Annotated in this window: 50 protein-coding genes and 1 riboswitch (1 of these 51 running past the window's edge); of the genes, 43 read left to right on the top strand and 7 right to left on the bottom strand. The window is 29.7% G+C overall.

Annotation, left to right across the window (positions count from 1 at the left end):
• Positions 1 to 1,211: the 3' portion of a transketolase gene (tkt, locus tag H9661_RS10265; protein WP_143317952.1), read on the top strand. The gene continues 778 nt to the left of window position 1, outside the view; 1,211 of the gene's 1,989 nt are visible here — the last part of the coding sequence; its start codon lies off the left edge, out of view; it ends in the stop codon at positions 1,209 to 1,211.
• Positions 1,212 to 1,310: 99 nt separating this feature from the next.
• Here tkt and H9661_RS10260 read toward each other — a convergent pair whose 3' ends face one another.
• Positions 1,311 to 1,937, bottom strand: a complete 627-nt coding sequence (locus tag H9661_RS10260) for a flavodoxin family protein (protein WP_143317954.1) — start codon at positions 1,935 to 1,937, stop codon at positions 1,311 to 1,313.
• A gap of 116 nt (positions 1,938 to 2,053) precedes the next feature.
• Here H9661_RS10260 and H9661_RS10255 point away from each other — a divergent pair, with 116 nt between their 5' ends.
• From H9661_RS10255 to H9661_RS10170, 18 genes are all read left to right on the top strand, one after another.
• A complete protein-coding gene (locus H9661_RS10255; protein WP_185966868.1) occupies positions 2,054 to 2,197 on the top strand; it encodes a hypothetical protein in 144 nt (47 codons plus the stop codon).
• A 195-nt stretch (positions 2,198 to 2,392) separates the two neighbouring features.
• Positions 2,393 to 3,160 carry a DeoR/GlpR family DNA-binding transcription regulator gene (locus tag H9661_RS10250; RefSeq protein ID WP_143317955.1) on the top strand — a complete coding sequence of 256 codons (768 nt, stop codon included), beginning with the start codon at positions 2,393 to 2,395 and terminating at the stop codon, positions 3,158 to 3,160.
• Between the two features lie 2 nt (positions 3,161 to 3,162).
• Complete coding sequence (gene lacA, locus H9661_RS10245) at positions 3,163 to 3,588, top strand: galactose-6-phosphate isomerase subunit LacA (RefSeq protein ID WP_143317957.1); 426 nt, start codon at positions 3,163 to 3,165, stop codon at positions 3,586 to 3,588.
• 15 nt (positions 3,589 to 3,603) lie between these two features.
• Positions 3,604 to 4,122, top strand: coding sequence for a galactose-6-phosphate isomerase subunit LacB (gene lacB, locus H9661_RS10240; RefSeq protein WP_191768626.1), 519 nt, complete (start codon positions 3,604 to 3,606; stop codon positions 4,120 to 4,122).
• A 36-nt stretch (positions 4,123 to 4,158) separates the two neighbouring features.
• Positions 4,159 to 4,473 carry a PTS sugar transporter subunit IIA gene (locus H9661_RS10235; protein ID WP_191768624.1) on the top strand — a complete coding sequence of 105 codons (315 nt, stop codon included), beginning with the start codon at positions 4,159 to 4,161 and terminating at the stop codon, positions 4,471 to 4,473.
• A 77-nt stretch (positions 4,474 to 4,550) separates the two neighbouring features.
• Positions 4,551 to 6,227 (top strand): PTS lactose transporter subunit IIBC, encoded by a 1,677-nt coding sequence (locus tag H9661_RS10230; protein ID WP_191768622.1) that lies wholly within the window; start codon positions 4,551 to 4,553, stop codon positions 6,225 to 6,227.
• A 44-nt stretch (positions 6,228 to 6,271) separates the two neighbouring features.
• Positions 6,272 to 7,699: a 6-phospho-beta-galactosidase gene (gene lacG / locus H9661_RS10225; RefSeq protein ID WP_191768620.1), complete on the top strand. Its 1,428-nt coding sequence runs from the start codon at positions 6,272 to 6,274 to the stop codon at positions 7,697 to 7,699.
• A 13-nt stretch (positions 7,700 to 7,712) separates the two neighbouring features.
• Positions 7,713 to 8,567 (top strand): tagatose bisphosphate family class II aldolase, encoded by an 855-nt coding sequence (locus H9661_RS10220; RefSeq protein ID WP_143317964.1) that lies wholly within the window; start codon positions 7,713 to 7,715, stop codon positions 8,565 to 8,567.
• Positions 8,568 to 8,834: 267 nt separating this feature from the next.
• Entirely contained in the window at positions 8,835 to 9,761 is a 927-nt protein-coding gene (locus H9661_RS10215; RefSeq protein WP_143317965.1) for a 1-phosphofructokinase family hexose kinase, read from the top strand.
• 52 nt (positions 9,762 to 9,813) lie between these two features.
• Positions 9,814 to 10,911: a glycoside hydrolase family 53 protein gene (locus tag H9661_RS10210; protein ID WP_143317967.1), complete on the top strand. Its 1,098-nt coding sequence runs from the start codon at positions 9,814 to 9,816 to the stop codon at positions 10,909 to 10,911.
• Positions 10,912 to 11,108: 197 nt separating this feature from the next.
• A complete protein-coding gene (locus H9661_RS10205; RefSeq protein ID WP_143317968.1) occupies positions 11,109 to 11,288 on the top strand; it encodes a hypothetical protein in 180 nt (59 codons plus the stop codon).
• A gap of 211 nt (positions 11,289 to 11,499) precedes the next feature.
• Complete coding sequence (gene cooS / locus H9661_RS10200; protein ID WP_143317970.1) at positions 11,500 to 13,413, top strand: anaerobic carbon-monoxide dehydrogenase catalytic subunit; 1,914 nt, start codon at positions 11,500 to 11,502, stop codon at positions 13,411 to 13,413.
• A 184-nt stretch (positions 13,414 to 13,597) separates the two neighbouring features.
• Entirely contained in the window at positions 13,598 to 14,692 is a 1,095-nt protein-coding gene (locus H9661_RS10195; protein ID WP_191768618.1) for a radical SAM/SPASM domain-containing protein, read from the top strand.
• Between the two features lie 22 nt (positions 14,693 to 14,714).
• On the top strand, positions 14,715 to 15,410 hold the full coding sequence (locus H9661_RS10190) for a hypothetical protein (RefSeq protein WP_191768615.1): 696 nt from the start codon (positions 14,715 to 14,717) through the stop codon (positions 15,408 to 15,410).
• 365 nt (positions 15,411 to 15,775) lie between these two features.
• On the top strand, positions 15,776 to 16,267 hold the full coding sequence (locus tag H9661_RS10185) for a sigma-70 family RNA polymerase sigma factor (RefSeq protein WP_143317975.1): 492 nt from the start codon (positions 15,776 to 15,778) through the stop codon (positions 16,265 to 16,267).
• A complete protein-coding gene (locus H9661_RS10180) occupies positions 16,254 to 17,201 on the top strand; it encodes a hypothetical protein (RefSeq protein WP_143317977.1) in 948 nt (315 codons plus the stop codon). The genes H9661_RS10185 and H9661_RS10180 overlap by 14 nt, the downstream gene beginning before the upstream one ends.
• A 131-nt stretch (positions 17,202 to 17,332) precedes the next feature.
• Positions 17,333 to 24,823, top strand: a complete 7,491-nt coding sequence (locus tag H9661_RS10175) for a non-ribosomal peptide synthetase (protein ID WP_191768613.1) — start codon at positions 17,333 to 17,335, stop codon at positions 24,821 to 24,823.
• Between the two features lie 145 nt (positions 24,824 to 24,968).
• Complete coding sequence (locus H9661_RS10170; protein ID WP_191768611.1) at positions 24,969 to 26,711, top strand: methyl-accepting chemotaxis protein; 1,743 nt, start codon at positions 24,969 to 24,971, stop codon at positions 26,709 to 26,711.
• Positions 26,712 to 26,813: 102 nt separating this feature from the next.
• Here H9661_RS10170 and H9661_RS10165 read toward each other — a convergent pair whose 3' ends face one another.
• Positions 26,814 to 27,200, bottom strand: coding sequence for a peptidoglycan-binding domain-containing protein (locus H9661_RS10165; RefSeq protein WP_191768609.1), 387 nt, complete (start codon positions 27,198 to 27,200; stop codon positions 26,814 to 26,816).
• Positions 27,201 to 27,526: 326 nt separating this feature from the next.
• Here H9661_RS10165 and H9661_RS10160 point away from each other — a divergent pair, with 326 nt between their 5' ends.
• Positions 27,527 to 28,102 carry a putative ABC transporter permease gene (locus H9661_RS10160; RefSeq protein WP_143317982.1) on the top strand — a complete coding sequence of 192 codons (576 nt, stop codon included), beginning with the start codon at positions 27,527 to 27,529 and terminating at the stop codon, positions 28,100 to 28,102.
• A gap of 147 nt (positions 28,103 to 28,249) precedes the next feature.
• The gene (locus H9661_RS10155; RefSeq protein ID WP_143317983.1) at positions 28,250 to 28,405 is read left to right on the top strand and encodes a zinc-ribbon domain-containing protein; all 156 of its coding nucleotides are present in this window, start codon (positions 28,250 to 28,252) and stop codon (positions 28,403 to 28,405) included.
• A gap of 51 nt (positions 28,406 to 28,456) precedes the next feature.
• Here H9661_RS10155 and H9661_RS10150 read toward each other — a convergent pair whose 3' ends face one another.
• Positions 28,457 to 30,226 carry a glycosyl hydrolase family 28 protein gene (locus H9661_RS10150; protein ID WP_191768607.1) on the bottom strand — a complete coding sequence of 590 codons (1,770 nt, stop codon included), beginning with the start codon at positions 30,224 to 30,226 and terminating at the stop codon, positions 28,457 to 28,459.
• A 175-nt stretch (positions 30,227 to 30,401) separates the two neighbouring features.
• Between H9661_RS10150 and H9661_RS10145 the strand changes: the two genes are divergently transcribed.
• The 6 genes from H9661_RS10145 (at position 30,402) to H9661_RS10120 (ending at position 35,593) form a co-directional block, all read left to right on the top strand.
• Complete coding sequence (locus H9661_RS10145; RefSeq protein WP_243129645.1) at positions 30,402 to 30,608, top strand: YjfB family protein; 207 nt, start codon at positions 30,402 to 30,404, stop codon at positions 30,606 to 30,608.
• Between the two features lie 152 nt (positions 30,609 to 30,760).
• A complete protein-coding gene (locus H9661_RS10140; RefSeq protein ID WP_341480420.1) occupies positions 30,761 to 32,401 on the top strand; it encodes a thiol-activated cytolysin family protein in 1,641 nt (546 codons plus the stop codon).
• A 285-nt stretch (positions 32,402 to 32,686) separates the two neighbouring features.
• Positions 32,687 to 32,788, top strand: a riboswitch (purine riboswitch).
• A gap of 168 nt (positions 32,789 to 32,956) precedes the next feature.
• Complete coding sequence (locus H9661_RS10135; protein WP_191768605.1) at positions 32,957 to 34,291, top strand: solute carrier family 23 protein; 1,335 nt, start codon at positions 32,957 to 32,959, stop codon at positions 34,289 to 34,291.
• Between the two features lie 180 nt (positions 34,292 to 34,471).
• Complete coding sequence (sigY, locus tag H9661_RS10130) at positions 34,472 to 35,008, top strand: RNA polymerase sigma factor SigY (protein ID WP_143317988.1); 537 nt, start codon at positions 34,472 to 34,474, stop codon at positions 35,006 to 35,008.
• Between the two features lies 1 nt (position 35,009).
• The gene (locus H9661_RS10125) at positions 35,010 to 35,390 is read left to right on the top strand and encodes a hypothetical protein (protein WP_143317990.1); all 381 of its coding nucleotides are present in this window, start codon (positions 35,010 to 35,012) and stop codon (positions 35,388 to 35,390) included.
• The gene (locus H9661_RS10120; protein ID WP_143317991.1) at positions 35,387 to 35,593 is read left to right on the top strand and encodes a sigma-Y antisigma factor component; all 207 of its coding nucleotides are present in this window, start codon (positions 35,387 to 35,389) and stop codon (positions 35,591 to 35,593) included. Before H9661_RS10125 ends, H9661_RS10120 begins: the two co-directional genes overlap by 4 nt.
• An 88-nt stretch (positions 35,594 to 35,681) precedes the next feature.
• On the opposite strand, the gene H9661_RS10115 is transcribed toward H9661_RS10120, so the two are convergent.
• Positions 35,682 to 37,688: a methyl-accepting chemotaxis protein gene (locus H9661_RS10115; RefSeq protein ID WP_243240385.1), complete on the bottom strand. Its 2,007-nt coding sequence runs from the start codon at positions 37,686 to 37,688 to the stop codon at positions 35,682 to 35,684.
• Positions 37,689 to 38,028: 340 nt separating this feature from the next.
• Here H9661_RS10115 and H9661_RS10110 point away from each other — a divergent pair, with 340 nt between their 5' ends.
• From H9661_RS10110 to H9661_RS10065, 10 genes are all read left to right on the top strand, one after another.
• Positions 38,029 to 38,865, top strand: coding sequence for an alpha/beta fold hydrolase (locus H9661_RS10110; protein WP_191768603.1), 837 nt, complete (start codon positions 38,029 to 38,031; stop codon positions 38,863 to 38,865).
• A 101-nt stretch (positions 38,866 to 38,966) separates the two neighbouring features.
• Positions 38,967 to 39,935 (top strand): aromatic acid exporter family protein, encoded by a 969-nt coding sequence (locus tag H9661_RS10105; protein ID WP_143316929.1) that lies wholly within the window; start codon positions 38,967 to 38,969, stop codon positions 39,933 to 39,935.
• A 189-nt stretch (positions 39,936 to 40,124) separates the two neighbouring features.
• Complete coding sequence (locus tag H9661_RS10100; RefSeq protein WP_191768601.1) at positions 40,125 to 40,457, top strand: PadR family transcriptional regulator; 333 nt, start codon at positions 40,125 to 40,127, stop codon at positions 40,455 to 40,457.
• Between the two features lie 2 nt (positions 40,458 to 40,459).
• Positions 40,460 to 41,116 carry a permease prefix domain 1-containing protein gene (locus H9661_RS10095; protein WP_191768599.1) on the top strand — a complete coding sequence of 219 codons (657 nt, stop codon included), beginning with the start codon at positions 40,460 to 40,462 and terminating at the stop codon, positions 41,114 to 41,116.
• 4 nt (positions 41,117 to 41,120) lie between these two features.
• Entirely contained in the window at positions 41,121 to 42,056 is a 936-nt protein-coding gene (locus H9661_RS10090) for a DUF4097 family beta strand repeat-containing protein (RefSeq protein WP_191768596.1), read from the top strand.
• A 184-nt stretch (positions 42,057 to 42,240) separates the two neighbouring features.
• On the top strand, positions 42,241 to 42,927 hold the full coding sequence (locus H9661_RS10085; protein ID WP_191768594.1) for a hypothetical protein: 687 nt from the start codon (positions 42,241 to 42,243) through the stop codon (positions 42,925 to 42,927).
• A gap of 226 nt (positions 42,928 to 43,153) precedes the next feature.
• Positions 43,154 to 45,184 carry a chemotaxis protein CheA gene (locus H9661_RS10080; protein WP_191768592.1) on the top strand — a complete coding sequence of 677 codons (2,031 nt, stop codon included), beginning with the start codon at positions 43,154 to 43,156 and terminating at the stop codon, positions 45,182 to 45,184.
• Positions 45,185 to 45,211: 27 nt separating this feature from the next.
• Positions 45,212 to 46,903, top strand: a complete 1,692-nt coding sequence (locus H9661_RS10075) for a methyl-accepting chemotaxis protein (protein WP_185966819.1) — start codon at positions 45,212 to 45,214, stop codon at positions 46,901 to 46,903.
• A gap of 14 nt (positions 46,904 to 46,917) precedes the next feature.
• Positions 46,918 to 47,733: a CheR family methyltransferase gene (locus H9661_RS10070; RefSeq protein ID WP_191768590.1), complete on the top strand. Its 816-nt coding sequence runs from the start codon at positions 46,918 to 46,920 to the stop codon at positions 47,731 to 47,733.
• Between the two features lie 4 nt (positions 47,734 to 47,737).
• Entirely contained in the window at positions 47,738 to 48,760 is a 1,023-nt protein-coding gene (locus tag H9661_RS10065; RefSeq protein WP_143316921.1) for a protein-glutamate methylesterase/protein-glutamine glutaminase, read from the top strand.
• 27 nt (positions 48,761 to 48,787) lie between these two features.
• On the opposite strand, the gene H9661_RS10060 is transcribed toward H9661_RS10065, so the two are convergent.
• Complete coding sequence (locus tag H9661_RS10060) at positions 48,788 to 49,444, bottom strand: response regulator transcription factor (protein ID WP_143316920.1); 657 nt, start codon at positions 49,442 to 49,444, stop codon at positions 48,788 to 48,790.
• A 268-nt stretch (positions 49,445 to 49,712) separates the two neighbouring features.
• On the opposite strand from H9661_RS10060, the gene H9661_RS10055 reads away from it, so the two are divergent.
• The 3 genes from H9661_RS10055 to H9661_RS10045 all read left to right on the top strand — a co-directional run bounded on the left by H9661_RS10055 (position 49,713) and on the right by H9661_RS10045 (position 52,247).
• A complete protein-coding gene (locus H9661_RS10055; protein ID WP_143316919.1) occupies positions 49,713 to 50,084 on the top strand; it encodes a response regulator in 372 nt (123 codons plus the stop codon).
• An 81-nt stretch (positions 50,085 to 50,165) separates the two neighbouring features.
• Positions 50,166 to 50,657: a chemotaxis protein CheW gene (locus H9661_RS10050; protein WP_191768588.1), complete on the top strand. Its 492-nt coding sequence runs from the start codon at positions 50,166 to 50,168 to the stop codon at positions 50,655 to 50,657.
• A 21-nt stretch (positions 50,658 to 50,678) separates the two neighbouring features.
• Positions 50,679 to 52,247, top strand: a complete 1,569-nt coding sequence (locus H9661_RS10045) for a methyl-accepting chemotaxis protein (RefSeq protein WP_191768586.1) — start codon at positions 50,679 to 50,681, stop codon at positions 52,245 to 52,247.
• A 115-nt stretch (positions 52,248 to 52,362) separates the two neighbouring features.
• On the opposite strand, the gene H9661_RS10040 is transcribed toward H9661_RS10045, so the two are convergent.
• Positions 52,363 to 53,274, bottom strand: coding sequence for an AraC family transcriptional regulator (locus H9661_RS10040; RefSeq protein ID WP_191768584.1), 912 nt, complete (start codon positions 53,272 to 53,274; stop codon positions 52,363 to 52,365).
• 196 nt (positions 53,275 to 53,470) lie between these two features.
• Here H9661_RS10040 and H9661_RS10035 point away from each other — a divergent pair, with 196 nt between their 5' ends.
• Positions 53,471 to 54,364 carry a DMT family transporter gene (locus tag H9661_RS10035; RefSeq protein WP_143316915.1) on the top strand — a complete coding sequence of 298 codons (894 nt, stop codon included), beginning with the start codon at positions 53,471 to 53,473 and terminating at the stop codon, positions 54,362 to 54,364.
• A gap of 131 nt (positions 54,365 to 54,495) precedes the next feature.
• On the opposite strand, the gene H9661_RS10030 is transcribed toward H9661_RS10035, so the two are convergent.
• A complete protein-coding gene (locus H9661_RS10030) occupies positions 54,496 to 56,256 on the bottom strand; it encodes a 1-deoxy-D-xylulose-5-phosphate synthase (protein ID WP_191768582.1) in 1,761 nt (586 codons plus the stop codon).
• 262 nt (positions 56,257 to 56,518) lie between these two features.
• On the opposite strand from H9661_RS10030, the gene H9661_RS10025 reads away from it, so the two are divergent.
• The gene (locus H9661_RS10025) at positions 56,519 to 56,971 is read left to right on the top strand and encodes a MerR family transcriptional regulator (RefSeq protein WP_143316913.1); all 453 of its coding nucleotides are present in this window, start codon (positions 56,519 to 56,521) and stop codon (positions 56,969 to 56,971) included.
• Between the two features lie 161 nt (positions 56,972 to 57,132).
• The gene (locus tag H9661_RS10020) at positions 57,133 to 57,399 is read left to right on the top strand and encodes a sugar phosphate nucleotidyltransferase (protein WP_143316912.1); all 267 of its coding nucleotides are present in this window, start codon (positions 57,133 to 57,135) and stop codon (positions 57,397 to 57,399) included.
• Positions 57,400 to 57,671: the final 272 nt, after the last annotated feature.

Genomic DNA, 57,671 nt, shown 5'->3' with positions numbered 1-57,671 from the left:
CAGCTCATGGAGAACCTTTGGGAGCCGAAAATATAAAAGAATTAAAAGCTAACTTGGGATGGGAAGAAAAAGATTTTTATGTACCTGATGAAGTATATACTTATATGAATAAGTACATTAATGATGGAATTGAAAAAGAAGAAAAGTGGAATAATTTATTTGAAGATTATAAGAGAACTTATCCTGAACTTGCTAAAGAATATAGCAGATGGAATAATGAACAAATAAGTGAGGAGGAACTATTAGAAAATGAAGAGTTTTGGAGCTTTGATAAGGAAATGGCAACAAGAGAATCTTCAGGAGTGATTATAAATAGATTATCTAAATTAATCCCTAATTTAGTTGGGGGATCAGCTGATTTAGCTCCTTCAAATAAGACATACATGAAGGAAATGGGAGATTTTTCTGCAGAAGATAGGAGTGGTAGAAACTTTCATTTTGGTGTTAGAGAGCATGCTATGGCAGCTATAACTAATGGAATATATGCCCATGGAGGGTTAAAAGCATTTTGCTCTACTTTCTTTGTATTTAGTGACTATATGAAGGGAGCTATGAGGCTATCAGCTTTAATGAAACTTCCAGTAGTTTATGTTTTGACTCATGATAGCATAGGAGTAGGCGAAGATGGTCCAACTCATCAACCTATTGAACAATTAGCAGCACTAAGAAGTATGCCTAATATGACTGTTTTCAGGCCTGCTGATTCAAAGGAAGTTGCGGCTGCTTGGTATTATGCTATAACAAATAAGGAAACGCCAACATCACTAGTATTATCAAGGCAAAAGTTGCCTTTGTATGATGGTTCAGCAAAAAGAGCATTAAGAGGAGGATATATTCTTAAAAATTCCAAGAATGAAGTTCCGGATGTGATTTTAATGGCATCAGGTTCAGAAGTTGGATTGATATATAAGGCGTGGGATAGACTTGCAGAGTTAGGAATAGATGCAAGAATTATAAGCATTCCATCCTTCGAGGTTTTTGATGCTCAAGAGGAAGAATATAAAGAAAGCGTTATGCCGAAGAATGTAAGAAAACGAATAGCTGTTGAAGCATTAACTTCTTTTGGGTGGCATAAATATGTAGGGCTTGACGGAGAAGTTATTTCTTTAGATGAATTTGGAGCATCTGGTAAAGCGGATAAGTTGTTTGAGAAGTATGGTTTCACAGTTGATAATATTGTGAATAAGGCTGTAAAACTTGTTAAAAAATAAAGAGCGGAATTCATGAAATCTAGAAAAATTTTAAAGTATGAGCAAATAGAAGAAAATTGCTATCGAAGATAAAAAAAAGTGGCTTTGCCACTTTTTTTATTATCTTATAAAGTTGGTTGCTATTTTTTGTTCTTTTTTAGGAAGTGAAAGACCAGCATCCTTACCAGCTTGTATGGATTTTAAAAGCCAAGCCATATTTCTTCCTAAAGTTCTCATTGTTTGCATTCCTTCTAAATCTTGTTTTACTTCTTCGGGAGTGTTTCCGTGAACCATATTCCAGTATTGAGAAGATACAATAGGCATATTAGAAATAGAAAAATATTTATTTAACTGATCAAAAGTTGATGCAGCACCACCACGACGGCAACTTACAACTGCAGCACCAGGTTTGTATTGGAAACAGTTTCCCGCATAAAAAAATCTATCTAAAAAAGATGTAATTGAGCCAGATGGAGCTGCATAGTGAACAGGAGATCCAAAGATAAAAGCATCAGCTTCTTTGGCTTTTTCAAGTGCAATATTTACAGTATCATTGTTAAACACACATTTACCAGAATTAGTTTTAGAACATCCACCACACCCCATACATCCTCGAATAGGATCATTTCCTACATGAAATATTTCTGCTTCGATATTTTCTTTTTTTAATTCTTTAGCTACTTCGCTTAAAGCAGTGTAAGTACAACCCTGAGCTTTAGGGCTTCCATTAATGAGTAAAACCTTCATAATTAAACCACCTCATTTTATTTATATATAACTTAATAACTTTAATATATAGTATACAGCAAAAATGTAAAAAATACACAATATAGCCTTATATTATGAGGTATAGAAGAGAAGAAATGTTTAAAAAGAACATTAAAGAACAATTAATTATTAAGCAAAGTCGTGGAATAATAAGAATCGCTCATATTAACGTTTACAAGGAGGTGGTCAATATAGGAAAGAGAAGAAAAAATGAGAAAGTACTAGTTAACTTTAAATAAATTGAAATAATTCAATGTAAAAGCGGAAAATAATAAGTTGCAACTTTCTGAAAACGATATATAATAAAGATATAAACAAAAGAGAACAAAATAGAAAAAAATCAAACATATATACAAACAATAAATGTGTGGGAGGAGATAAACTTACTTTTGCATAATATATAGATGAAATTAAGTAAAGTAAGGTGAGGTAGAATGTTAAAGGAAGAAAGACAACAACTAATTTTAGAAACTGTAAATAGGCTTGGAATAATAAGAATTTCAGAACTAACAGAAAAGCTAGAAGCTACTGAAATGACACTAAGAAGAGACCTTAAGTATTTAGAAGAACAAGGTTTACTTGTAAGGATTCATGGTGGAGCAAGAAGTAAAGAAAATGTTAAATTTGAAGAATTGTCTCCTAATGAAAAAAGAACATTAAATATAGATAAGAAAATTGAAGTTGCAAAGATTGCAGCAAGTTTAATTAAGGAAAACGATATTGTTTATATTGGACCAGGAACAACAAGTGAACATATTTATGATTATATTAATGTTTCTTCTGCAAAAATTATAACAAATTGTCTTAATGTATTTGATAAGTTTAAGGATGATAAGAGATTTGAATTAATACTTATTGGAGGAAGGTTAAGGGAGAAAACAAGCACTTTTATTGGGAGTTTCGCAAATGAAGCTTTAGGAAAAATAAGAGTTAAGACAGCCTTTATAGGGGCAAATGGAATTTCTGATAATAATATTATGACTTCTAATGAAGAAGAAGGCGTTGGACAGAAGATTATTATGAACAATGCCATAAGTAGATATGTTATTTGTGATTCTACAAAAATAGAAAAAGAAGACTTTTTTACATTATATCAATTAGAAGATGTTACGGCTTTAGTAACAGATTCAGGAATTGATCCTGGTATGAAGAAGAAGTATTCAAGATATTGTAAAGTAATAGATAAGATAGAGGAGGAATAAAAGTGAAAGTTTTAATTGGTTCAGATAAAGCAGGAATAAAGTTAAAAGAATATTTAAAGGATTATTTATTAAAAAAGGGCCATGATGTATTGGATAAAACAGAAGATGAAGTGGATTTTGTAGATTCGGCAGATAGAGTTTGCAAAGGAATTTTATCTAATGAAGGGGATAGAGGAATATTAATAGATGAATATGGTGCTGGATCTTTTATGGCAGCTAACAAGCATAAAGGGATTATATGTGCAGAAGTTTCAGATGAACATTCAGCTTATATGACAAGAAGCCATAATAATACATCGATTATAGCAATTGGTTCAGGAATAGTAGGAGAAAAATTAGCAGAAGCATTAGTAGATGCATATTTAGAATCTGAATATGCTGGTGGAAGACATCAAATAAGAGTAGATATGTTGAATAAAATGTTATAAGAGGAGGAATAGAAGATGAGAATTGCAGTTGCATGTGACCATATTGTTACAGATAGAAAAATACATATAGTAGAGTACTTAACAGAGAAAGGACATGAGGTAATAGATTGTGGAACTTATGATCATGTAAGAACACATTACGCTATATTTGGAAAGAAAGCAGCTGAAAAAGTTGTATCTAAGGAAGCTGATTTAGGAGTAGTTCTTTGTGGGACAGGCGTTGGAATAAGTGCTTCTACAGCTAAGGTTGTAGGGACAAGAGCAGCTTTAGTAAGAGATGTATCGACAGCTGTGTATGCTAAGAAGCATTTAAATGCAAATATAATTGCATTTGGTGGAAGAATAACAGGAGTTGGGTTAATGGAAAATATAATAGATGCTTTCTTAGAAACAAAATTTGAACCAACTGAAGAAGATAAAAAGATTATAGCTAAAATAGATGCTATAGCAACTCAAAAGGATGATCAGTTTGGAAATGAACATTTCTTTGATGAATTTTTAGAAAAGTGGGACAGAGGAGAATATCACGATTAATAATAATAAATAGCCTGATTGGGAGGATGATTTTAAATGACTAGAGAAGAATTAGAATTAACAACAATTGAAATAGTAGCTTTTGCAGGAGATGCGAGAACTAAATATATAGAAGCTATGAATGCAGCTACAGATGGAGAATTTGATAAGGCAGAAAAATTAATAGAAGAGGGAAATGATTGTATCCAAGAAGCTCATAAAGTTCAAACAAATATGATCCAAATGGAAGCAAGAGGAGAAAAGGTAGATGTTAGTTTCTTGATGGTTCATGCACAAGATCACTTAATGACAGTGATGCTTTTAAGGGATATTGTAAAGGGTTTCTTAAAGTTAAGTAAGAAATGTAATTAGCCTAAAAAATAATAAACGTCAGATAAAGTAGTTTATAGGGCGATTTATAGTAATCTAATCTGAGGAGGAATTATATAATGGGAAAGTTAATTAAACTAATTGAAAAGATGAAACCAGCCTTTGAAAAAATATCAAATAATCCGTATTTGAGAGCAATTAGAGATGGATTTATCGGTTGTATACCTGTTGTTTTATTTTCAAGTATATTCATATTAATTGCTTGTGTGCCTAATATATTTGATTTTTATTGGTCTGATGATGTAAGTAATATGCTTTGGAAAGCATATAACTATTCAATGGGAATATTAGCGGTTCTAATGGTAGCAACAATTGCTAAAAGTCTAGCAGATAATTTTAACAATAAATTACCCAAGCTTAGACAAATTAATCCAGTATCGGTAATGATTGTATCTATAAGTTGTTTCTTATTACTAAGTGTAGATTCTATTGAAGGTGGATTTTCAAGTACTTATATGGGAACAAAGGGATTATTATCAGCCTTTGTAGTAGCATTTATAGTTCCTAATATCTATAAAGTATGTGTTAAGAATAATGTTACCATAAAAATGCCAGATGAAGTTCCACATAATATATCACAAACTTTTGCAGATTTAATTCCATTAGCTCTATCAGTTTTATTCTTTTGGTTAGTAGATATAGGATTCAGAGATGTAGCTGGAATGAGTTTCAGTGCATGGATTTTAGAAGTGTTTAAGCCTTTATTTACAGCAGCAGATGGATATGCAGGATTAGCTGTAATATTTGGAGCTATGGCAATGTTCTGGTTTGTTGGTATTCATGGGCCATCTATAGTAGAGCCAGCAGTAACAGCAATATATATAGCAAATGTTGATGCTAATCTAAAATTATTCCAATCTGGTGAACATGCAGTTAATGCATTGACTCATGGAACTTCATATTTCGTAGCAACTCTTGGAGGAACTGGTGCTACTTTAATGTTTACAGCTATGTGTGCCTTTATAGCTAAATCAAAACAATTAAAAGCAGTTGGTAGAACTTCTATTATTCCAGTACTATTTGCAGTAAATGAACCAATATTATTTGGTGCACCAATTGTATTAAATCCGATATTATTTGTACCATTTATTGTGACTCCAATAGTAAATGTATGGTTATTTAAATTCTTTATTGATGGTTTAGGAATGAATGGATTTATTTATACCTTACCATGGACAACCCCAGGTACAATAGGTTTAATTTTAGGAACAGGATTTGCAAAATTATCATTTGTACTAGCGCCCTTATTATTAGTAATTGACACTGTAATTTATTATCCATTCTTTAAGTACTATGATAGAGAATTACTTGCTAAGGAAGCTCAAATAGCTGGTGAAGGGGTAGAGGAAGTAGTACAAGTTAAAGAGGAAACTGTTAAACCTGCGTTAAAAGAGGTTAAGTTAGAAAGTAAAACAGATAAAGAATTAGCAGTATTAGTACTTTGTGCAAGTGGTGCTACAAGCAGTATGCTTGCAAAAGCAATATCAAAGGGCGCTAAAGAACATGGAGTAAACTTAGATTCAATAGCTATGGCTTATGGTCAACATAAAGAAAAGATAATAGATTTTGATTTAATTGTATTAGCCCCACAAATGGCATCAATGTATGACGAATTAAAGAGCGATTGTGATGCAAAGGGAACTAAATCAGCAACAACTTCAGGTCAAGAATATGTAAAATTAACTAGAGATCCAGATGCGGCATTAAAGTTTGCATTAGACTTAATAAATAAATAATATACACAACATAACAATAGTAATGACAGGAGGTAATGAATAATATGAATAAATTTGAAGATGATTTCATATTTGGTGGAGCAACAGCAGCTTACCAAGTTGAAGGGGCAGCTAAAGAAGAAGGAAGAGGTCCATGTGAATGGGATGAATATTTAAATAGACCAGAAAGCAAATTTAATGGGGATGTAGCAAGTGATTTTTATCATAAGTATAAAGATGATCTTGAACTTTCAAATAAGTTTGGAGTGAATGGAATAAGAGTATCTATTTCATGGAGTAGAGTAATTCCAAATGGAGTAGGTGAAGTTAATCCTAAAGGTATTAAATATTACAATGATCTTATTGATGAATGCTTAAAGAACAATGTAGAACCTTTTGTAACATTACATCATTTTGATACACCATTACAATTATTTAAAAATGGTGACTGGTTAGATAGAAGGAATATAGATAACTTTGTTAATTTTGCAAAGGTATGCTTTGAGAATTTTGGAGACAGGGTTAAGCAGTGGGCAACATTTAATGAACCTTGGTCTGTAGCACAAAATGGATATATAATTGGGAACTTTCCACCAAGTATAAGATATGACATAGAAAAAGCTGTTCAAATTATGCATAATATGATGGTTGCTCATGCTAAAGTAATTGAATTATATAAGAGCATGAATTTAAATGGTGAAATTGGAATAGTTCACACTCTTGAAGGAAAGGTTCCGATAACAGATTCTGAGGAAGATAAAAGAGCAGCTTATTTAGATGATACATTAGCAAATAAATTTATGCTTGATGCATGCTTTAAAGGTGAGTACGCCAAAGAAACATTAGAAACAGTAAATGAAATACTTTCTAAAAATAATGGAAAGTTAGCAATTTATGATGGAGATATGGATGTGATTAAGGCAGCTGCTAAGAAAATTGATTTCTTAGGAATGAATTATTATTCTAGTCATTTTCTAAAGGCTTATGAAGGAGAAAGTAAAATTCATCATAATGGAACTGGTGAAAAAGGGACAAGTATCTTTGCCCTTAAAGGAATAGGTGCTCGTGTTAATAATCCAGAAGTTGAAACTACTGATTGGGATTGGCCAATCTATCCACAAGGAATGTATCAAACATTACTTAGAATAAAGAAGGATTATCCTAATTATAAAAAAGTATATATAGCTGAAAATGGAATGGGATATAAGGATGATTTTGTTGATGGAAAGATAGATGATACACCTCGTATAGAATATATTAAAAAACATTTTGAATACATTCTAAAAGCTATAGATGAAGGGATTAATGTTAAAGGTTATTATGTATGGTCTTTAATGGATGTATTATCTTGGTCAAATGGATACAATAAACGTTATGGTTTATTTTATGTAGATTATAAAGATCAAAAGAGATATCCAAAGAAAAGTGCTTATTGGTATAAAAAGATTGCAGAAACTAAAGAACTAGTAGATTCAAATGAAATTGAATATTAGGAGATGGTAGAAGATGATATTATCAACAAGAGAGATGCTTTTAAAGGCACAAAGAGAAGGTTATGCAGTTCCAGCATTTAATATTCATAATTTAGAGACATTACAAGTGGTTGTTGAAACTGCAATGGAGATGAAATCTCCAGTAATAATAGCAGGAACTCCATCCACAATAGAAGAATATGCTGGACCAGACTATGTAAAGGCTATGGCAGAAGTAGCGGCAGGGAAATATGAGATACCTATAGCTATACACTTAGATCATTTTGAAGATGTTGAGGCCATTAAAAGAGATATAGATATTGGGTTTAGATCTTGTATGATCGATGCTTCTAAGAAGCCTTTTGAAGAGAATATAGCAATTGTTAAGGAAGTTGTTGAATATGCTCATGAATATGATGCTGTTGTAGAAGCTGAACTTGGAAAACTAGGTGGAAGAGAAGATGATTTAGTTGTAGATGAAAAAGATACAATGTACACAAATCCTGATGATGCTGCAGAATTCGTAAAAAGGACAGGAGTAGACTCATTAGCTGTTGCAATAGGCACAGCTCATGGGTTATACAAAGGAGAACCAAAGCTTGATTTTGAAAGATTAAAAGAAATAAGAAATAAAGTTAGTATACCATTAGTACTTCATGGGGCATCGGATGTGCCAGATGAGTTAGTAAAGAAGGCCATTTCTCTTGGAATATGCAAAGTTAATGTTGCAACTGATTTAAAGATTCCATTTTCAGATGCAGTAAAGGAATTTTTTAAAGAAAATCCAAAGGAGAATGATCCTAGAAAATATATGACTCCTGGAAAAGATGCTATGAAAAAGATAGTAAAACATAAGATTGAAGTATGCGGAAGTGCAAATAGATATTAAAAATAGGACTAGCATATATAGAACAAATAATTGTCGATATGCGATGGAAAGATATAAAAAAAATCTTAGGAATAGATATACTAAACCTAAGACAAGTAAAAATAAATAAAAAAATTGTACAGATTAATATTAAAACATAAAATAAAAAAACACAATAGAAGAGGCGTAGAATTTAATAATCTACGCCTTTATAAGAATCAGGATACTAGCGGAGATATAAAAATATTTGATTGATTAGTAATGGTACACCATAAAAGGAGAAAAAATATGATATTAGTTATAAACTTGAATGCATCAATAGATAAAAGATATGAGATTAAAGACATAGAAAAAGGTCAAGTAATGAGAGCAAGGACTGTAGAAAATACACCTGGGGGCAAAGGTTTACATGTTGCTAATGTAGCTACTATCCTAAAGGAAAATTGTATAGCAACGGGGTTTCTTGGTGGGAAAAGTGGAGAGTTTATACAAGAAAAGCTTCAAGATTATGGAGTGAAGCAGGATTTTGTAAAAATTAATGGAGAAACAAGAGAATGTTTAGCTTTTATAACAGATGATCTTGTACAAACGGAAATACTGGAACCAGGACCTGAAGTTAGCATAGAAGAACAGCAAGAATTTCTAGAAAAATATGAAAGTCTGCTTTCTCTATCTAGTGTAGTTGTAGCCTCAGGAAGTGTTCCTAGAAATATTCCTGTTGACTTCTATAAGAAGTTAATAGAAATGGCAAATTCTCAAGGCAAAAAGTTTTTGCTAGATAGTAGTGGCGAACTTTTAAGAGAAGGTGTTAAAGGAATGCCTTACTTTATTAAACCTAACAGAGATGAGATAGAAGTATTAACAGGAAGAAAAATTACATGTGTAGAAGATGCAATAAGAGAGATTAAGGAATTTCAAAAAAGTGGAATAAAGTTTGTTGCAATATCTTTAGGAGAAGAAGGCTCAATAGCTGGCTATGAAGGAAAATTTTATAAAGTAACATTTCCTCAAGTTCAGGTAGTTAATACAGTTGGGTCAGGAGATTCATATGTAGCAGGAATAGCAGTTGCATTAGAAAGAGGATATGGGATAAAAGAAATACTGCAATTGGCTTCAGCTTGTGGAACAGCAAATGCTATAGAGAAGGAAACAGGTTGTGTAAAAGAAAATGTAGTTAATGAATTACTTGAAAAAGTTGTAGTTGAAGAAATCTAATATATTATGATTCGCTATATTATAAATCTAATATTTTACAGGGGGAAAAAGTATGTTTAAAAAAAGTATTAAAGCCATTATATCAGGAGTTCTTAGTTTATCAGTGTTAACAGGGGTTGCCCTTGGAATTGCTTCAAAGCCAATACCTGTACAAGCTGCTACTACCTTTGCAAAAGGAGCTGATATTGGTTGGTTAAATCAATTGGAGAATAAAGGAGTAAAGTGGCAAAATGACAATGGAGCTCAACAAGACGCACTTCAAATCCTAAAAGATCATGGAATTGATTCTGTAAGACTAAGAGTATTTGTTAATCCGCCATCAAATTTTCAATGGACTAAAAATGATGGAACAAGTTGTATATTAGGTTATGCAGATACAACTGGTGTAATCTATATGGCTAAGCGTGCAAAGGCGCTTGGGATGAGAGTAATGCTTGATTTTCATTATAGTGACCATTTTGCAGATCCAGCTTATCAAGACAAACCTTTAGCATGGGTAAATCATGATTTTAATCAACTAAAAAAAGATGTTTATAGTCACACATATTATGTTATGAATGCATTGAAAAATGCTGGAGTAACTCCAGAATGGGTACAGATAGGAAATGAAACAAATTCAGGGATGTTATGGCCTACAGCAAGTACTTCAAACTATAGTAACTGGGCTCAATTAATTAATCAGGGGTATGATGCAATCAAGGCAGTAAGTCCATCTTCAAAGACTATTATTCACTTATCTAATGGGGCTGATAATAGTTTATATAGAAGTGTTTTTGATGGACTTAAAGCAGCGGGAGCTAAATACGATGTGATAGGAATGTCATATTATCCATATTGGAATAACGTTGATTATACTAAAAATATTAATGCATTAGGTAACAATTTAAATGATATGGTAGCTCGTTATGGAAAAGAAGTTATGATTTGTGAAGTTGGAGGACTTGAAAGTAATCCTACAAATACTTATAACATGGTTAAAGCAGTAATAAATAAAGTAAAAGCTGTTCCAAATGGAAAGGGACTAGGTGTATTCTATTGGGAACCTGAGGCTAATTCAAGTGTTCTTCCTGATAAGTATCCATTAGGAGCAACAACTAAAGTGTCTAATAATGTTCTAAAATTCTCAACAGCAATAGACGCATTTAAATAAAAATAAGAGGTGCCTTATTTAATAAGAGTGACTCTTTTAATAGAATTTCTGAGTTTAAATTGATATAAACTAGCTTAGTCTTAGGTGCTAAGCTAGTTTTTTATAAATTATATTTACAAAGAATATAGTAAAATATAGAATAAAAAGTAATGAATAAAATTTTTAAAATATAGAATGTGTTATTTAGGAGGAGTTTTATGTTTTCTAAGGAAGAACTTTTAGTAATAGAAGATGCATTAAAAATTGCGGATGCAGAATATATAAGATTAATTGAGGAAAATAAGAATAATAAGAATAGGATGGTAGCATTTAATAGAAAACAAAAGAAATTGTGGTTAGTTCAAAATAAGTTGAAAAAGCTTATTGAAGAAAAATAAGAGAGAAGTACTTTTATAATAATAAGGTTATAGAATTCAAAGTTGGGAGATATCTAAAGGTTTGGGTATCCCCTAATTTTTTTGTATGATTAGAGCTCAGAATATACATGTATAATAACTTTTTTATTAGAAATACTAATTAATATGTTATGTAAAAGAGTTTTCAATGAAAATTATTTATATAAGATGTTTATTATAGGAGGTATATTTAATGAGTGAAACTATACTAGAAAAAACAGAGGGGCGTGTCAGTTATCATGATTCTGTAGAAGAGATGCTAAAGAGAATTAGAGAAGATGGAATGACTAACGTATTTGATAGGTGGGCTGCTCAAGAAAAGATAAGGTGTAAGTTCTGTTTAGAAGGTTTAAGTTGTCAGTTATGTTCACAGGGGCCTTGTAGAATTAATCTTAAAGGAGAGCAACAAAAGGGTGTTTGTGGTATTGGACCAGATGCCATGGCAATGAGAAATATGCTTCTAAGAAATATTATGGGAGCAGGCACCTATGGACATCATGCATATGAAGCTTTTAGAACATTGAGAGCAACTGGAGAAGGAAAGACTCCATTTACAATCAAAGATGTTGATAAATTAAAATGGATGTGTGAAAAAGTTGGAATAAACACAAATCAAGATACAAACAAAATGGCTATACAATTAGCTGATTTTTTAGAAGCTGAAATGGGTAAAGATGTTGAAGAACCAAGTGTGATGGTAGAAGTTTTTGCTCCAAATAAGAGAAAACAAGTTTGGAAAGATCTTGATATATATCCAAATGGAGTAGTACATGATGAGCAAAATGCAGTAGCAAGCTGCTTGACAAATGTTGATGGAGATCATGTATCTTTAGCAAAAAAAGCATTAAGATTAGGGTTATCCACAATATATACTGCACAAATTGGATTAGAAATGACACAAGATATATTATTTGGAACACCTATGCCACATGAAGTAAATGTTGATTTAGGTATTATGGATCCAGGGTATGTAAATATTGTGTTTAATGGGCATCAACCTTGGCCGGGGGTAGCTACTATACAAAAGGCAAAGATGCAAGAAGTTCAACAAAGGGCAAAGGATGCTGGAGCAAAAGGAGTTAGAGTAGTAGGATCAATTGAAACAGGTCAAGAATTACTACAAAGATTTGAAGTGGATGATGTATTTGTAGGATTAATGGGTAATTGGCTTTCAATAGAACCTCTTTTAGCTACAGGAACTGTAGATGTTTTAGCTATGGAAGAAAATTGTTCACCACCTGCAATAGATTGTTATGCTGAAAAATATCAGGTAACTTTAGTAGGAGTAAGTACTATTATTAATCTTCCAGGACTTGATCATATGATTCCATATGATCCTTCAAAAGTAGATCAAATGGCAGATAACTTAATTGATTTAGCTATTGAAAACTTTAAAAAGAGAAAAGATAAAGTTACACCAAAGGTTCCTAAAATAACACAGAAAGCCATAGCAGGATTTTCAACAGAAGCAGTTTTAAAAGCATTAGGAAATAAATTGGATCCTTTAGTTGATGTAATTGCAGCAGGAAAGATTAAAGGAGTAGTTGCTTTAGCAAACTGCTCTACATTAAGAAATGGACCTCAAGATTGGAATTCAGTTAATCTAGTAAAACAGTTAATTAAAAAAGATATTTTAGTAGTAGCAGGTGGATGTGGAAATCATGCTTTAGAAGTGGCAGGACTATGTAATCTTGATGCAATAAATATGGCAGGAGAAGGATTAAAAGAAGTATGCAATATGTTAAAGATACCTCCTGTTTTAAGCTTTGGAACTTGCACAGATACAGGAAGAATATCTATGCTTGTAACTGAGCTAGCTAATCATCTTGATGTGGATGTACCACAGCTTCCAATCGCAGTAACAGCTCCTGAATGGATGGAGCAGAAAGCTACTATAGATGGAGTGTTTGCAGTAGCTTATGGAGCATATACTCATCTATCTCCAACACCATTTTTAACTGGGGCAGAAAAATTGGTAAAATTATTAACACAGGATGTTGAAGGATTAACAGGTGGGAAAATTGCATTAGGAGATGATCCAGTGCAAGTAGCAAATGATATTGAAGCACATATAATAAGCAAAAGAAAAGGTTTAGGGCTAAGTTAGATATATTTTAAAATAGCAGTTTCAACTTATTTAGGTTGACTGCTATTTTTTTATATAAGATTACATTTAAGTCGTATTGGAATTTTGTGATAACTTCACAATATACATATAGAAGTTGTTATAATGAAAATAGAAATTAAAATATCTATGGTAATTAGCTAATAATTTTATAGGGAGAGGTAAAATGGGGAGTGATTTTAATTTAGCGGAGTATATGAGTAATGGTATTGAGAATATGGTGAAAGGTGCAATGAAAGCTTCTTTAAAGAATCCAAAAGAAACTAAGTTTATATTAAAGTATTCATTATCTGTTAAGGAAGCCAAGAAGAAAAGAGATAACCTTCAGGAGAAAGGAGAGAATGTTCCTGTCTTTTTGATTTCAAGTATAACCAGTAGCTGTAATTTGTTTTGCAAGGGATGTTATGCGAGAGCAAATAAATCCTGTGGTGAAGGGTCGCAAAAGAAACAGTTATCTAGTGAGAGATGGAAAGAAATATTTAACGAAGCAAAAGATATAGGAATACCTTTTATAGTTCTTTTAGGTGGAGAACCTTTAATGAGAAAGGATATAATAGAAAAGGCAGCAAAAGTAAAGAATATTATGTTTCCCATATTCACAAATGGAATAATCTTTGATGAAAATTATTTAAAATTATTTGATAAAAGCAGGAACCTTCTTCCTATGCTTAGTATTGAAGGAGATAAAAGTCAAACTGATAATAGACGTGGAGAAGGAACTTATGATGCATTAATCAGGTTAATGGATAACCTAAATAGAAAAGGTATATTATATGGGGTATCTGTAACAGTTACTAGAGAAAATATTAACACTGTTACTGGTAAGGATTTCTTTGATGGTTTATATAAAAAAGGGTGTAAGATATTAATTTTTGTAGAATATGTTCCTGTAACGGAAGGGACTAAGTATTTAGCACCTACAGATAATGAAAGGAGCATATTGGAAAAGGGACAGCAAAAGCTTAGAGAAGAGTATAAAGATTCTATTTTTATATCATTCCCTGGTGATGAGAAATATTCAGAAGGATGTCTAGCTGCAGGTAGGGGGTTCTTTCATATAAATGTAGATGGATCAGCAGAACCATGCCCATTTTCACCATATTCAGATACTAATCTAGGTAATACTAGTTTGAGAGAAACCTTAAAATCCCCATTATTTAGAAGACTTAATGAAACTGAGATGTTAGTTGGAGAACATTATGGAGGATGTCTTCTTTTTCAAAAGGAAAGTGATGTAAAAGATTTGCTAAATATTAAGTAGTAAGAATTTAAAAGGAGTACATATGAAAAATTTAAAGCACTATTTATTTGTTTCTATCATTTTAATAATTTTATCGTTTGGGATGTTCTTTATCCATTATGAAATTTTTGGACAACTGGAAAATACCATATACTATTCTGTAATGAATATTTGTTTTATTCCAATAAATATTCTTGCTGTAACTGTGCTGTTTGACAAGCTTGCAGAAAGACGTAGTTATAATGAAAGATTAAGTAAACTAAATATGCTAGTTGGACTTTTTTTCAGCGATATTGGATACAAACTTTTAAAGATTATAGTAGCTGGAGATGAAAGTATAAAAAAAGAAAAACTAGATTTTAATGATTGGAAATCATGTGGTGATTGGTTAAGAGAATATGATCATGATATAGATTTTCAAAAGATTGATTATCAGCAATTGAAAGAGCTTGTGGTTCAGAATAGAGATGTTTTAGCCAATCTTATAAGTAATGAAAATATTTTGGAGCATGAGACTTTTGCTGATTTACTCATCGCTTTGGTACATTTAAGGGATGAGATTGTACTTGTAAGATATAAAGAATTAACTAAGGAGGATTGTGCACACCTTAAAGGGGATGTAGTTAGGGTATATAAGGCATTAACTTTTCAATGGATAAGCTATTTACAACATTTAAAGGAGTTTTATCCTTATCAATATAGTAGTTATATGAAGCTTAATCCGCTTAAACAAGAATAAAAAGATACTATTTAATCCTTTATGGCAGAGGTGCTATGAGGGATTTTTTATTTTTAAAGTATATATTCCTTCGATATCAATGATATTAACTCTAAATATAAGTGATCATCTTTTGGTTACAAGAATATATAATTTAGATATTATAGAAAGAGGAAATATAATAATATTTATATTTATTGCAACATCTTTATAAGTTAAATTGTATCATATTTAGAAAAACCAAAAATAGTATTTAACTTAGAAGGCGAGAAAAATCTAATGATATATTTATTTTATATTTATAACCTCTAGATGAAGAATGCACAACTTAGGATGGATTTCATAATTACTTAATTGTACTACAGGATGGAAGGATGAGGTTTATAATGAATGAGATTTCATTGTGTATAGATGAAATTATCTCACAAGATTTAGATGATTATGGAGATATGCTGCTGAGGCTTGCATATTCATATATGAAAAATATTTATGATGCAGAGGATGTAGTACAAGAGGTCTTTATACAATTGCTTAAAAATATAGGGGGCTTTAAAAGTAATGATCATAAAAACAATTGGCTTATTTGTGTTACAAGAAATATTTGCAAAAACAAACTAAAATCTGCTTGGTTTAGAAAACGAGCAGAATTAATAGAAATTCCATATTATGACCAATATAAAGATGGTAATGTTCTTAATAAAGTAATGCAACTTCCAGTAAAATATAGAGAAATTATTTATTTATATTATTATGAGGATTATACAACAGTGGAAATTGCATCTATTATAGATAAGAAAGAAGCAACGGTTCGTTCATTACTTAGTAGGGGAAGGAAGATATTAAAGAAAGAGTTAAAGGAGGAGTATGATTTTGAGTAAGAGATACAAAGAAGAGTTAAATAAAATTGTTATGACTGAAAATATGAAAAAAAGAATACTCCATAATGTGCTCAATGAAAATATAAAAATTCAAAGTGAGAGACCGGGAATAGAGAAATATAGCGTATTTATAAGAAAGGTAAAAATTATTGCTTTATGCTTTATAGTAGTTATATCTTTTAATGTCATGAATATGAATAATCAGTTAAATAAATATGATAGTAATAATTTAAAACAGGAAGAAATAAATGATACGAATAATGATTCTAAAGAAGTGAAAATAAGCAAATCATATGATAAAGATAAAGAGGGTACGGAGAATAGTTATATTCAAAATGATAAAATGTTAAAAGAATATGATAGTATAAATAAATATAATAGTAATGTTGAAAACTATAAGAAAAGTGATTATTCAAAATATAATGAAAGCAAAAGTAATGATAGTAATAACAATGATAGTGACAATAATGATAATAGAGACAATGATAATGATAAGAATAGGAATTATGATGGAGGGAGACTTTCAACTGTTTGTGGAAGTGGGATTAAGGAATGTAAAACACTAGAGGAAGCTGAAGATGTAATAAAATTAAAAATAAATCATATAAAAGAAATCCCTGCTGAACTTAGCATACATAATATATGTGTTATAGGAAATGATACGATTGAAATAGAATATAATTATGGGAAGGATATAGTAAAATTTAGAGCTGGGAAAGTTACTGGAGATATAAGTGGTGATTATAATGAATATGAAATTAAGAATACACATGAAATAGATGGAACTATTATATGTTTAGAGGGATATAAAAATAAAGTAGTTAATCTAGCAACTTGGAAAAAGGATGATGTATCATATTCTATTTCATCAAAAGATGGAATTAATGAAGAGTCAATAATAAATATTATTATGAGTAGTTTATATAATAAATAAGAATCAAAAAGAATACTTAGAGCAATAAAGGCTTTAAGTATTCTTTTTTGTATTATAAATGAAAAAATGCAACTATTTTCTAGTTTGAATTGTAATATTTAATGAAAGCAATATATTGGGAGGTGTTCTTTATGAATAATATTGTCAAAAAATCTGAAATAACTCATCCACAAAAGAGAATTTGGTACAATGAAATGCTGTTTTCTAATACACCAATGCACAATATAGTATCTAAAATACATATTGGTAGTAATTTAGATGTTAGGATGTTAGAGAAAGCAGTAAATTTAATTATTAAAAAAAATGATTCACTTAGATTAAAATTCTATGAGGAAAGTGGTAAATTATATCAATATGTAGATGAATATAAATTTATCAATATATCTTTTTTGGATTTTACAACTTATGGTAGTAGTGCTGAAAGTAAATTTAAAGAGTTTTGTATAAATGAAGGTGTAAAAACATTATATAAGCAAAATCAATTATTATTTAAGTTTTTTATTTACAAAATTAATGAAGAAGATATGGGAATATGCTTTTTTATACATCATCTTATTTTTGATGGAGCATCCTGTAATTTGTTGATTAAACAGCTTTCTACCATATATCAGCGATTATACAATAATGAAATTGTAGATGACAATGTTGGGAATTCATACATAAGTTTTATATCTGATGAAAGGGCGTATTTAAATTCTGAAGAATTTAAGAAAAACAAAAAATTTTGGAATGAAAAATTTTCAAATTTAAATGAAAAATCTTTATATATAAATCCCAAAAGCGCTAAGTCAAAAACAAAGTTGTTTTTGTTAGATAAAAGTAAGAATGAAGAGTTAAAAAGATTTTTGAATAAACATAAAATTTCTTTAAACAAATTTTTTGTTTCTGTTTTAAGCATATATATGAGCAGGGTATTAAATGAAAATGATATAACACTAGCTATTGTTTGCTTTAATAGGAGTAATGTGCGCCAAAGAAATACAATGGGTATGTTTACAGGAACTATGCCTTTAAGAATAAACATAGAAGATAAAAAAAGCTTTAATGAATTTTTAGAATATTTAAATGTAGAACTTAAGAATTGTTATCATAATCAAAAATATCCTTATGATTTGCTGGTACAGGATTTAGAATTAAATAAAAAAAGAGTTAATTCTCTATTTAAATGCTGTGTGAATTACTATGTACTTGAAAGCTATGAGTTAGAAAAAGGTAGCGGAAAATTTATAAGCAATAAAATTCTTTCACAAGGGTATACAAATATTCCATTACATATATTTATTAAAGAATTAAAAAAAGAGGGAAATATTGAATTGGAAGTTCAATATAGAATAGAGGATTATACAGAGCAACAAGTTGTACAAATGGTTAAAAGTATTGGCCTTATTGCTAGTCAAATTATTAATAATTCAAATCTGAAAATATCAGAAATACAAATAGTTTCTGAAGAAGAAAAAAATATTATATTAAATGAATTTAACAATACAAAAAGAAAATATCCTAAAAATAAAACAATAAGTGAATTGTTTGAAAAAGTGGTTGATGATGCAAAAGATAAAATAGCAGTTACATCAAAAGGGAATAGTCTAACTTATGGACAGTTAAATGAAAGAGCTAACCAAATTGCATTTTTATTAAGAAAAAAAGGAATAACAAGAAATAGTATAGTTCCAATCATATGTGATAAAAGTTTAGACACAATTATAGGAATTTTAGCTATTGTAAAAAGTGGAGGAGCATATTTAGCAATAGACGAGGATTATCCTAAATCGAGAATAGAATATATGTTAGAAGAGGTTAATAGTGAAGTAGTTTTAGGAAAAAAGAATTCAGTAGATAAATTTGATTTTGAAAATAGTATTGAAATAGTAAATTATGATGATGAAGAAATATTAAATGAAGGTACATATAATTTAGATCACATTAACACTTCAGAGGATTTAATATATGTAATGTATACATCGGGTTCGACAGGAAAGCCAAAAGGAGTGTGTATAAAGCAAAGGAATGTTATAAGACTTGTTAAGAATACTAATTTCATTGAATTTGAAGAAGATGATAAAATACTTCAAACAGGATCCATTGCATTTGATGCATCTACTTTTGAAGTGTGGGGGGCCCTTCTTAATGGTAAGCAATTATTTATAGAATCAAAAGATATTATTTTAAATCCAGAATTACTTGAAAGTTATTTAAGAAAAAATAAAATTACAATATGTTGGTTTACAGCTCCATTATTTAATCAATTATGTAAAGAAAATATAAATTTATTTAGGCCATTGAGATGTTTGTTAACTGGTGGAGATGTAGTTTCACCTATTGCTGTAAGTAAATTAAAAGAGGTTAATAAGGAGTTAATAATAATTGATGGATATGGACCAACAGAAAATACTACTTTTTCAACAACTTATACTGTAAGTAGTAGTTGGGATAAAAATACACAATTACCAATTGGTAAACCAGTTGCTAATTCGACTGCTTATATAGTGGATAAGAATAATAACCTACTTCCAATAGGCGTTCCTGGAGAATTATGTGTAGGTGGAGATGGAGTTGCCAAGGGGTATTTTAATAAAGAAGAACTGACGAAAGAAAAATTTATAGAAAATCTTTATATAAAAGGGGAGATAATATATAAAACTGGAGATCTTGCAAAATGGATGCCAGATGGGAATATAGTTTTTATGGGAAGAATTGATAGTCAGGTGAAGATAAGGGGATTTAGAATAGAACTTCAAGAAATTGAAACGCAACTACTAAAATATTCAAGGCTAAAGGAAGCAATAGTAATAGATAGAAAAGATAAAAGCGGTAATAAATATTTATGTGCATATGTTGTAAGTGAAGAGAGAGTTTCTTTAAAAGAAATAAAAGATTTTTTGAAAAAAGAATTACCTAATTATATGATTCCTTCATATATAGTTCAGGTTGAGAATATACCACTTAATTATAATGGAAAACTTGATAAAAAAGCATTACCTAGTCCTGATTTATCACAAAGTAATGTAGAATTTGTAAAGCCTAGAAATGAAATAGAACAAAAGCTTATGAGTATTTGGTGCAAGATATTTAACATAAATGAGATATCTATAAAAGATAACTTTTTTGAGCTAGGAGGAAATTCTTTAACAGCTGTAAATTTGGTATCTAAAATTCATAAAGAATTTAAATGTCCAATTCTTGTTACAGATGTATTTAATAAGCCTTCAATAGAAGAATTAGCTGAGTATTTGGATTCTATAAAAGTAGATAAGGGGATGATTAATGAAATTGAAAAGGTGGAAGAAAAAAAGTATTATGAAGCATCATCAGTACAAAAAAGGATATATGCAATAAACCAAGTAAATTTAAATAGTACAAACTATAATATACCTATTGCATACCTTATTAAAGGAAACTTTAATAAGGAACGTTTCGAAAAAGCAATTTGCAAGTTAATAAATAGGCATGAAACTTTAAGGACAAGTTTTCATATGTTTGATGGGGATATATTTCAAAAAATCCATTCTAAAGTGGATTTTAATGTTGAGAATATTAAAGTTCATAGTAAATTTGATGAAAATAAAATTAATGTTGAAAGATTTGTAAGACCATTTGATTTAAGTAGAGCTCCTCTTATTCATGTAAGTATTATTGAATTCGTTGATGTTTCAATTTTAATAATAGATATACATCACATAGTTTCAGATGGTGTTTCAATGAGTATAATAACAAAAGAATTATCTTCATTATACAATGATGAGAAACTTGCTGGGTTGAAATTTCAATACAAAGATTTTTCAAATTGGCAAAATAAGTTATATAAAAATGGGTTATTAGATGATCAGGAAAAGTATTGGATTCATAGGTTTGAAGGAGAAATTCCTGTGATAAATATGCCTTCAGATTACAAAAGTAAATCAGCTAAAAGTTTTGAAGGAAATAAAATAGAGTTTGAGATAAATAAAACTTTAATTCAAAAAATAAATAAGGCTATAAATAGTTTAGGCGTAACAAAATTTATGTTTTATGTAGCTGCATACAATGTGCTTTTATATAAGTATAGCAATCAAGAGGATTTGATAATAGGAATTCCGGTAGCGGGAAGAACACATGAAGATCTTAAGAACATAGTTGGTATGTTTGTTAATACATTGCCACTAAGAAATAAAGTAAGTAATGATATGAGTTTTAGAGATTTTTTAAATGAAGTTAAGGAGAACTCCTTGAAAGCTTTTGAAAACCAAAACTATGATCTTAAAAATTTAGTTGAAAAAGTAGATGTAAAAAAAGGTGATATTTTTAATGTTATTTTTTCTTTTCAAAATTTAAATATTGAGAATTTAAGTTTTAATGATGTACAAATAGAAACTTATAAATTAAAAGGCAAAGGATCAAAGTTTTCTATTTCTATGATACTTACTGAAGATAAGGAAAAAATATTAGGTGAATTAGAATATCAAACATCATTATATAAAAAAGAAACAATGGAGAATTTTGTAGGACATTATATGAATATTCTAATAAAAGTTCTAGAGGATTTAGATAGACCTATTAATAACTTTGGAGTTTTATCTAAGAAAGAGGAAAATTTAATATTAAATAAATTTAACAATACAAAAAGAAAATATGAAAAAAATAAAACAATAAAAAAATTATTTGAAGAAATAGCTGAAAAGTCAAAAAATAAAACTGCCCTTGTATCATGTGGAGAACGACTAACTTATAGACAATTAAATGAAAGGGCAAATCAGCTTGGTAATTTATTAGTAAAAAATGGAGTGAGTAAAGAGGACATTGTTGCAATAATATGTGATAAAAGTGTGGATACAATAGTTGGAATTTTAGCTATTATAAAAAGTGGTGCGGCATATATGCCAATAGATGAAGATTACCCTGAGGCAAGAATAAATTATATGCTTAAGGATAGCAAGAGTAAAATGATTTTGATTAAAAAACATCAATTGAAAAAAGTGAATCTAGAGAAAATAGATATAAAATTAATGGATTTAAATAGTAAAGAAATATTTAAAGAAAGTAAAGAAAACCTTAAAAATATTAATTTGCCAAATGATTTAGTATATATAATTTATACATCAGGGTCAACTGGAAACCCTAAAGGAGTATGTGTTGAAAACAAGAATTTGATTAACCTTGTAAAAAATCCTAATTATATTGAAATTAATGATAATGATAAAGTTCTTCAATCTGGATCTTTGTCTTTTGATGCATCAGTATTTCAAATTTGGATTACACTTATTAAAGGCATAACATTACACTTAGAAGATAAAAGCTTAATAATAAATGGTATTAAATTAGAAAATTATATTAATCATAACAAAATAACAATAATGATTATGCCAACTCCATTATTTAATGAATATAGTGAAAGTAATGTAGGAGTATTTAAGAACTTAAGATATTTAATGGTAGGTGGAGATGTCTTATCAAGTAAGTATGTAAGTAAAATAACTAAGATGTATAAGAAACTGAAAATCTTAAATGGATATGGGCCAACAGAAAATACAGTAATTTCTACAGTATATGAAGTTGAGGAAAAGTGGGATGAAAATATAGCAATACCTATAGGAAGGCCAATATCTAATTCAACAGCCTATATAATGGATAAGAATAATAATTTGCTTCCAATAGGGGTACCTGGAGAACTATGTGTAGGTGGAGATGGAATTGCAAGAGGATATTTAAATAGAAAAGATCTTACAAAAGAAAAGTTTATAGAAAATCCTTATGTAAAGGGAGAGAAAATATATAAAACTGGAGATCTTGCAAAATGGCTTCCAGATGGGAATATACATTTTATTGGGAGAATTGACTATCAAGTTAAAATTAATGGTTTTAGAATAGAACTTCAAGAAATTGAAGCAAAATTATTACAGTATTCAAAATTGAAAGAAGTAGCTGTAGTAGATAAAAAGGATGAAAGTGGGAACAAGTATTTATGTGCATATATTGTAAGGGAAGAAAAAGTTTGCTCAAAAGAAATAAAGGATTTTTTAAAGAAAGAAGTTCCAAGTTATATGATTCCTTCTTATATAATGCAGCTTGAAAGTATGCCTATTAATTCTAATGGAAAAATTAACAGAAAAGAATTGCCTATACCTAATCTGGATAATTTTAATTGTAAATATATAGCGCCTCAAAATAAATTTGAAGAAAAAATTTCAGAAGTATGGAGTAAAGTGTTGGGTATAAAAAATGTGAGCACTGATTTGAATTTCTTTGAAATTGGAGGTAACTCATTAAAAGCAATTTCAGTAGTTTCAAGACTAGCTAAAGAATTTAGTATTTCTATAAATGATATATTTAAATATCCAACCATACAAGAATTGGCTTCAATTATTAAATTGAAAAAAGAGAGTTTAAGAGTAAATACTGAATGGGGTCATGATGAAATAGCTGTTACAGAATTTAAAGAAGGAAATCAAATTCCGAAAGATATAAAATTAGCTTATAAATCATATATAGATGATATTAAAAGATATACAGATTTGGATTTAAATAATGAAACTACATATAAAAACATTTTGCTTACAGGGGCTACAGGATATGTTGGTGTAAATATTTTAAAAGAGCTTATATTAAGGACAAATTGCAAAATACATTTGTTATTAAGAGGAGAAAATATTAAAACAGCTGAAGAGAGAATTATAGAAAAGACTAATTTTTATTTTGGAGAAGAATTTTACTTTAAATATAGGAATAGAATAAATATTTTAATGGGAAATATTTCAAGAGATAATTTGGGATTAGATATTGATACTTATGAAAAACTATCTTTAGAAATAGATTGTATAATCAATTCAGCAGCCAATGTAAAACATTATGGTAAATATGATGAGTTTTATAATATAAATGTTTTAGGAACAAAGAATTTGATTGATTTTGCTAAAAAAGGATTAATAAAAGATTTCAATCAAATATCTACTATCAGTGTTGGAAGTGGAAGTATTCATAATAAAAATTTAGTTATGTTTTCAGAATCAGATATTGATATTGGGCAAGAGTGTGATAATGTGTATGTGCGTTCAAAATTAGAAGCTGAAAAATTAGTTGAAGAAGCTGGTGAAAAGTTATTAAATACTAAAATATTTAGACTTGGAAATGTAACTTTTAATTATTCAACAGGACTATTTCAAGAGAATATAATAGAAAACGCTTTTTATAAAAATATTAAAGCATTTATTAAACTTAATTGTATACCTAAAATTAAAGAAAAGGTTTTTGATTTTTCTTATGTAGATGAATTGTCTAAAGCAGTTGTTCTTATTTTTAACAAGACAAACTTGAATAACCAAGTATTTCATATAGAAAATCCTAAAAAATTAAGTTCTATAGATTTAGCAGAGTTATTAAGAATAAGATATAAAAATATAGAAATTAAAAATATAGATGAATTTATGTCATATATTTCTTTTACGGATAAAGATGAAAATTTAAGAGAATATATTGATGATGTTATGGTTCACCTAGGTTTACTTGAAAATAATAATTTAACAACATTTATAACTGTTAGTAATAGAACAAATTCCATTTTAAAGAAATTAGGCTTTGAATGGAGTCAATTAGATGATGAAGCTGTTAAAAGAATGCTTGATTACTGTAAGAAAGTTAACTTTTTGTAGATATCTACTTTAGAATTATTGATGTTTTTTTGTATGTGATTGACATTGTACACAATTTGTTCATACTTTTTAGTTAATTATAAGACAATTTTAATGCATAATTAATTCAATAATAAGCAAGAGATAAAAAGTAGGAGGAAGCAAAATGAACTTTTTTAAAAATAGGAAACTAGGATTTAAGATTGGATTACTTTCTGTAAGTTTTCTTGTATTTTTAGGTATAATAGGGATTACGTCAATCATTCAAATATCTTCAATTAATTCTAAACTTATGGAATTAAATGATTCTAGACTACTTCCAATTGTAGAGTTGCAAGACATAAAATCAGATATTGAATATATAAGAACAAGATCAAGTGCCTTAATGGAGAGTAGTGATGATAGTGTTAGACAAACTATAGAAGACGATATTGAAGCTAGAGTAGCTACAACAACAGAAAAATTATTAAAACATAATGATGAGGAAGAATTTCAAACTTTGCTTGAAGATTTTAATGCTTTTATAGAAGCTAAGGATAGTTTTGTGAAAAATCACGGTGTAGGTACAGTTAGAGAAACACCAGGAGCAGGAGGACCGCCAGCTAACAACGTTGAGGCAAATAAATCAAGAAGTGATATGGACGATTATGACAATGCAAAAGCAACAGTAATTCAAGATTTTGATGATATTATAGATCAACAAGTAAGTAATGCAAGTGAAACTTATAATGAAAGTAGATTCCTTTATAAAGAAACCATAGTTTCAACTATTGTGTTAATCGGTATATCTATGCTTATTTTATTAGTAATATCAGTGATAATAGCAAGGTCAATCACTGTTCCGGTTAATAGAGTTACAAAAAAGTTAAGAGAAATTTCAACTAGTGGTGGAGACTTAACACAAAGAATTGGATATGAGAGTAAAGATGAAATAGGAGAGCTTAGTAGTAGCTTTGACTTGTTTGTAGACAAGCTTCAAGGAATTATAAAAGAAGTAATTGCTTCTGCTGAAACAATAGCATCTTCAAGTGACCAATTAAGTTTGGCAACAAATGAAACTACAAAATCTTTAGAAGAAATTTCAAATACAGTAGTTGAACTATCTGCAGGTACTTCAGATTCAGCGGCAGTAGTGGAAGAAACTTATGCAGGATTAACGGAAGTAGCAAAATTTTCAGAAGCTACATCTACTGCTAGTAGAAATACAACTGTTAATAGTAAAAAGGCTAAAGCAACAGCAGAAGAAAGTGCTGTTATGATATCAGAGGTTGCATCTTCAATAACAGATATAGCTTCTTCATCAAAGGAAGTATCATCGATGATAAAACAATTGGATGATTCATCAAAGAGAATAGGAGATATAATTCAAATAATAACTTCTATTTCAGAACAAACAAATCTTTTAGCATTAAATGCAGCTATTGAAGCAGCTCGTGCAGGGGAAGCTGGGAAAGGGTTTAATGTAGTAGCAGATGAAATAAGAAATCTTGCAGATGAAAGTAATAACGCTGCTAGAGAAATATCTAATCTAGTAAAAGAAAATCAATTAAAATCAGCTTCAGCTGTAGATTCTGTTAATTTAGTTGAGGAGAAAGTAACTCAAGGAGTTAGTAAGGCTTCAGAAGTTGAAGAAAGTATAAAAAATATTATTAATAATATACAAAATATTGTAGTTCAAATAGAGCAAATAGATGAAGCAAACGATAGACAAGCAAAAAGCACTAAAGAAATGGAAAAAGCTATAAGTAATATAGCTGATACTTCAAGTGAAATGGCTGAAGGTACTGAAAATATTAGTGCTAGTGTAGAAGAGCAACTTAGTACTATGAACGAAATAGAAAGTACAACATCACAATTATCAGAAATGGCTAGTAAACTAAGAAAGTTAACTTCAGAATTTAAGGTATAGTTATATTATTTAGAATTAACCATAAAAGCAAAAGCTAATGACTTTAAATCATTAGCTTTTGCTTTTACTAAAATCTCATTTAGCGAAATAAGCTTTATTTTATTAGCCATGGTACCAAGCAAAATCGGTATTTATACAATCCCAAGTTTGTGGGCCACATATACCATCTTGAGGTATTCTGGCAGCCCCTTGATAATTATAAATTGCGTTGTATGTTTTAGGACCAAAAATGCCATCTTCAGCTCCAGCATTTATTGAACTATTGTGTATCATTTGTCCAATAAAGTTTAATTTTCGTTGCACTTCCTGAACAAAATATCCTCTTGTTGTGTAACCATATCCAACTGTAGGCAACCCACTGTTATATACAGATGCAAAAGCAGTTGTAGTTTGTTTTGAGTGTAATTCTGCTGCTTGAACAGGGTTGCTAAAAACAAATGGAGTTGACAATATGCTGGCTGTTAATAATGTTATTACTAATTTTTTCATTACGAAATCCCCCCTAAATTCAAATATTTCTATATATAATATACCACTTATTAAATATTATGTTAAATTTGTATTAAAATGGTATATAACTAAAAAATAGATTGTGGGATGATTTCGATTAAATAGCTTTAAAATGTTGTAGAAATTGCAATGTTTATAGAATTTAAGAAATTCATATTCAATTTTCCAGTAGTATTTGTACTTTAATTGAATTACTTTATAGGCTTTTTTTGAATGAAAAAATTTAAAGGAACTTAATAATGTATCTTATAATAATTGGGCATCCTATGTGTAGAAAATATATTATTTTTTGCAAAAGTTAGGAGATGACAATTATTAATACAGTAAATAAAAAGAATGGTGAATACATTCAAGCTAAAAGTTTGAATCTATCAGAAGTTAGTAGATATTATTTATATTTTATGTTTTATAGTTTTTTAGGTTGGGCTTGGGAAAAAGTATTTATATTCATTATAGATGGAACGCTAGAAGAAAGAGGCTTTTTGCATATTCCAGTTTGTACTATTTATGGAGTTGGGGTAGCTTTAATTTTATTCTTATTTAGCAAAAGAAATTATAATATGATGACTGTTTTTGGGGGTAGTGTATTGGTAACAGGGTTATTAGAGTTTATTACATCTTGGGAGATGGAAAAACTTTTTAGAAGGATATGGTGGGATTATAGTGGATGGATATTTAATATTTATGGAAGAGTGAGTTTATTTAGTTCTATTGGCTTTGGAGTATTTGGGATCATGTTAGTATATTGGATTCATCCATTTTTATATAAAGTATTAGATAAATATTTTAGAATGAGATTTAGCTTGATTATAAGTGGTGTTTTAGGAGCTATTACCGTAATAGATTTTATATATACCATTTATAGTATATTGATAATTTAAAAAAAAGTGTAGTAATTAATATGTTTATATGTTATTATGAATAGGTAGCTGAAAAAGCTATAAATATAAGAGTTTTATTTAGGTAAATAGTTTCTCGTAATTAGAGATTATTATCAATTTAGAATCTTTAAAATAGGAGGAATTAATATGACTGATAAGACATTAATCTGTAGAGATTGTGGTAGCGAATTTGTATTCACAGTTGGAGAACAAGAATTCTACAAAGAAAAAGGATTCGAAAATGAACCAACAAGATGTGCAGATTGCAGAAGAGCTAAGAAACAACAAAACAATAGAAGATAATTTTAGATTGTTATAAGGCTATAGTGAAAACTATAGCCTTTTTTATGTGAATTAATCATTGTCAAAATCAAGTGTTTTGCAATTTGTTATATCCCAAGGGTCTTTTATATTGCTATCAAAGGTCACGTTTTTAAAAGTACTATCTTTCATATAAGTTATTTTAGCGGGTTTAGTTCCTTTGAAAGAGATATTTTTAAAATATATATCTTCATGGTAAGAATCTTTTAATCCTGCTACTAATATTGAGCTGTCTTTAGAGGTATCTACGCTACAGTTTGATACAAGAATATGTTTAAATTGAGGAAAGGTTTTTGCTGGTTTAAAGGAGCCTGCTGAATTTGAATCAGAGTAGTTTGAAGTAAATATAAACGGTTTGCCTTCTCCATCAACAATATTCTTAAGAGCAGAATCACGAAATACAATATTCTTAGCGCCACCTCCAATTCTAGCAGAGGACTTACAACGTAGTCCTGATCCCGTTCCGTTTAAAACATTATCTTCTGCCAATATATTTTGTATCCATGCAGCTGTATAGCTACCAGCAACAACGGCACCATGTCCTCGTCCAAAGTAGTTGTTGAATATCCATGCATTATCTACAGGCGTAGAACTTTCCTCACCATCATCACCTTTTCCGGCATTGAAATTTATATCATCATCACCGGTATCGAAAACGCTATTTAAAACTGTTAATCCTTTGCCGTTAAAGTCTATTCCATCTCCGTTATTGCAATCAAAAGTCTTAATTAAAGCATTATTTAGGACAACATCATTACAATTGCTTAATGAAATTGTATGTCTTGAAGGATTAATAAAAGAAAGTCCATCACCAAAATAAATATTCTTCATATTCCTTATAGAAATTAAATTTGATCGTCTGGAATAAGCGTCAGTTTCTGAAAGACCATTAGTTTTACAAAGTTTGAATTGGTTAGCAGCTAAAATTCCGTTTTCTTCAACAGTTTTTAGGCTGCTTTTTAAAGAGTTTGGAAATCCATATTCATTTTCAAAAGCAGCTTGTCTCCATCCATTTCCATCAATTGTGCCAGTACCTATAATTTTTAGGTTTTCTTCTTTATTATTTGCATTAATATAAAGGAGAGAGTAATTTGCTAGTTTATCTCTAGAATTATTATTTTTTAAATAATCCTCTGGATTTCCAGAACCAAGAAGAGTTCCATCTACTTTGAAGGTAATATTGCCTTTTAATAAAAGAGAACCAGATTTGAAGGTTTTCCCAGAAGGAAGCAATACTTGTCCACCAGGAGTGCAAGCATCTATAGCAGATTGAATTGCTTTAGTATCTAGAGTTTTCCCGTCACCTGCAGCCCCGTAATCAAGAGAATTAAATATTTTAGAAGGTTTTTCTGTAGATTGAATCACTTTGTTGCTCTCAGCTATTTCATTACCTTTATTGTCAACAGCTTTTACTATAAAACTATAGGATGTATCAGGAGTAAGACCTGAAACTTTAAAACTATGTGAGCTTATATTTACTGCTGAACTATTGCTAGGATCATTATAAAATTTTTCAATAAGTGATTTAGCTTTAAATTCACTACTATTATTTGCATTACCTATAAGATTCCCATCCATATAAATATTATAATCAACAATGTCGCTAGAGTTAGTTTGTTTATGCCATGCTAGTGTAATGCTATTATCATCGTAAGCAAGTGTTGGAACTATTAAATTATCACATGAGGATAATATTAGACTTTCTTCAGAGTTTTTCTGCGATTTAGGAAAATAAAAGAAAAGAATTAAGCAGATTAATATAGGAAAAATAATAATTCTTGATGTTAATTTATATTTCTTCATGAGTTATCATAGCCTCCTTTTACAAAGTTTATTATACACTGTAATAGAAGTGATTAACATATATTTACTGCAATTTATAAACTTGGTATATTCATATCTAGGCCAGATGAAGTTGCTTTAAATAATAAAAGGATAATAATCTATTAAAGTAAATATTTTATAAGACGATAAAGAAATGAGGTATAGAAAGGAAGGTGAATTTATGGATATAGGAGCATTATCGATGTATATGAGTCAATCATCGACTCAAAATGCGGTTTCAACATCAGTTTTAAAGATGGCCATGAATAATGGGGAAGAAATGGCAACTCAAATGACAGACATGATTGGAAAGATGGCTGTAGATACAAGTAAAGGGAATATTATTGATGTAAGAGCATAATAGAATTATATTTTCTTAGTGTAATCCACGATAAATTATCGTGGATTTTTTTAAATAAGATGAAAATTGACAATTATCGCATCTTAATGTATAATTTTGTTAAAATTTCAATGAATTTATATTCTTTGAAGACTATAAGGGGGATAATATAGGTGAAAAATATTAAAAAGGTTTTATTGTCATTAACATTATGTGGAGCGGTTATCGTTACTACAAGTAGTTTTGTATATGGGGAAACTATTAATCAAAATAATAATTCTGTTAGCAGTTTCTTTAGATCTACTGTAGATGGTGGAGATAGTTTGGCTGCTAAAGATAATTATACTAAAGAAAATGTATCTATGGAAAATAGTGGACAAGCTATACAAGATAATCAAATTAAAAATAATAGTGAGGATATAGATAGAAGTATTTATGGATTATCATATGATTCAAATACAATATTATCATCTAATGGGGATAATGTTGCGAGTTTTGTACCTGCAGAAGGTTTTCAAGAGCAAAATAAATATGTTCAAATAAAAAGAGAAAAGAAGGATATTTCTAATTCTACTTCAGATATTTCTATAATAGATTCAATGAATGATAGAACTTATCCTGGGGTTATACAGCTTGCTAATAGAAATCTTGTAGAAAATAGACCAGATATTATTTCATGTCAAAGAAAGCCAATTACGTTAAGTGTTGATTTGCCTGGAATGAGTGATGATGGGAAGACAGTAGTTAATTCTCCTACATATTCTTCGGTTAAGTCTTCTTTAAATTCTTTGTTAGAAACATGGAATACAAAATATGCACCTAGATATAGCATTCCTACAAGAATGAGCTATACTGATACAATGGTTTATAGTAAATCTCAGTTATCTACTATGTTTGGAGGTAACTTTAAAGTTTTAGAGAATGGATTAAATATAGATTTTGATTCCATATATAAAGGTGAAAAAAAGGTTATGATAGTAGCCTACAAGCAAATTTTTTATACAGCAAATGTAGACTCACCAGAGAGACCATCTGATTTATTTAGTGATAATGTAACTTATAATGACTTAGCTGTAAGAGGGGTAAATAAAGACAATCCTCCTGCATATGTTTCCAGTGTTTCATATGGTAGAACAATCTACGTTAAACTTGAAAGTAATTCTAAGAGTTCAAATGTCAAAGCTGCATTTAATGCTTTAATAGAGAATCAAGGAATAAGTACTAATGCGGAGTATCAAGATATTATAGATCAAAGTTCATTTACAGCTGTGGTTTTAGGTGGAGGAGCACAAGAGCATAATAAAATAATCACTAAAAACTTTGATGATATAAGAAATGTTATTCAAAATAATTCAGTATATAGTCCTCAAAATCCAGGATATCCAATATCATATACAACTACATTTTTAAAAGATAATAAGGTAGCGTGTGTAAATAATAAAACACAATATGTGGAGACAACCACAACAGAGCATAATGATGGGAAGATAATACTTGACCATAGTGGAGCATACGTTGCGAAATTTTATGTAACATGGGATGAGGTAAGTTATGATAAAAACGGAAATGAAGTTGTTGAACATAAATCATGGGACGGAAATGGAAAGGGTAAAACAGCTCATTTCAATACGGAAATATACTTAAAAGGAAATGCTAGAAATATTTGCGTAAGAGCAGGAGAATGTACAGGTCTTGCATGGGAGTGGTGGAGAACTGTAATAGATGAAAAAAATGTACCATTAGCTAAAGAAACGACTTTTTCTATATGGGGAACAACATTATATCCTAGTAAATCAATTCAAACTAAAATTTAAATATTATAAAATTATTATTAGGTGGAGTGGATTCTAAAAATCATACTTCACCTAATAATATTTTGAATACTAAATGTTATACCTGTAGTTTTATGGAGATTGTTTAGTAGATAAAATAATTATTAAAATATTTTTGGTAATTATAACAAATCAATTGTTATTTTAAAGAAGGAATTTACATAAATCAGCTTTAAAACACAAATAATATTGCAATAAAACAAAAAAATATTCGTTTTTTTTACGTTTTCTATTGATTTATTAAACAAATTATTGTAGCATTAAGAGTATAAAAATAAAAAAATTTCCCGTATATGCTTAGTGATAAGGTCTAAGTGTTTCTACCGGACTACCGTAAATTGTCTGACTATGGGTGTTTGTAGGTATTTGGTTTACTTTCAAGCCCCTTTGTTAATAATACAAAGGGGATTATATTTTTTTATGATACCTATAAATTCTTATCATATTCTTTTACAAAGGTTAGCAGAAGATCTAACGAAATTATTTTTTGAATGGCAGTATATAACTGTACACTTCATAAAACAGGAGGAATTCATAGTGAACAATCTATCAAAAGAATCGGTAAACAAAACTGAAGGTGGTTTATTAGAAAAGATATTCCACTTAAAAAAGAACAATACAAATGTTAAGACTGAAATATTGGCTGGAATAACAACCTTTTTTACTATGGCATATATTTTAGTTGTTAATCCTGATATTTTGAGCCAATCAGGAATGGATAAAAGTGCAGTGTTTACAGCAACAGCATTAGCTTCAGTTGTAGGAACAGTTATTATGGCTTTTTTAGCAAACTATCCATTTGGTATGGCGCCAGGTATGGGATTAAATGCTTTATTTACTTTTTCAATTTGTTTAGGAATGAACTTTTCATGGCAAACAGCTTTGGCAGCTTCATTTATAGAAGGAATTATATTTTTATTGCTTAGCGTATTTAAAGTAAGACAAGTTATTATTGATAGTATCCCTCAATCATTAAAACATGCAATTAGTATAGGGATTGGATTCTTTATAGCATTTATAGGGTTACAAGGTGGAAAGATAATCGTTGCTAATCCATCTACATTAGTTGGTATTGGTAATATGAAAGATATAACGGTATTATTAGCTTTACTTGGAGTAGTTATAATATCTGTACTGTCATACAAAAATGTAAAGGGAGCATTCATGATAGGAATGGCTGCTATTTATATACTTGGTTTAATTTTTGGTGTTGCAGAGCTTCCAAAAGGAATAGTTTCTATGCCTCCATCAGTTTCTCCAGTATTCATGGAATTTGATTTTAAGAGTGCAATGGTAATTGGAATAATTCCAGCTATTCTTTCTATGTTATTTATAGATGTATTTGATAGTATTGGTACTTTAATTGGATTAGCTTCAAAAGCAGGATATTTAGATGAAAAGGGTAATGTTAAGAATGCAGACAAAGTTTTAACAGCTGATGCTATAGGGTCAGCAGTAGGAGCTTGTTTAGGAACCTCAACTCCAGTTGCATTCGTTGAATCAGCTTCAGGAATTGCAGAAGGCGGTAGAACAGGACTTACAGGAATTGTGATAGCTGGTATGTTCTTATTATCATTATTCTTCTCGCCAATATTAACAGTTATACCTGGATATGCTACAGCTCCTGTATTAATTGTTTTAGGATGCATAATGATGGAACCAATAGCAAAGATTGATTTTTCAGATATAACAGAAGCAGTACCTGTATTCTTAACATTAATATTAACGCTTTTAACATACTCAATTACAGATGGTTTAGCATTTGGATTTATATCATATGTATTAATAAAGTTATTTACAGGTAGAGCAAAAGAAATTCCTAAAGCATTATATGTTATTTCGGCTTTGTTTGTCATATTGTTTGCTATATAAGATAAATTTATAGTAGATTAATAATTATATATAAATACAGTAAAGTCTCCTAAAGTGCAGAAATGTATTTTAGGGGATTTTTATTGTTATAATATAGGGTAAAAATATTTTTTGGTTTTATTGAACTTTTTTAAAGCTAATGCGTTTAATATATGAAAACAGCAAAAAGGGGTAAGCTATATGAATTTAGAAGATCAAAATGAAGAAAAATTAATAGCAAGAGCCAAAGATGGTGATAAATATGCATTTGAAATGCTCATAGGTAGAAATTTATCTATATTAAAGGGATATATATTAAAGCTTACCTGTAATAAAGACTTAACTGAAGAAATTCTTCAAGAAACCCTGTTATCAGCTGTTATTCATATAGATTCTTTTACTTCAAAGGCTAAATTTTCAACCTGGTTAATAAAAATTGCAACAAATAAGTATAAAGATTACTTAAGGAGAAATAAAGAAACCGATATATTATTAGATATTATTCCATCTTCCTATTCATTAGAAGAGGAAATAATTAATAAGGAAGAGTTAGAGGAAGTTTTAGAAATATTAAAATCTATGTCAAATGATAAAAGAGTTGTTTTTATATTAAAACATTACTATGGATATAGTTATGAAGAAATCAGTGCAGTGGTGAATTGTCCAGTTGGTACTGTGCGATCAAGATTGCATTATGGAATAAAAGAGATTCTTTCGAAATTTAAAGGAGGTAGATAACATGAAATCTTTTGATAATTTAGATAAAAAGATTGATAAGTATTATGAAGGTTCATTAGTTGGCACTACTTCTGATGAGTTGGAAATAAAAGAAGCTTTAGATAAGATGTCTCTTGGAAGTAATATAGATGATAAAGTATCAGTTCCTATTGATGTAAGTTTTATAGTGGAAAAGGGTCAAGAGGTAAGATTTAGTTCAAAAATTAGAAAAGCTACATTTAGATTTTTAATATTTGCCATTTTAGTATCTACTTTAGTTGGATTTGTTTATATAAAAACGTCAATAGAAGTTATGATGATATCTCAAACTATATTATTAATAGTGTTATTGATAATAAACTTTGTTCTTTTAAGGAAGAAATCAAGGAGGGAGGCACAGTGACATTAAGTACAAAAATTGCTTTAGTCTGTGCTCTTATAATTCTTATTATACAGGGAACTACTATTTTTAGAGATGCAATGAAAAAAAATATTCCTAATCCTTGGCTTTGGGGAATTATAGGATTAGTTCAAGCACCTTGGCCAACAATAATTTATTTGATATATAGAAAGAGATATTTTTCAAGAAAAAATAAAGGGGCGTAATATTAGGTCTTTTAATTATGAATTTAATAAATTTAGGTACAATACAAAAGCCATTACCCTTAGGTAATGGCTTTATTATATTCACTTATTAGTCTATAGTGAATTTTTGTATTTCTGTTTCTAGTTTTTCTGCTAATGTTTGAAGTTCTTCTGCAAAGTTTGTGAACTTAATCATTGCAGAAGATATTTCTTCTGTAGATGCAGTAACTTCTTCAGTTGCTGATGCTGTTTCTTGAGAAACAGAAGATATACCTTCTATTTCCTCTAATACATTTTTCTTTTTACCTTCTATTTCAACAATATATAGCTTTGTTTCTTTTACTTTACTTAAAACTGTTTCGATGGATTCAAGGATTTCACTAAATATTTTCTTAGTTTCTCCTACAGCTAAATCTTGCTCATTTACTACATTATTAGTAAACTTTATAGCGTTAACTGCACTGTTTGATTTCTCTTGTATATTTGCTATAATTGCTCTTATTTCTTCTGTTGAGTGACTAGATTGTTCTGCTAGTTTTCTTATTTCTTCTGCTACAACAGCAAATCCTTTTCCAGCTTCACCTGCACGTGCAGACTCTATACTTGCATTTAAAGATAAAAGATTTGTTTGTTCTGTTATTTGTGAAATAGTTTCTGATATAGTATCTATTTTTTTAGTGCTTTCGTTCATATCATTAACTATATCATTAACTTCAGCAGTTACCAGCTTAGTTTTATTTGACTTTTCTATTAATGTATCTATCATAGATAGCCCTTTGGATCCTAGTTCTTTAGTGTTCATAGAAAGATCGTCTACTTCCTTTGAGCTTGTAGCAACTTTATCTAACTTATCTGATAATTTGTTCATCTCTTCTGATCCGTTTTGAGCACTTTGAGCTTGGTTAGTTGCTCCTAATGCCACTTCTTCGATAGCTTTTGCTACTTCTCCTACAGAGGCAGTTACTTCTTCTGACATACTTGCGAGATTTGAGGATGTTTCTAAAACCTCTTTTGATGAATTTGTAACATTATTCATTAGTTTTGATATATTATCAATCATGGAATTGAATGAATCTGCTAAATCCTTAAATTCATCTTTTGTTGTTGCTTCTATAGATACAGTTAAATCACCATTTGATGCCTTTGCAAAAACATCTTTTAGTCTCTTTATATTTTGAGCTATTCCATTACTCAACAATAAGGCTAATGCTATGGAAACTACTCCAATAATACCTATAAATAAGAATGTCATATTTAATATAGACTTTGTATTAATTGTTAGCTCTGATTCAGGTAATACTGCTACTAATTTCCAACCTGTAAGTTCATTAGTTTGAAATACTCCAAATTTCTGATTACCTTGATACTCATATTCAATAAAACCTTTATTATCAGATTTCATTAGATTCCAAATAGATAATTCTGTATTAATAGTATCTTTATCAGGATGAGCTATTATAATTCCCGACGAATCTGTAATGAATGCATAGCCTGCATTACCCATCTTTTTCTCAGCAATCTTATCTGAAAGCGTATCTAAAGTGCAATCCATTCCTATAACGCCGACTACCTGACCGTTTTTCTCTACTGTTTTCGCAATTGTAATCATTAGCTTTCCTGTAGAAGCTCCTTTATATGGAGGTGTTATTATAGCTTTGCCTTTGTTTTCTATAGCTTGTTTATACCAAGGACGTTGAGTGGCGTCATATCCATCTGGCATTTTTTCTAATGGATACATACTATACTTACCAGATGAAGTTCCGTAATAAACTGAAGATATATCTTTATTGGTGCTTTGTGTTGCTTTAAGTATATTAGTTATATCATTTGAGGTTCCACTGTTTTCTGCATCTTCAAGGTTGTTTGCTAATATAGAAGTCATATTAGTAAACCTGTTGAAGTACTCTGTAAGTCCACTATTTATTTCAGTAAGTGTTTGAGTACTTGTAGTTGTTAAATTGTCATGTAAAATGGCTTTAGACTTAAAATAGGAAGTGATACCAAGTGCTACTAATGGAATCATGCAAATCGTAATCAAACTAGTAATTAGTTTAATTCTAATGCTGTTAAATTTAAATTTAGAAGTTTGTTTTTTGCCCCATGTCTTATTCATCATATAAACTCTCCAATACTAAAATTTTATATTTATTCTAATTATCGTATTATGTTTAGAAAACCTTTATACAATATTTTAATCCAATTAAAATATTAAAAGAATACATAGGATAAAATGTATCAAAATATTATTATATGGCAATATTCTTAACCATAAATATGGTAATATTCTTATATTCTGAAGAATATACCGATAAAATGCGAGTTTAGAAGAGTTTTATCACTATTAGGGGAATGATTACAATCATGAATAATTTCTAAAACTGTACAGCTAGTTTTGTAATTTTTTTTCTATTATTAAGAATATACTGCTAATAAGTATTTATTTATGGAGATATATTATGGGCTATTATTTAAAAGTAGAACAGAATGTGAAAATTTATGTAGAAGATCTTAATGAAGAAGGGAAAAATACAATTTTATTTCTTCATGGATGGCCAGGGAGCCATAAGCTATTTGAGTATCAGTTTGATTATCTTTCTAAAAAGGGATATAGGTGTATTGGTTTAGATCAAAGAGGATTTGGAAATTCAGATAAGCCATTAACAGGTTATGATTATAATACATTATCAGATGATGTTAGAGCTGTTATAGAGTCCCTTCAATTAAAGAATTTTACTTTAGCAGGGCACTCTACAGGTGGTGCAATTGCAATTAGATATATGGCAAGACATAATGGGTATGGAGTATCAAAGTTAGCACTTTTTGCAGCAGCAGCTCCTAGTCTTACTAAGCGTTCATATTTCCCTTTTGGATTAAAAACAGAAGCGGTAGAAGAAATAATAAAAGGAACATATGCTGATCGTCCTAAAATGTTAAGAAGTTTTGGGGATATATTCTTTTATAAAAAGGTAAGCAAACCATTTTCAGATTGGTTCTTTGCAATAGGGTTACAAGCAGCAGGTTGGGCTACAGCTGAAATTGCAAAAACTTGGCTTGATGAAGAACAGTTATTTTATGATATGAGAAAAATAAAAGTGCCAACATTAATTCTTCATGGGATTCATGATAAGGTATGTTTATTCCCTCTAGCAGAAGAGCAAAGAAGATTTATCAAAGATTCTAAATTAGTTAAATTTGAGCAGAGTGGACATGGATTGTTCTATGATGAACGTGAAAAATTTAATAAGGAATTGATTAAGTTTATAGAGAATACAAAATGTAAGTGTGAAAGTTAGAATTAAAGATTAAGTAGCAAAAATATATTCATTTAAAGAAAAATCTAGTTTATAATAGAGCAAATAGCATATTACTATGGCAATAGAAGAAGGGTTACAAAATGATAGAATATTTACAATCAAAAACATTTAAGATGGCGCTATCGGCTACAATTGCAATTACTATATCTAGTTATTTAGGCTTACAGTTTGGGGTAACTTCAGGAATAATAGCTATACTTAGCATTCAAGACACTAAAAAAGAAGCTATTCTAGTTAGTGGAAGACGGATATTAGCATCTACAATTGCTATACTTTTATCTTTTTTCTTATATATATTACTAGGGAATAATCCTGTCGTATTTGGGTTGTTTTTATTAATCTTTATATCTGTAACTAAGGGATTAAAAATAGAGGAAGGCATGGTTGTTGGGGCTGTATTATCAACGCATCTATTAACAAGTGCAAATATTAATAGCTCATGGATTATAAATGAAGCTAAGTTAACCATAATAGGAATTGGTGTTGCAATGCTTTTTAATTTATATACAGCATCTTTAGAAGATAAATTTGAAAAGAATAAAGAAAGAATAGAAGATTATTATAGATTATTATTATCAGATATGGCAGTTAGTTTAGTTACCCAAGCTGTGTCAATTCACCAGAAGAAAATATTGATAGAGGTTGAAGAGTTAATTAAAAGTACTAGAATTATAGCTCAGAGTATAAGTAATAATCACCTATTTAAAAAGTATAATTATTATTTAAGCTACATAGATATGAGAATACTTCAATTAGAATCTATAAAAAGAATGGAAAGGCATTTTTTAAGATTTTATATGACTTATGATCAAACTAGAATATTATCGGAGTTTACAAATAATGTAGCTATTAATATTCATGAAGATAATGATTGTGTTAATTTAATTAATGAAATTACAATTCTTAGAAAAGAATATCAAATGATGGAATTACCTAAAAATCGAGATGAATTTGAAAATAGAGCTATACTGTTCCAATTTTTAAATGATCTGGAGGATTTCTTAACAATAAAAAGGGATTTTAAGATAGAATATAGCAGATCAAATTGAATATAATTTTATTAGACACGGCTTAATGCAGTGTCTTTCTATTTTATATAATTATATATAAGGTAATTCGTAAAAAAATATACTTTTATATGCAATATACATTGACAGGCGAGGTATGTTTGAATATACTATATATTAAAGAAGAAATGAATTTAATTGTAGGTCATAATTTTAAAAAGGAGTGGGTTTATGTCAATAACTTCAGATATTATAAGAGGACATACAGAAACTATAATTTTATCTCACTTAGAAGAGAAGGATAGTTACGGTTATGAGATAAATAAATCTATACAACAAAAGACAGATAATCAATATGAACTTAAGGAAGCAACTTTATATTCTGCATTTAGAAGATTAGAGCAAGGAAATTTAATAACTTCCTACTGGGGAGATCAATCTACAGGAGCCAGAAGACGATATTATGCTATTACGCCTCTTGGAAGAGCAGCATTAGAACAAAATAAACTGGATTGGGAAAATGTAAAGCAGTTAATTGACAAGTTAATTAATGGAGGAGAATAATTATGTGTGAAAAATTTCGTGAAAAGTTAGATGAATTATTTGAAAATGCGCCAGAGACTTATAGAGCAAGAGAGCTTAAAGAAGAATTACTAGCAAATCTTATGGATAAATATAATGATTTAATATCTTCAGGAAAAAATGAAGAGGAAGCTTTTAATATTGCTATTTCAAGCATAGGAGATATAGATGAACTTATAAAGAGTCTAAAGGAAAAAGATGTGCTTAATTATGAAGATATGAAAAAAAGTAGCAAGAAGAATGCGCTCGTTTTAACTATTGCAATAGGTTTGTATATTATGAGTGTGGTTATTTTAATAATGTTCACTGAGGTCCTTAGAATTAATGAAGAAGTATCGGTTTGTGTAATGCTTACAATGGATGCAGTAGCTACTTGTCTTATAATATATAATTCAGTATCTAAACCTAAATATTTAAAAGCTGATGATACTATTGTGGAAGAATTTAAAGAATGGAAATCAGCAAATAGTAAAGAAAAAGAAGTGATAAAATCAATAAAATCTATAGTGTGGCTTGTTATTTTTGCAGTATATTTTTTATCTAGTTATGCTTTTAAAATATGGTCATTTTCTTGGGTTATATTTATAATCGGAGTAGCTATTGAAAAAGTTATTATTTTATCTTTTCAGTTAAGGAAGTGATAATGTGAATAAGAAATTGATAAAAACTCTAATTGCCATATGGGCAATTGTAGCTATTTCATTAACTGGATTTCTTGTATATGGAATAGTTAGTGGTAAGGGAATGAAAAATATGATTAAGCCATTTGTATTTTCTTTTAACTCAGAGACTACAATCCAAAAGGAAGAAAGCATAGATTTAACTAATTTAAACAAAGTGAATATAAACTTTTCTAGTAGTGATGTAGTATTGAAAACTACTGATGAGCCTAAAATGAAAGTGGTACAGAGGGCAAAAAGCAAACTAGATGATAATGAGAAATTTATTGTTGATAAAACAGGGGACGAAGTCATTATAAGAAAAAAATCATTAAACGCATCTAGTATTTTCCATTTTGGAATCTATAGTGAGGAAATAGAAATATATATTCCTAAAAGTTATAATAAGGATTTAAATGTTGAATCTTCATCTGGAGATGTTAAATCAAGCCTAGAAACAAGCTTAAACAAAGTTAGTTTCTCAGCTCATTCTGGTGATATAGGTATGGAGACTGGTATAAATGCTAATGATGTTAAGATAAAAGTTAGTTCAGGTAATGTAGATGTAGAATCTATAACAAGCAAAACCTATGATATTAGCAGTTCTTCGGGAGATATTAATATAAATTCTGTTTCAGGGTCAGGAGAAATAGAATCTAGGTCAGGAGATATAAAAATTCAATACAAAGATATTAGTGAATATTCCAATGTTAGTGCTCATTCTGGAGATATTAATATATTTATTCCAAGTGAATTAAGTTTTAAATTTAGTGGGAAATGTATTTCCGGAGATATAACATCAGATTTTGATTTGAATTATAAAAACAAAAAGGAAAATGAAGCAACTGGACAAATTGGTAACGGACCTTATAAAAATTTAGATGTAAATACATCTTCAGGAGATATAGATATTAAAAAATAGATTAGAGGTTTTAAGTAGGCGTTTGAAAAGGAGAAAAGATCCATTTCAAATGCCTATTATTATATGTATTATGTATATTTATTACAAAAAAATATCTTTATTAAATATAAAGAAATATAAGTAAAATACGATAATTATTACAAATATAGTATTTTATTTATAAAGGAACATGGGGGGAGTTAGTATGAGTATAAGTATTGGCATAAATAGGCCAATAGTGATGAATACCGGTTATACTAAGGATAATAGAGCAAATTTGCTGATGAAACAAAAAGAAAGTTTGCAAAAGCAAATTCAGCTTATAGAAAAAGATAAAGGTTCAAATGATTCTGAGAAAAAAAAGAAGATAGACGAAGTTAAGAAACAAATTGATAAGGTAAATGTTGAAATAGATAAAGAAAGCGTTGAAAAAGTTAAAGAGGGTAGTAAAGAAATTCTTAAAAAGATGACAGAACAAATTGAGAAAGATGATTCTGCTGAAGAAAAAGAGAGGGATGGAAATGTAGCTGTAAACTATAGTCTCATTTCTGCATCTAGCGATGGTAAGCATGTTCAAAAGCTTAACGGGTATAGAAAGAAAGCAATACATGAAGATGGAATTAATTCTTCCAGGGTAAGAAGAATAGACCAAATGATAGAGGAAAAAATGAAAAATATTCAAAAGAGCCTTATAAGTGCTAAAAAGGCAGTAGAAGAATATTCAAAGAACAGTAAAATAAAATCTGAAGAAAAAGGTGGCGAAGGAAATAGTAATACTATAGGAGAAAGAGAAGACACCGATATTAAAGTTGATGTTAAGAAAGAAGAAACTTCAAAGGAAAAGGATATAAGTCAAAAAGGGAATAGAAAGGTAATAAATACCCGTATATAAAGAATAGTTTTAAATGTAAAACAGTAAAGTATGTAATCATAAATATACTTTGCTGTTTTTTTATGATTATTATAATAACGTGCAATTTGCATTCAGTGATAACATTAGTGGTGCTTTTAGCATTAAAGAAATGACTAGCGGTACTTATAAGATGTTAGAAAAGTATTTAATATAAAAATATAGATTAATTTATGTCTTTATAGTAGTTGTTAGGGAGGAATTTTAAATGTCGGAAAACACCTCGAATGAATCTTTGTTAGATGTTTATATATTTGAGACTACCCAACTTATAGAAGAATTAGAGCAATTGGTGATTAGTGGGGAAAAGGGGAATGGTTTTTCAGATTGTATAAATGAAATATTTAGGATTATGCATACAGTTAAAGGGGCATCAGCAATGATGATGTTTGATAATATCGCAGAATTATCTCATGCTGTAGAAGATTTGTTTTATTATCTTAGAGAGGAAAAACCAGGGGAAATTGACTGTAACACATTGGGTGATATTGTATTGGAAGCTATTGATTTTATCCGAAATGAAATAGTAAAAATACAAGAAGGAAATACTCCGGATGGTGACGGTACAAGTAAGATCAGTAATATAGAAGGATTTTTAAAAGAGATAAAAGAAGTTCATGAAAGCGATGAGGTAGTAGAAAAACAACAAATTCAAATTGAAGAAAGCAGTAAAGTTAAAAAAACATGTTTCAGTGAAGGATATGAAGCTACTGTTCACTTTGATGAAGGTTGTGGAATGGAAAATATAAGATGTTTTGAAATTATACACAAGGTATCGCAAATTGGTGAGGTAGTAAGCACTAAACCAAAAGATGTACTTGATAGTGAAGATGATGAAAAGGTTAATGGACAAATCAGGAATGATGGTTTTAATATTACCTTTTCTTCAGACTTAGATATGGAGTCAGTTAAAGCGATAATAAGTGAAACATTTTTTATAAATAAGTTAAAGATTAAGAAACTAAATGAGGAAAGATTTGTAGAAGATATAACTACAAAAGAACAAGTAGACAAAGATGAAGAGAAAAATGCGAATAAAACAAAGAAAAAAGAAAAGGGAGCCAGCCATCAAGGGTTTATAAGCTTGAGTCTAGATAAGGCAAATAAACTTATGGATCTAATTGGTGAACTAGTTATGTCGGAATCTATGGTTACACAGAACCCAGATTTAATAGGACTTGAATTAGGCAATTTTCAAAAGTCAGCTAGGCAGCTTCGTAAGATTATAGCTGAGGTTCAGGATACTGTTATGTCCATAAGGATGGTGCCTCTTTCTGCAACATTTCAGAAGCTCAATAGAATTGTAAGAGATATGAGTAAAAAGATGGATAAGGAAGTTAAGTTAACAATTATAGGAGAAGAAACAGAAGTTGATAAAAATATAATTGAACATATATCTGATCCATTAATGCATATTGTTCGTAATTCAATTGACCACGGAATAGAGACCACTGAAGAAAGAGTAAGTAAAGGGAAAGACAAAGTAGGAAGTGTAACGCTTCAAGCTAAAAATTCAGGCAGCGATGTACTTATCATAGTAAAAGATGATGGTAAGGGTATGAGTGAGGAGAAAATATTAAAAAAGGCAAGGGAAAATGGATTGCTTATTAAAGATGAAAATGAAATGACAAGGGAAGAAATATTTAATCTTATATTTTTGCCAGGGTTTTCAACAAAAGAGGCTGTAACTGAATATAGTGGCAGGGGCGTTGGTATGGATGTTGTGGCAAAAAATATTGAAAAGATTGGTGGTTCAGTTAGGGTTGATAGTACTGAAGGTGTAGGGACAAGTATTTTAATTAAAATACCATTAACTTTGGCAATTATAGATGGAATGAATGTTAAGGTGGGGAAGGCAAGATATACTCTTCCAACTAGTTCGATAAAGGAATTCTTTAGGCCTAAGGATAGTGATATTATTAATGATCCAGATAATAATGAAATGATTATGGTAAGAGGGAAATGTTATCCAATAGTTAGATTAAATGAACATTTTTCTGTGGAGACAAATATAAGCAAGGTCTCAGAAGGTGTGCTTATAATGGTGGAACAAGATAATAAGGGCTTTTGTATTTGGGTAGATGAATTATTAGGACAACAACAAGTGGTAGTTAAAGCATTGCCAAGTTATATTAAAAATATTAGGAATATAAAAGATTTATCAGGGTGTACGCTTTTAGGAGATGGAAATATAAGTTTAATTATAGATATTACAGGATTAATAAATCTAATATATTAAGATATACGGAGGATTATGAGGATTATGATAAAGTTTTTTAAAGATATAAAGATTGGAACAAAATTAATAGCTGGATTTATAGCTTTAGCATTAATATGTGGTATTGTAGGATTTGTTGGGATTGTGAAAATAAATGAGACAGATAAAAATTATACTGATTTATATGTAAATTATGGGGCAAGCAATGCAGATATCGCAAATGTCTCTATTGCATATCAAAGAATTAAAATAAATTTGTACAAGATTATAATAGAAAAGGATAGTAACAATAGAAATGAATATATAACTAAAATAAAGAGTTATAGCAGTGATATGGAACAAAGTTTAGAGAAATTTGAAAAAGCAATTCAGACAGAAGACGCGAAGGAGAAGGTATCGAATCTTAAAAAATCCATTAATAAATATAATTCTATTCAAGACAATATTATTAATATGACTCTTTCTGGGAAGGAAAATGAGAGTTATGCATTATTGATTCAAGCTTCAACACAGGATATATCATCAGAAATAAATGACTCAATTGATAGTTTGTTTGAATTAAATATATCGAAAGGAACAGATAAAGCTGCTGAATATTCCTCAGTAGTACATACTGCTATCACAACTATGGTTATTGTAATTATCTTTGCAATAGTAGTAGCCTTAGTTTTAGGAATTCTTATTTCTAGAAGTATAAGTAAACCTATATCAAAGCTTGTAGGGGTAACAGGTGAAATAAGTAATGGTAATTTAAATGTAGATATTACAGATGACTCTAATGATGAAATAGGTGTTCTTTCAAAATCTATGAAGAAAATGTCTTACAAGTTAAATGAAGTTATGGGGAATATCAGTTTTGCAGCAGAACAAGTTACAATAGGATCTAAACAAATTGCAGATTCAACTGTAGCCCTATCACAAGGAGCTACGGAACAAGCAAGTGCTGTTGAAGAATTAACAGCTTCTATTGAAGAAATATCTGCACAAATAAAAATGAATGCCGAAAATGCGAGAAAGGCTAATGATATAGCAGATAGCACAAAAACCAATGCTGTAAAAAGAAATAGTGAGATGAAATTAATGCTTAATGCAATGGATGAAATTAATGTTTCTTCTAATAATATTTCTAAAATTATTAAGGTGATTGATGAAATTGCATTCCAAACTAATATACTTGCGTTAAATGCAGCTGTAGAAGCTGCAAGAGCAGGAAAGTATGGAAAAGGATTTACTGTTGTAGCAGAGGAAGTACGTAATTTAGCAGCAAGGTCTGCAAAAGCAGCTAAAGAAACTACAGAGATAATAGAGGAATCTATTATCAAAATAGAAGATGGAACTAATATAGCAAATCAAACGGCAGATGCTCTAGGTAAAATAGTAATGGATGTTGAAGACGTTGCAGGAATAATTAATGAAATAGCAATAGCATCAGATGAACAAGCTACTGGAATAGCGCAAATATCTCAAGGAGTTGTACAAATATCACAAGTTGTACAAAGTAATTCTGCTACTGCAGAAGAAGGTGCAGCTTCAAGTGAGGAGCTAGCAGGGCAAGCTGAAGTTTTAAAAGATCAAGTTAATATGTTCTATTTAAAGAAAGATAGTAATTCAAATTTTTATGTAGAATCTAATTTTAGAGAGAATAATGATTTTTCTAGAGAAGAGGATTTAATTAAAAATAAAAATGAATCAAATCCTAAAAGAATAATACTTAGTGATAGTGAATTTGGAAAGTATTAAAATAAGGGGATTTTATGATTACAATTACAGAAAAAGAGTTCAATCAGTTAGCTAGATATATTAAGGATAACTATGGGATTAATTTAAAGGAGGAGAAAAAGATTCTGCTTATCGGAAGATTGCATACTGTATTGGCAGAACATAATCTTGAAAGTTTTTCTCAATATTATCAGTATTTAATTGGCGATAGAACTGGAAAGGCTGCTATTACATTAATTAATAAAATTACAACTAATCACACATATTTTATGCGTGAAAATAATCATTTTCATTATATGAGAGAAAATGTTTTGCCGAGCTTAGCTAATACAATTAAGGACAGAGATTTGAGAATATGGTGCGCTGGTTGTGCATCGGGGGAGGAAGCTTATACAATAGCTATGATATTAGATGAATTCTGTCAAAGAGAAAAATTATGTTGGGATAAAAAATTATTAGCTACTGATATATCAGAAAATGTCCTAAGTATGGCTATAAGTGGGATATATAGCAAAGAGCAAGTCTCACCTTTACCTGATAGGTGGAAAAAAGAGTATTTAAAAAAATATGATGAAGATAATTTTGTTTTTATAGATAAGATAAAAGATGAAATTGTATATAGAAAATTTAATTTAATGGATAGCATATTTCCTTTTAAGAAGAAATTTCATGTGATTTTTTGCAGAAATGTAATGATCTATTTTGATAATGATACTAAAGATAAATTGATTTGTAAGTTTTATGATAATATGGAATACGGTGGGTATCTTTTTATTGGACATTCGGAGTCCTTAAATGGTGGATTAGGAGGATTTAAGTATATAATGCCTTCTGTATATAGAAAGGAATAAATCTATGGGAAGAATTAGAGTGTTGGTAGTTGATGATAGTGTGTTATTTCGAGAGGCAATTTCAAAGGGAATATCTAAAGATGCTAATATAGAGGTAGTTGGAAAAGCAAAAGATCCATATGATGCTAGAGATAAAATTCTTGAATTAAGCCCTGATGTTATGATTTGTGATGTATTAATGCCTAAGTTAAATGGTGTTGAATTTATAAAAAGACTACTTCCGCAATATAAAATTCCAGTGATAGTTATTAGTTCACTAAGCGATATGGCGTTTGAGGCAATGGATGCAGGTGCAGTAGATTTCTTAACTAAACCTGATACTATGACTGCAAATAATTTTGAAAACTTTATTAAGGAATTAACTTTAAAGATTAAGGGTGCAACAAATATTAATTTATCTACAAATTATATGCATGAAAAGTTTAAGATAGAAGAAAAAAATAATAGCTTAAGTGATATTAGCAATAAGATAATTGCAGTTGGGGCGTCCACAGGGGGAACAGAAGCAATCTATAGTATATTAAAAGTTTTACCCAAATCAGTGCCTGGCATAGTTATAGTTCAGCATATACCTCCAGCTTTTTCAAAGATGTTTGCTGAGAGACTTAATGTGCAGACTGAATTTAAGGTTAAAGAAGCAGAAACTGGAGATGTTATTGAACAAGGAACTGTGCTAATAGCGCCAGGAGATAAACATATGAAAGTTAAAAAAGTAGATAGTAAATATATTGTAGAAACTAGTATAGGAGATAAAGTTAGCGGACATTGTCCTTCTGTAGATGTATTATTTGAATCTGTAGCAAAGATAGCAGCTAAAAGTTCTATAGGTATTATACTTACTGGTATGGGGCGAGATGGTGCAAAGGGACTTCTGTCTATGAGAAAAGCAGGCGCAAGAACTATTGGGCAAGATGAAGAAACCTCTGTAGTATATGGTATGCCAAAAGTGGCATTTGAGATAGGGGCTGTTGAAAAACAGGCATCACTAGCAAATATACCTAATGTATTGTTAAATTTCATTAAATAAAAAAGACTTCTAGGAAGTCTTTTTTGTTTAAACTAATTCGTTTCTTACAGCGTATACTGCCAGTTGGGTACGATCTTTTAATTGAAGTTTAGAAATAATTTCGGTAATAATGTTTTTAACAGTGCCTTCTGCAATGAATAGTGATGCTCCAATTTCCTTGTTATCTTTTCCATCGACAATCATAGAAACAATATGCAGTTCTCTTTCTGTTAGAGATATATTTATACCAGCAACGCTAACATTTCTTTTTAATGATTTTTTGTTTTCGTTATGTATATTGAGTACCATTGGATTTAAAATATCTTTAGTAATTACACCAAGACCTAATGAAGTGCTCTTTATAGAAAGTATAAGTTCTTCAGTGCTTATACTTTTAAGAATATAACCATCGGCACCATTGCGTATCGCATCAGTGACATCTTTTTTATCATTAGATGCACTTAGTATTAGTACTTTAATATGTGGAAAATCAGTTTTTATTAACTTTGTAGCTTTTGAACCATTACAAACAGGCATAATCAAATCCATTAAAACTACATTAGGTTTATATTTTTTACACAAGTCATATGCTTCTAAGCCATTAGTGGCGCAAGCTAAAACTTTTATGTCACTATTACTTTCAATTACTTTCTTAAAACTTTCTCTCAAGAGCTTCTGATCTTCAGCTATAATAACCGTTGTCATAATTCCCACCCCATACCAAATCATTATTATTCACTAAGAAAAATTATACCAGTTTTTAAATATGAGAACAATGTATAAAATTGCATTAATGTGTATAAAAATGTAAAAAAACGGCTAATGCAGTTTGCATTTTTATATAAATTATGTGCAATTTGCATTCTAATCGATGACTAGAGGTACTACAAAGAGTTTAATAAAACCCTTAAAATATAAATGTTGGAGTAAATAGATAAGAATTTAAATAAGATAAATAAAGGGGAGAATAATTATGAAGAGAGTACTTGTAGTAGATGATGCAGCTTTTATGAGACTTTCTCTAAAAGGAATTTTAGAGAGATGTGGATTTGAAGTTGTAGGTGAAGCTGAAAATGGTGTTAAGGCTATTCAATTATACAGACAACTTAAGCCAGATTTTGTAACAATGGATTTGACCATGCCAGAGCTTGGTGGAGTAGATGCAACAAAGATGATAAAGATGATTGATAATGAGGCAAAGATTGTCGTTATTTCATCCATGGGGCATGAAACATCAGTTAAGGAGGCTATAATGGCAGGTGCTATATCTTTTATATTAAAACCTTTTGATGAGGAAACTGTAATTAGACAGCTAAAGGAAATTGAAAAAAGTATAGTTGACTAGTATATTTCTATAAATATGAATTTAACTTGTTCTATTTATTAAAGATTTAAGTTTAATTTAAAAAGCTGGAGTGGTGTTTAAATGGATGGAAATATAATTAATGATATTGAAGATTTAGAAGAAGATACTCAAAAGGAAAAATATCTTACATTTGTACTTGATAATGAATCATATGGAATAGGGATAGATAATGTAATAGAGATAATAGGTATACAGCCAATAACCTCAGTTCCAGAACTTCCTGAGTATATAAGGGGAATTATTAATCTAAGAGGGAAGATAATTCCTGTAATGGATGTAAGACTAAGATTTAAGAAAAAGTTTATAGAATACAACGATAGAACTTGCATAATTGTTGTTTATATAAACGAATTATCTATTGGACTTATAGTGGATAGCGTTTCAGAGGTGCTAGTAATACCAGATAAAGATGTTGTAGTGCCACCAAGCTTAGATAAGGTTAGTAGTAAATATATAAGCGGAATAGGAAAAGTAGATAATGAAGTGAAATTGATTTTAGATTGTAATAAGCTTATAGCGGATGATGAAAAGGAAATGTTTAATAATGCTTAATATTGTAAGGGGAATATTATAATGAAATTGTTTTATAATATGAAGGTAAAAGTAAAAATACTGCTAGGATTTTTAATAGTATCTGTTATCACAGGGATAATTGGAGTTCAAGGAATAATAAATATGAATAATATCAATAAGCTTGATACTAAGCTATATGAGAAGATGACAGAACCACTAGGAGAAGTAATTGATATCACTGAATCTTTTAATAATATGAGAGGATATATTAGAGATATACTATTAAAAGAAAACTCAGCAGAGATACAAGAATATACGAATAAAATTAAAGAAGCAAGTAGTGAATTTGACTTAAGCCTTGACATAGTAGCTAAAACAACATCTACTAAAGAAGAGGACGAAGCTATTAAAGAATTGAAGAATTCAAAGTTAAAATATTTGGATGTTGTAAATAGGATAATAAAATTAAGAAATGAAAATAAAAGGCAAGAAGCAACGAATCTTCTCTATACAGAAGGAAAGCCAGCGTTAGAAGAGTTGAAGGCTAACATTGAGGGCTTTAGTCATTTAAAAACAAGGCTAGCAAAGGAGACATCAGAAAATAATGATATAACTGCAGCTAAAACAACAACGATGTCGGTAATAATTCAAGTGTTAGGGATAGTAACAGCCATAGGTATAGGTATAATAATTTCCTTATCTATAAGTAGACCGATACATAGAATAATAGAAATAGCTAGTAAGATAGCTGACGGAGATTTTGATGTTGATATTGAGGTAAAAGGTAAAGACGAATTAGGTTTATTGTCATTAGCTTTTAAAAGGATGACAGAAAAGTTAAATAAAGCTATGAGCCATATAAATACAGTAGCAGAACAAGTATCAGCTGGATCAAAACAAGTAGCAGATTCTAGTACGGCTCTTTCCCAAGGAGCTATGGAACAAGCTAGTTCTATTGAAGAATTAACTACATCAGTTGAAGAAATATCAGCACAAACAAAAATGAATGCAGAAATTGCTGCAAAGGTTAATGGTATTGCTGAAGATGCTAAGCTAAATGCAGAAGAAGGCCATGGACAAATGGAAGAGATGAAGAGAGCTGTAGAAGAAATAAATAATTCTTCAAGTAACATATATAAAATTATTAAAGTAATTGATGAAATTGCTTTCCAAACTAATATTTTAGCTCTAAATGCTGCTGTAGAAGCAGCAAGAGCTGGACAGCATGGGAAAGGTTTTGGGGTAGTTGCAGAAGAAGTTAGAAACTTGGCAGCAAGATCAGCGAAAGCAGCTAAGGAGACAGCTAATATGATTGAAGGTTCCATTGAAAAAGCAGAAGTAGGAACTAAGATAGTAAATGAAACTGCTGAAGTATTAAATAGAATAGTTGGGGATACAATTAAGGTGGCAGAATTTATTGACCAAATAACTAGAGCTTCAAATGAGCAAGCAGAATCTATAGAACAGGTTAATGAAGGCATTATGCAAGTATCAGATGTAGTGCAAACTAATTCAGCTACATCAGAAGAAAGTGCAGCTGCAAGTGAAGAATTAGCATCTCAAGCAGAATTGCTAAAAGGACAAGTTAATCAATTCAAGTTAAAGAAAAGTGTTGGTATGTTTACATAGATATTTATAAAGGAAAAATGTTCTGGAAAATTTATTACTCCTATTATTTCATCAATAAATAGATGAGATAATAGGAGCTTTTTTAATGGTTTGAAGTATCAATTTATTATTTTTATTAAGGGTATATAGAATTTTTTATAGAGCTATTTCTATATTCAGAAGGAGTACAACCTATATATTTTTTAAATATTTTTCCAAAATAACTTGTTCCATTAAAGCCTACATCAAAGGCAATATTAGAAATAGGTTCTTTGTTTTTCAAAAGTAGTTCCTTTGCTTTTGAAACTCTATATTCCATTAAGTATTCAAAAGGTGTAACTTTTAAAATTCTTTTAAAGCTACGACAACATTCGCTTTTGCTAATACTTGCAGCAGCAGCGATATTATCTAGGGAAATATCCTCTGAATAACATTTGTGTATATAATATAAAGCTGATTTTACACGTTCTTCATCATGTGAAACCACATTGACACAGTCTTTTATATCTTCTTTGATTTCCCGCAATAAATTTAGCCAAGCACTACATAAATAATTTCTCATTTCTAGTTCGTAACCATATGTTTTTTCATTAGATAATAAAAAGATCTCTTTTAAATAATTCAATATATTTTGCTGCCATTTAACAGTTGACTTTAAAGAGATAAATTTTAAATTACTACTTTCCGAGATTGGTTTTATATATTTTTGTTCTATAAGTGACTGATTTATGCCTCCTATTAAAATTGGATCAAATACAATAGAAAACATAATACTATTGCTGTTAAAGGGTTTAACTTGATGCAGAACATTGGAATTAATCATGATTCCTTCGCCTGGTTCTAATATTATTTTCTCGCCTTCAACAAAAAAGTATACTTTTTCATAAAGGGAATATGAAAACTGTATTTCTTTATGCCAATGTAGTCTTATATGCCCATCTTCAAATAAGTTGAAATTATCAGTATAAATTGCCATTGGGAAATCATAAGAACCATGTTTTGTTGTTTCTTGCAAATTGTTATCTACTTCTATTTTTGTTACTTGCATTTCTATCATCTCGCTAATATAGTTTTATTTTTGAGCAATATATTAATTGTTGTAAGTTGAAAATAGTAATAAAATTATTACATATTTATTTAAATAAAGCAATATAATTGCAATTATCTATAATTATGATACTAGTAAATTGTTATAGGGAAATTTATTGTGCCGTAGGGTAATTGCAAAAAGGAGTGAAAAGATAGTGAATTTTCAGTCAAGGATAAAAGGAATAATACTTGTGATAATAGGGGCCATGCTATGGGGGATATCAGGAACTGTTGCTCAATACTTATTTGAAGAAAAAGGGGTTAGTCCGGAATGGCTTGTTGTAATCCGCTTATTAGTATCAGGGGTAATACTATTATTATATGTTTTTATTAAGGGTAAGCAAAATATATGGGAAGTGTGGAGAACTAAACATGATAGTTTGAATCTTATATTTTTTAGTGTTTTAGGCATGTTAGGTGTTCAGTATACATATTTTGCTGCTATTAAATATGGAAATGCAGCAACAGCAACGATACTTCAATATTCATCACCAATAATAATTACTTGCTATTTAGCTATTCGCACTAAAAAAGTTCCAAGTTTAAAAGAAATTATTGCTATTGGATTAGCTATGTTAGGTACATTTTTTATCATTACTAAAGGTAATATTCATAGTATATCCATTTCAAAGTTAGCTCTATTTTGGGGTATTGCCTCAGCATTTGCAGCAGCTTTTTACACATTACAACCTCGTTCATTACTTAAAAAATGGGGGGCGGTACTAGTAGTTGGATGGGGTATGTTAATAGGTGGCATAGCTTTCAGTTTTATTCAGCAACCATGGAATTGTACTGGTGAATGGTCAATTACATCAATATTGGCTGTTATATTTGTGGTGTTATTTGGAACCTTAATTGCTTTTACTTGTTTTTTAGAAAGTTTAAAATATATAAAACCAACAGAGTCAAGCGTCTTATCATCAGCTGAACCTCTATCTGCAGCTTTATTATCTGTTTTATGGTTACATGAACAGCTTGGAATAATGCAGTGGTTAGGAACAGTGTGTATTATAATTACAATTATAATGCTGTCTAGAGTAAAAAAGTAATAGATGAATTAAAAAGCAGTCCAGAAGCACTACATATTAATGCTATTGGACTGCTTGTTTTCATAAAATGTATTATGTTTTTTTAGTTTATCATCACGTGAAATCTGATATTATGCTATTGTTTAAATTGTTTATTTTATGATATTCATGATATCTTCTACCATCTGAACATCTGTTAGTCTATTTCTCTTCATAAGTTCTTCTGGAACATAACGATCTAGTAATTCTTTCTTTATACCATAATTTATTACTTTCATGTCAGAAGGACCATAGAATCTTGCAATCTTTTCACCAAAGCCTCCATCTAAGATACCATCTTCAAGGGTAATTACAAGTTTATGTTCTTTTTTCAAGTTTTCAAGTAATTCTTCATCAATGCCTGTTATATACTTTGGATTAATTAGAGTAGCGTCAATGTTGTTTTCGTTTAAAAGCTTTGTAACAACTGCCTGACCAAGCTGATAGAAATCTCCAAGTGCAATAACTGCAACATCTTTTCCTGCTTTTGTTACTTGATATTTATTCAATTTTGAATAATCTGTATTATCTTCAACTCCGCTTTTGATTACTCCCATTGCTGGAACACGTATAGCTACTGGATGATCTTGTTGATTCATTCCCCATTTAAGCATTGAAAAATATTCTTCTTTACATGTTGGGGCAAGGTATACCATATTTGGAATGTTACTCATCATACCAATATCGTATAATCCAAGATGTGTTACATCATTCATTCCATAAACAGAAGCATAATTTACTAGTATTACTGCTGGATTATTATTTATGCATAGATCTTGTGAAAGCTGATCATATGTCCTTTGAAGAAATGTACTGTATACTCCGTAAACTGGATTTCCACCATTTGCTGCAATTCCTGAAGCCAAAGCAACTGCATGTTCTTCTGCAATACCAACATCAACAAATTGTCTGCCAGCTTCTTTCCTTCTTTCTAGGCCAAAACCAAGTACAGTTGGAGTTGCTGATGTAATAGCAACCACTTTTGGGTCCTTTTTCATTGCATTTAACAGGTATTTTCCTGTAAGATCTCCATAACTCTCAACATTACCCATAGAGAATTTTGATTCCCCTGTTTCCAATACAAAAGGCATTCCCCAGTGCCATTGTTCCTTATTTTTTTCAGCAAATTCGAAACCTTTTCCTTTAATTGTATGAACATGAACAACTACTGGGCGATGTATATCCTTAACTTTGTTAAGTACGCTGATTAACTCGTCAAAATCATGTCCGTCTTTTACATAATAGTAATCAAGTCCCATTGCCTTAAAGAAGTTACATTCAGCTCTTCCTTCTGTGTCTCCAAGTTCTTTAAGATTTTTATATAAACCACCATGGTTTTCTGCAATAGACATATCATTATCATTTACAATAATAATCATGTTTGTTCCTGCTTCAGCAGCATTATTAAGTCCTTCATAGGCTTCACCACCGCTTAGTGAACCATCTCCAATAATAGCAATAATATTATCTTTCTCATTTTTTAAATCTCTTGCTTTAGCAAGACCGCAGGCAAGACTTATAGATGTTGATGTATGACCAATGTTAAAAAAGTCATGCTTGCTTTCTTCTGGGTTAGAATAACCAGATACATCATCATATTTTTCAGAATTTATAAATGCTTCCTTTCTTCCAGTAAGCATTTTATGAATATAGCTTTGATGAGAAACATCATAAACAATCTTATCTTTTGGTGAGTTAAATACATAATGTAGTGCAACAGTAAGTTCTACAATTCCAAGATTAGGACCAATATGTCCTCCATGTTCACTTAACTTCTTAAGTAGTACTTCACGTATTTCTGCACTTAAATCTTTCATTTCATTTACTGATAATTTTTTAACATCTTCTGGTGAATTTATTTTTTGTAAATACATATTTCATCCTCCTAAAATTCATTTGTGTTGAACATTCTATACTAATACAATTGCTCAAAACGAAATTCTATAGTTCATATCTTAATACCTAAACCTAACTTTAGGTCAAGTACTTTATATATTTTTTGTTTTAAAGACTATTAATCTTTTTTGTGTTAGTATTTACAAATTAATAAAAAATAAATATTGACTTCAGGTTAGGTTTGAATTGTATAATAACTTAATACTTTTAAGTAAAACGATTTTTGTGAGGTGAAAGGATATGACATATTCAATTGGTGAAGTTTCGGAAATGCTTGAAATTCCTATTTCAACTTTAAGATATTACGATAAAAAAGGACTTCTCCCTTTAATTGAGCGTACAAGTGGTAACATTCGTGTATTCAATGACATGGATGTTCGTTGGTTAAATATGATAGAATGTTTGAAAAACACTGGAATGGAATTAAAAGAAATTAAAACATTTTTTGAGTGGTGCGAAAAAGGTGATTCTACTATCGACCAGCGTTATGAAATGTTTTTGGAACGAAAGAGAGAAACTGAACAGCAAATAGCTATTCTTCAGAAATCACTTGATCTAATTAATTACAAATGTGAATATTATCATATGGCTAAAGAAGCTGGTACTACAAATATTCCTGAATTGAATCAGAATTGTAAAAAGAAGATTGAAAAGCAACGACTTTATCAAGATGCTGTAGGAGATAGTGAATAACACTTTGTTGCTTTGTATTCTGTTTTTAAAGAACTAAAATGGAATGTATTCTGAAAAAATTGAAGCATTTAATAAATTATTAGAAATAAAATAAGAAAAAGCACAAAGAATACACCATCTCATATAATAAAGTAATAACATTAACATGGAGTTGTTACTTAGTGATATACGGCTTAATTCTAGCAGGTGGGAAAGGTAGCAGATTATATCCACTCTCTAGAACAAATGAACCAAAACAATTTTTAAAAATAATTAATGAGAAAAGTTTTTTAGTTAATACAGTAGATAGAGTGACTCCATTGATAAAAAAAGAGAATCTTTATGTTGTAACTAATAAAGATTATGAAGAGAAGATAAGAGAAGAACTTAAGGATTTTAAAGGGGATAATATTTTTGCTGAACCTAGTAATAAAGAAACCCCGTACTAGACGACATTGGTCATTTTGAAGGAAATGGCGATTGTGTGGATGTACATATTAATATTTAGAAGATGAAAGTTATCCGCCAATGGTAACTTTCATTTTTATTGGAAGTAATAAACTATAATATACTGTGGTGTGGTATAATATTACTAATTTATAACCGACTATATAAAAAAGCATTAGTATAAAATTTATACAAGTAAAGGAATATAGTGTAGGTAATTAGATAGTATTTATAGTAGTTTAAATATACTCTTATAATATATGTAATACTTGGA

It is taken from the genome of Clostridium cibarium (genome assembly GCF_014836335.1).
Lineage (GTDB): Bacteria > Bacillota > Clostridia > Clostridiales > Clostridiaceae > Clostridium > Clostridium cibarium.
Note: the sequence above shows the minus strand (reverse complement) of the source record. Positions and strands in the feature narration are given on the sequence as shown.

Coding starts and splice junctions, on each gene's coding strand:
- H9661_RS10070 (WP_191768590.1), top strand. CDS start 46,918: ATGATTACAATTACAGAAAAAGAGTTCAATCAGTTAGCTAGATATATT.
- H9661_RS10105 (WP_143316929.1), top strand. CDS start 38,967: ATGATAGAATATTTACAATCAAAAACATTTAAGATGGCGCTATCGGCT.
- H9661_RS10195 (WP_191768618.1), top strand. CDS start 13,598: ATGGGGAGTGATTTTAATTTAGCGGAGTATATGAGTAATGGTATTGAG.
- H9661_RS10095 (WP_191768599.1), top strand. CDS start 40,460: ATGTGTGAAAAATTTCGTGAAAAGTTAGATGAATTATTTGAAAATGCG.
- H9661_RS10110 (WP_191768603.1), top strand. CDS start 38,029: ATGGGCTATTATTTAAAAGTAGAACAGAATGTGAAAATTTATGTAGAA.
- H9661_RS10215 (WP_143317965.1), top strand. CDS start 8,835: ATGATATTAGTTATAAACTTGAATGCATCAATAGATAAAAGATATGAG.
- H9661_RS10170 (WP_191768611.1), top strand. CDS start 24,969: ATGAACTTTTTTAAAAATAGGAAACTAGGATTTAAGATTGGATTACTT.
- H9661_RS10210 (WP_143317967.1), top strand. CDS start 9,814: ATGTTTAAAAAAAGTATTAAAGCCATTATATCAGGAGTTCTTAGTTTA.
- H9661_RS10190 (WP_191768615.1), top strand. CDS start 14,715: ATGAAAAATTTAAAGCACTATTTATTTGTTTCTATCATTTTAATAATT.
- H9661_RS10065 (WP_143316921.1), top strand. CDS start 47,738: ATGGGAAGAATTAGAGTGTTGGTAGTTGATGATAGTGTGTTATTTCGA.
- H9661_RS10150 (WP_191768607.1), bottom strand. CDS start 30,226: ATGAAGAAATATAAATTAACATCAAGAATTATTATTTTTCCTATATTA.
- H9661_RS10025 (WP_143316913.1), top strand. CDS start 56,519: ATGACATATTCAATTGGTGAAGTTTCGGAAATGCTTGAAATTCCTATT.
- H9661_RS10155 (WP_143317983.1), top strand. CDS start 28,250: ATGACTGATAAGACATTAATCTGTAGAGATTGTGGTAGCGAATTTGTA.
- H9661_RS10160 (WP_143317982.1), top strand. CDS start 27,527: ATGACAATTATTAATACAGTAAATAAAAAGAATGGTGAATACATTCAA.
- H9661_RS10180 (WP_143317977.1), top strand. CDS start 16,254: ATGATTTTGAGTAAGAGATACAAAGAAGAGTTAAATAAAATTGTTATG.
- H9661_RS10055 (WP_143316919.1), top strand. CDS start 49,713: ATGAAGAGAGTACTTGTAGTAGATGATGCAGCTTTTATGAGACTTTCT.
- H9661_RS10255 (WP_185966868.1), top strand. CDS start 2,054: ATGTTTAAAAAGAACATTAAAGAACAATTAATTATTAAGCAAAGTCGT.
- lacG (WP_191768620.1), top strand. CDS start 6,272: ATGAATAAATTTGAAGATGATTTCATATTTGGTGGAGCAACAGCAGCT.
- H9661_RS10125 (WP_143317990.1), top strand. CDS start 35,010: ATGAAATCTTTTGATAATTTAGATAAAAAGATTGATAAGTATTATGAA.
- H9661_RS10260 (WP_143317954.1), bottom strand. CDS start 1,937: ATGAAGGTTTTACTCATTAATGGAAGCCCTAAAGCTCAGGGTTGTACT.
- H9661_RS10085 (WP_191768594.1), top strand. CDS start 42,241: ATGAGTATAAGTATTGGCATAAATAGGCCAATAGTGATGAATACCGGT.
- H9661_RS10250 (WP_143317955.1), top strand. CDS start 2,393: ATGTTAAAGGAAGAAAGACAACAACTAATTTTAGAAACTGTAAATAGG.
- H9661_RS10080 (WP_191768592.1), top strand. CDS start 43,154: ATGTCGGAAAACACCTCGAATGAATCTTTGTTAGATGTTTATATATTT.
- H9661_RS10165 (WP_191768609.1), bottom strand. CDS start 27,200: ATGAAAAAATTAGTAATAACATTATTAACAGCCAGCATATTGTCAACT.
- H9661_RS10185 (WP_143317975.1), top strand. CDS start 15,776: ATGAATGAGATTTCATTGTGTATAGATGAAATTATCTCACAAGATTTA.
- lacB (WP_191768626.1), top strand. CDS start 3,604: ATGAGAATTGCAGTTGCATGTGACCATATTGTTACAGATAGAAAAATA.
- H9661_RS10060 (WP_143316920.1), bottom strand. CDS start 49,444: ATGACAACGGTTATTATAGCTGAAGATCAGAAGCTCTTGAGAGAAAGT.
- H9661_RS10050 (WP_191768588.1), top strand. CDS start 50,166: ATGGATGGAAATATAATTAATGATATTGAAGATTTAGAAGAAGATACT.
- cooS (WP_143317970.1), top strand. CDS start 11,500: ATGAGTGAAACTATACTAGAAAAAACAGAGGGGCGTGTCAGTTATCAT.
- H9661_RS10175 (WP_191768613.1), top strand. CDS start 17,333: ATGAATAATATTGTCAAAAAATCTGAAATAACTCATCCACAAAAGAGA.
- H9661_RS10115 (WP_243240385.1), bottom strand. CDS start 37,688: ATGATGAATAAGACATGGGGCAAAAAACAAACTTCTAAATTTAAATTT.
- H9661_RS10220 (WP_143317964.1), top strand. CDS start 7,713: ATGATATTATCAACAAGAGAGATGCTTTTAAAGGCACAAAGAGAAGGT.
- H9661_RS10235 (WP_191768624.1), top strand. CDS start 4,159: ATGACTAGAGAAGAATTAGAATTAACAACAATTGAAATAGTAGCTTTT.
- H9661_RS10040 (WP_191768584.1), bottom strand. CDS start 53,274: ATGCAAGTAACAAAAATAGAAGTAGATAACAATTTGCAAGAAACAACA.
- H9661_RS10145 (WP_243129645.1), top strand. CDS start 30,402: ATGAGGTATAGAAAGGAAGGTGAATTTATGGATATAGGAGCATTATCG.
- H9661_RS10030 (WP_191768582.1), bottom strand. CDS start 56,256: ATGTATTTACAAAAAATAAATTCACCAGAAGATGTTAAAAAATTATCA.
- H9661_RS10100 (WP_191768601.1), top strand. CDS start 40,125: ATGTCAATAACTTCAGATATTATAAGAGGACATACAGAAACTATAATT.
- H9661_RS10205 (WP_143317968.1), top strand. CDS start 11,109: ATGTTTTCTAAGGAAGAACTTTTAGTAATAGAAGATGCATTAAAAATT.
- sigY (WP_143317988.1), top strand. CDS start 34,472: ATGAATTTAGAAGATCAAAATGAAGAAAAATTAATAGCAAGAGCCAAA.
- H9661_RS10045 (WP_191768586.1), top strand. CDS start 50,679: ATGAAATTGTTTTATAATATGAAGGTAAAAGTAAAAATACTGCTAGGA.
- H9661_RS10230 (WP_191768622.1), top strand. CDS start 4,551: ATGGGAAAGTTAATTAAACTAATTGAAAAGATGAAACCAGCCTTTGAA.